This window comes from Mycobacterium noviomagense, from assembly GCF_010731635.1.
Lineage (GTDB): Bacteria > Actinomycetota > Actinomycetes > Mycobacteriales > Mycobacteriaceae > Mycobacterium > Mycobacterium noviomagense.
Genome location: NZ_AP022583.1, coordinates 3416205 through 3473875, shown reverse-complemented (window position 1 = coordinate 3473875; position 57671 = coordinate 3416205). Strand labels below are relative to the sequence as shown.

The following is a 57671-nucleotide window of genomic DNA, read 5'->3' as shown; positions in this document are numbered from 1 at the left end:
CTACGAAGCCCAAGAGCAGGCCTCCCGGCAGCTCCTGAGCAGCTAAGACAGCTGCAGCGCAACCACTTCCACGTTAGGAGAAACACTGATGACGATTAACTACCAGTTCGGTGACGTCGACGCCCACGGTGCGTTGATCCGCGCCCAAGCCCTGGCAATGGAGGCCGAGCATCAGGCCATCGTGCGCGATGTGCTTGCCGCCGGCGACTTTTGGGGTGGCGCCGGCTCGGCGGCGTGTCAGCAGTTCATCACCGAGTTGGGCCGCAACTTCCAGGTGATCTACCAGCAGGCCAACACCCATGGCTCTAAGGTGCGAACCGCCGGTTCCAACATGTTCGACACCGATTGCGCGGTCGGATCCAGCTGGGCCTGAACGTGTGCCAACGGCCATGGTATGCGCGATTAAGGCCGACGGTTACGGCGGTGGCTGCCACTGCGCTTGTGACACAGCACTTCACGTTTTAGAGAGGTGGTTGTGATGAGCAATTCCTTGCTATCAGCCGACGCTGATATGGCGCCCGTGATCTCACAGCTGCGTAAGCACTGGACTCATTTTGCGCACCGAGGCCGATATGGATCCGTTGCCGCGCGAGTAAAGCCGTGGCTCTCGACGCTGCGCGCCGCGTTGGCCACGCTCGCGGCACGGCTTACCGCCTGCGTGGCGTGGGCGTCCAAGGCGGCGGTACACATCGTGGTGTCGATCGCCAACGGCGTGAAATTTGTGTGGACCACGACAGAGGGCATTGCCCTGCGCACGGTGGTGTCGCCGGTCATCGCGGTCCAGCGAGAACTTCGCGCGCGGTGGCGTTGGAGGGTCGCGTGGTGGCGCTACACGTATGTGCCGGCTGCGCCTCTGCCCCACCGGATCGACTGGAACAAGCCGGGCAACCGGACAATCAGCCTGGCCGACATACGCCTGGCTTTTAAAAACCCGCCGGGTAGCGAGCGCAGGGGAAGGCGTCCCGCCCCACTGCTTTAAGACAAGCCAATCAGAACAAATTGAAGTAAGGAGACATGCAAGTGCCTACGCGTTTTATGACCGATCCTGATCAAATGCGGGCGATGGCAGGCCGTTCGACGTGCACGCCCAAACCGTAGAGGACGAGGCCCGCCAGATGTGGGCATCCTCGCAAAACATCGCCGGTGCCGGCTGGAGCGGCACCGCCCACATGAGCTCTTACGCCACCACGGGCCAAAGGAACAGAAAGTGACATTAACTACGCGCCCGGTACGACTTGGGTTGGGAGCGTTGCTGGCGGGTGCGGCCATCTCGGTCACAGCCCATCCCAGCGCTATAGCAAGCCCCGACTGCCCACCAGGCGCCTACGACGACGGCGGCGGCAATTGTCTCCAAACGCCTCTTAACGACTTCCATCATTTCACCCGGTGTTGGCGAACTGAGGGCCTTCTCATCCCGGTCTGCCTCGAAGACGGCCCGTTGAACAACCTCTTGGATAAGAGCAGGGCTTATCTCGACTACGGGCTGTTTCCGCAGCGACCCCAGCTTTCGGATGACCGCACGTAAGGAGACATTGAAGTGCCTACGCGTTTTATGACCGATCCTGATCAAATGCGGGCGATGGCAGGCCGTTTCGACGTGCACGCCCAAACCGTGGAGGACGAGGCCCGCCAGATGTGGGCATCCTCGCAAAACATCGCCGGTGCCGGCTGGAGCGGCACCGCCCAGATGAGCTCCTACGACACCATGGGCCAGATGAATCAGGCGTTCCGCAACATCGTGAACATGCTGCAGGGTGTGCGTGACGGGCTGATCCGCGACGCCAACAACTACGAAGCCCAAGAGCAGGCCTCCCGGCAGCTCCTGAACAGCTAAGCCACTGCAGAACAAACATTTTCACGTGAGGAGACACTGATGACGATTAACTACCAGTTCGGCGACGTCGACGCCCACGGCGCGCTGATCCGCGCCCAAGCCCTGGCAATGGAGGCCGAGCATCAAGCCATCGTGCGCGATGTGCTTGCCGCCGGCGACTTTTGGGGTGGCGCCGGCTCGACGGCATGCCAGCAGTTCATCACCGAGTTGGGCCGCAACTTCCAGGTGATCTACCAGCAGGCCAACACCCATGGCTCCAAGGTGCGAACCGCCGGTTCCAACATGTTCGACACCGATTGCGCGGTCGGATCCAGCTGGGCCTGACCGCGCCGATCACCGCTCCAACGGCGAAAGGGGGTGCATCGCTGCAACTTCAACTGTGGGCCACCGCCCGCACACAAAAACACAACGAGAGTGAGGATTACCAATGAGCAACAAATCACGCCGTCGTCGCGTCATGGCCGTAGGTACTTTCCTGGCCGGCGCGGCGATACCGATAGCCGCAGCGGGTACCGCCTGGGGGGATTCCATCGATGTGTCGTATGACGGTCGCACGATCATTGACACATTCACAGGGGCCAATAATCAGCCCAATGTGGCATCAGGTACGCAGAACGACCTGGCCACGGCGGTTGGCCCTAACTCAGCTGGTTCTACTATCACTGCTACCGACAATGCGCCCGGTGACAAGAACGACATTGCCTACGCTCAAGGCGCGAACAGCACCGCAGCGGTCGGCGGCACCGTGAACGGCACGACTTTGGGTGGTGCGGTGAACAGCACAGCCACCGCATACAACGGTGGGACCGCGGAGGTTGGCACTGTCAATGGTTCCAGCCCTAACACCGTCACCAATGATGCTGCGACAGCCAACGGTGCTGGTGCTGTCGCCGCGGTTCTCAATGACGGCGGAACGGGCAGGGTGGCGTTCGATACGGCCAAGGCGACGAGCACTGACGGTGCCCCGACGGTGGCGGCAGTGGCTGGCGAGGGTGGCAGCGGTCCTGTCACGTTCAACAATGCAGTTGCTACCAACAACACCGCCAACCCGACGGAATCGGTGATCATCGGCGCGGCTGGCGGTGCCACCACTGCTAACAGCGCGAACGCCAACAACGGTGGAGTCACGGAAGTCGTGAATGACAACTCGGGGAACTTGATCGGCAACTCCGCTACGGCGACCGGGCAATTCCACGGCGAGCCTTCTACGGCGGGTGTTGTTAACGATCCCGGCCCGAGCACCAAGTCGGTGGATTTCAACACCGCCAACGCTAGCGGTGGTGCCATTGCGACGGTCGGCAACGATGGGTACAGCCTCGTCAATGTGACGGGTGACCACGCGACCGCCACACAGAACACCAACGTGCAGCTCACGCCCGCTGGTGTGGTGGATGCGGCCAATAGCACCGCGTCGGCGTCGAACACAGGCGCGTCGGGTGGTGCGTTGGTGGAGTTCGCCACCAACAGCTCGGCCAATGCCAGCGGTGAAGACCCCAACACGTTCCAAGGGTCGACGGCCAAGGTGGAAGGCCAGAACATTCCGGGTGGCTACATCACCAATAGCCACGCCACCGCGACCGGCGGCGGGCAAGTTGATATCACCACGAGCAACACCACGGTGAACGACCCGCCGGGTGCCACCACCGTCAGCGGTCCCGGTGCCAGCACATATGTGGCCCCAACCGCTCCGGTGCATGTTGCTCCGGTGACACCAATGATGCCGATCCACATGCCGCTGCTGCCCTGAGGCGAGTGGTAAATCGTGACAGCCCAGCCGCGTCGGTGTTGTGAGTACGAGCGGCTGGGCTGATCACACTCGGCGGGTAACGAGTCCGCAGGCTGCCTCTCTGCCGTCGCGCGCACCCGTTATGGTTCCTCTCCACTTGCCGGTATTGCCCTGAGAAAGAAAGGAAATCCTAATGAATAAGCGCCTTATGTTGGGCGCGTTGCTGGCGGCGGTGGCCATCTCGGTTGCCCCTGGCACAGCTATCGCAGAGCCCGCGACACCGTCCTGTATGTGGGATGCCGAAAATGGCAGTTGTATTCAAATGCCCGGCAATGACTTCCACCACTTCACCCGATGCACGCGATCAGAGCAGGATACCGTCCTCGGAAAAGTCAGCTGCCTAGAAGATCCGGTGAATGACATAGTGAATAGCCTGTTGGATAAGGGGCAAGGTTGATTCCCGAGTACGCGTTATTTCATCCGGAGTCCAATTCCGCGAGCATATACGTGGGCTCAGCGTCTGGGCCCATGCTCGCCGCGAGCGCCTGGAGTGGCCCAGCCGCAAACCTGATTTCGGTGGCGACAGCCTATCGGTCGGCCTCGATCATGGTTGCCTCGGCGATTCCACGGCCGCAGCGGGTACCGCCTGGACGGACACCGATTTGTCGTGTGTGAGTCCGTTGTTCGCGGTCTGCGTGTCAGTGGGCGCGCTACTCGCCGGACTTGGGCTGCTGAAGTTGCAGGCGCGACTCGAGCGATGGGACTACGAACACCACGCTGAAGACTAGCGCCTTGCTGAACCAAATGTGTTGCGCGGTCGAGAGCCAACCATCCGGCCCGCCGCGAGTCGCCAAACAGCGGCCGACGGGAGCGTGCGAAAGATGTCCATCCGACTCAATGGCGAAGGCCACGGGTCCGCCGCCGGCGAAAGGTTTGCCCCCGCGGGCGGCGATGTGTTGCCGGTCAAGGACATCGGCCGGCTGTTGCTACGTTGCGCCGACCAACCCGGACTGGTGGCAGCGGTGAGCTCGTTCCTGGCTCAGGCAGGCGCAAACATCATTTCGTTGGACCAGCATTCGACCGAGCAGACCGGCGGAACATTCATGCAGCGCACGGTCTTTCACCTGTCCGGTTTGACGGCCGCGCGCGACGCTTTGGCTCGCGAATTCGCCGAACATGTGGCCGAGAAGTTCGATATGGAATTTTCGCTCACTGAGGCAGCCAAGCCCAAACGGGTCGCCATCATGGCCTCCAAGGAAGACCATTGTCTGCTGGACTTGTTGTGGCGCAACCAACGCGGTGACCTGGACATGTCGGTGGTGATGGTGATCGCCAACCATCCCGACCTGGCTGACCGGGTCCGCCCGTTCGGGACGCCGTTCATTCATACTCCCGCTCATAAGCAGATCCGCGCCGAGGCCGAACGACGCCAGCTTGAATTGTTGCGCGGCAATGTGGACCTCGTGGTGTTGGCGCGCTACATGCAGATCCTCAGCCCGCACTTCCTCGAAGAGGTCGGTTGTCCGGTGATCAGCATCTACCACTCCTTCCTTCCCGCGTTCATCGGCGCAGCCCCATACCGGCTGGCCAAGGAGCGCGGGGTCCAGCTCGTCTGCGCCACCGCTCACTACGTGACCCAACAGCTCGCTGACGGGCCGATTATCGAGCAGGACGCCGTCCGGGTAGATCACTGTCACACCGTCGAGGATCTGGCGCGCCTCGGCGCCGACGTCGAACGCGTCACGTTGTCCCGTGCGGTGCTGTGGCACTGCGAGGACCGCGTCATCCGATACGACAACAAGACCGTCGTCTTATGAGGTGGTCGCGAACACCGGTTTCCAACAGTGGTTGGTCCTCGGTCAGCAGGACCCGACTGCGACGCAGCGGCCGCGGCCGGCAACCGCGTCGGCGTGAATCTCATTGTGCCGTTTGGTCACCGGACGGTGGCTAGCAGATGAGAGGTTGGAGCGGTGATAACCGCCGACGTGCACGTCGTGTCGGTCGGTTGCCGCACGGACGTAGTCGCCGATCTGGCGCAACGACCGGTTGGCCTCCGGCACCATCGACGCCGCGATCTGAAACACGTGCATCTGGCCGGGCCACACCCGCAGCTGAACCGGTACTCCCACCGCGGTCAGCCGCCGCGCGGCCAGCCGAGCGTCATGCAGCAAGACTTCACAACCGGACACATGGATCACCGTGGGGGGCAGACCGGGGCGAATGTGGTCGAGCGGCTCGTAGATCTCCTCCGCAGGGATGGTGCGTTGCGCTGCCCTGGTGATCCAGTCGGTGAATGCGTCAAAGGCCTTGGCGCAGAACAGCGCATCGCTGCGCATATTGGGATGTGCTTGCTTGGGCGACTTGGCGAGCTGCATCAGCGGTGACATCGCGACGATGGCGGCGGGTTTCTCGCCTTCGCCGAGCAGCCGCTGGGCCAGCGCCAACGACAGGTAGCCTCCGGCGGAATCACCGGCCAAAACGATCTGCTGGGGACGGTAACCCCGGCCGCGCAGCCACCGGTACGCGTCATAGCAATCATCGATGGCTGCACCGATCGAATGCTTGGGCAGCAGCCGGTAGTTCACCACCAGCACTGGACTATCGGCATAGTTCGACAGCGTGGTGACGAGCCGGTCGTGCGTGTTGGCGCCACAGGTCACAAAGGCGCCGCCGTGCATGTACAACACGACTCGGCGAGTCCCGTCGGCAGGCAGCACACCGGCCGCACGGACCAACCGGGCGCTACACCGCGGCAACCGAATCGTGGCGCGAATACAACCCGGTGCAGGTGTCAGAGCGCCGGCGGCGACGTCGATGAGGCCCCATGGCCATGGCACGTTCGCCACGTAGCTACCAAGAGCCAGAGTTGGGCGGATGGTGAGGCGAGCGGCGAGCCAGGCAAGGCGGCCGCCGACGCTCGGATCACCTTCCACGACCTGGTGGACCATCCCCGTGCCCCGCCGGGCGAACATGATCGGCCTTCCCCGGTGAGCCGCGGCCACATCGGTACCAATAGCTACCAGGGCCCCAGTCTGAAGATGCCCTCGAGCCATCGTCCGATCGTCTACAGCGTGTCCGCCAGTGCCGTGGTCAATCGGGGCAACCAAAGCCCCACCAGTGGTTTTCACGGCTGCTCCTCTCCAAGGGCAGCGGCATCACGCCCTACCGCCTTCTATCGAAAACGCTTCGGGGAGTCGCTCTTTGGGCAAGTACGTCAGCTGGTCGAAGAACCGGCCCAGCGTGTTGGTGTTGCGGCCCTCGCGGCCTATATCAACCGACTATCCCGCAGCTCACTTCAGAATCCTCGAAGCATTTCGCGCGCCATGCGCGAGTCTTCCATGAAGTCCAAGCGCGGCGGATAGTGTCGAGGCTTCGGGCGCGAATCCGGCTCTGTCGTCGCGAACACGCGAGCAGGCGCGGCGAATACACGAACCGCTCGCATCCACCAGCGAGTCGATGGCGGTGCCAGGGCGGCCGCGGTGCCCATGAGAACCTCTTGTTCGGTGATGAGCGTCGGGGCTGGCTTCTCCTTAACCTCAGCTAGCGAGGCCGGCGTCTCGAGGACCACCTCCGCGTGGGGTGTGGGCTCGATGTCGTCGTCAAATGGCAGCGGCGTTGCAGTCGGTAACTGGGACATCTCAGGTTTCCTCCGTGGTGTTTGGCGTTGTGACCGGTTGAACCGATCTCCGTACGGGAGGAACGTACGATCGGTCGGCAAGACGGCACACGCGTAGTGGCTACCTGTCTATTTGACTTCTGCGGAGTATCTACGCAGGCGCCGCTGTACCACCAACTGTTAACGGGTCGCCTGTGCGATGCAAAATGGTGTCAGAGCTGGCCTTTAGAGCAGACATGACCGGCCCAGCGCAGCATGCGTAAGACGACGAACGGCTCTACATCACCCGTCGTGCACACCTTCCGGCACCCTGCAGTGCCAATTGCCATGCCAAGGTTGAGCGACGCATCGCCGATGCAAGCGCCGCGGCGAAGAGCGTATTGAAGTTGGCGCCAGCCGCGATGTGGCGATTGGTTTCGGACAGCGCGCAAGGACTTTCGACGTAGTTGCCGTCGTCGGATGCCTTGGAGATCCACGTCGGCGCGGCGCGGTGGAGTCTGCGGGCCGCCACGGGGACGCGCAAACACAGGTAGTGGACTACGCATGCCATGGCCTACCGGCCATTTCTATGTTGCGTCCATGTCGCTAGCCATGCCGAATTGCCCGAACCGTAGAGGGGCGGTTCGGACTCGACCAACCCGTGAGGAAACCGCATGAAGCCGTCGATTCGTCTGCTCAAGGTGCTGACCGCTGCCACGTGGAAGGGAAAGTGGGATCCCGCCACACGGCCCAGCGCCGATAATCCGCATGCCGAGACCGTGACGCGCTGGCGCGTAATGCCCGGCGATCTCGATCTATTCGGGCACATGAACAACAGCCGCTACCTGATGCTGATGGACTTCGCTCGGCTGGACTACCTCGCCCGCATGGGGCTGATGAATGCAGCATTAAGGCGCAGATGGGTCGTTCCGGTGGCGACGGCGCAGGTCGACTTCCATCGTCCGCTTAAACCGTTCCAGAAATTCGAGATCGGAACGCAGGTGCTGTCTTGGAACCACCGCTGGTTCTATATGCGGCAGACATTCCGTACCCGCCAGTCCCCCAACAGGATTGCCGCGACCGCCTATGTGAAGACAATCTTCTGCTCCCGGTCCGGGCAGGTGGCGCCCGCCGAGGTGGTCCGGATGGCGCTCGGTCATGACTTTGAAGCGCCCGCCATGCCCGACGATCTTCGGGTCAAATTCGGACTTGTAGCTCCTGCGGTCGCTGTCAGCGCGCCGGTCCTTGAGCCGCACCGTCCAGCGGTGACGGAGATAACCCGCGAGCTTGGCCATCGCACACCCGAGCGGTTGTTCGAAGAACTTGCCGAGAACCTCCCTGTCTAGTCGAAAGGTGCTGTCGTGCTGCAGAAAATCGCCAGATCGACCATCGCCGCCCCGAGGCGACTCATCGCCGCCGCACTGCTGATCATGGTCGGCGCGGCTGTCTTCGGCATTCCAGTGAGCAAGAGCCTGTCGACGGGTGGTTTTCGCGACCCCACTTCGCAGTCCTCACACGCGTCGCAGCTGCTGGCCGACAAGTTCGGTATGGGCGACATGCAGCTGGTCCTCGCTGTGACATCTGTCGCGGGCGCGCACAGCGAGGCGGCACGTGCTGCGGGTGACGAACTGGTCACGCTGTTGAAGAGCTTGCCGTACGTAACCGACGTCAAATCCGCGTGGACAGCACCACCCGAGGCCGCCCGCTCGCTGGTCAGTAAAGACGGCAAGACCGGATTGATCGTCGCCGGCATCACCGGTGGTGAGACCGGCGCACAACAGCACACGTCGCAGCTGCTCGATCGGCTGCCCCACTTCAACGGCGTCGCGGTCAAAGCAGGCGGTGAGGTCACCTCCTACGTCCAAATCATCGGACAAACGCGGAAAGACTTGCTGGTCATGGAAGCCATCGCCTTCCCGCTGAGTTTCGTCGTGCTGGTATGGGTTTTCGGCGGACTCTTAGCAGCGGCGCTTCCGTTGGCCGTCGGCGTTTTCGCCATCATCGGCTCCATGGCGGTGATGCGCACCATCACGTTCGCCACCGACGTATCGGTCTTCGCGCTGAACCTGACCCTGGCGATGGGACTGGCGTTAGCCATCGACTACACGCTGCTGATCATCAGCCGGTACCGCGACGAGTTGGCCGACGGCGCACAGCGCAAAGAGGCATTGGTTCGCACAATGGCGACAGCGGGCCGGACCGTGCTGTTCTCGGCGACTACGGTCGCGCTGTCAATGATCGCGATGGCGCTGTTTCCGATGTACTTTCTGAAGTCGTTCGCGTATGCGGGTATCGCCGTGGTCGCTTTGGCGGCCGTCGCCTCGGTCACCGTGACTCCGGCGGCGATCATGCTCCTCGACGACCGGCTTGACTCCTTGGACCTGCGCCGTGGAATCCGTCGAATGTTGGCCCGGCGTCAGCCGGCCCAACGGCCGATCCAGGAGACGTTCTGGTATGGCTGGACGAAAGCTACGATGCGGCGGGCCGTTTCAGTCGGCCTGGCAATCATCGCAGTGTTGCTTCTACTGGGCGCACCTTTCTTGGGGGTCAAGTGGGGTTACCCCGATGATCGGGTGCTGCCCGGCTCGGCGTCCGCACGGCAGGTCGGTGACGAGTTGCGTTCCGATTTCGCAGTCAACTCGCTGACTGATGTGGTCGTCGTGATTCCCGATATGGCCGCAGTGACAACACGCGAACTCAGCCTGTATGCGAGCGAGCTATCACGGGTGGCGGATGTGTCGTCGGTGTCGTCACCTGTGGGCAGTTACGCCCGCGGCACCTTGATCGGGCCGCCCTCTGCCCCAGCCGGATGGAAAGCCGGCAGTGCCTTCATCACTGTGAACTCCGTCGCGCCGCTGTACTCGCGGGCATCAGAGATGCAACTGGATCGGCTGCACGCGGTGGCAACTCCCCATGGCACAGATGTTCAGGTGACAGGCTGGGCACAGATCAACCACGACAGCTCGAAAGCAGTCACCTCACGACTACCGCTGGTGTTGTCGGTGATGGCGGCGATCACGTTCGTGCTGCTGTTTTTGCTGACTGGCAGCGTTGTCCTACCACTAAAGGCGCTGTTGCTCAACATGTTGTCGTTGACCGCCGCATTTGGCGCGCTGGTATGGATCTTCCAGCAGGGCCACCTCGATGGGCTCGGCACGACGGCAACCGGCACACTGGTGACAAGCGTCCCTGTGCTGTTGTTCTGCCTTGCTTTCGGGCTGTCGATGGACTACGAGGTTTTCTTGATCTCGCGGATCCGCGAATACTGGCTGACATCACGAAAGACCCGGGAAGACAATACCGAAAGCGTCGCGTTAGGCCTGGCTCGCACTGGCCGCGTGGTGACGGCTGCGGCGATGCTGATGGCAGTCACATTCGCTTCGCTGACCGCCGCGAAGGTGTCAATCATGTGCATCTTCGGTGTCGGCGTGACGTTGGCAGTCCTGATGGACGCCACCCTGGTTCGGATGCTGCTGGTGCCGGCATTCATGCGCGTACTCGGTCCGCTGAACTGGTGGGCGCCTGGCTTTCTCGCGCGGCTGCATCGGCGTTTCGGTATCACCGAATCCGGAGTGTTGCCTGAACTCGTGCACCCCGGGCAGTCCACCACGGGTAGCGGTCCATCCATCACGCAGCCAGCAGCGGCAATATCGCATGATGCGATCCGAGTAATCGACTACGCTTTCCGCGCCGGTACGCAGATCCGACGCTGAGTTTGCCCACAAAAGTAAACCCACACAGCAACGGATCGGACCAATGCTTTCAAAAACGGCGATGGCTACCGTCTCCGGGTTCTCCGGCACCATGAGCACCCGGCATCACCGGCTCCACCAAGCGTCGCTCGTGCGGATGGACGCCAAGCCGGGTAAAGGTGCTGAAGCTCAGACCATGGCTAGCCGTTGGCAGTTCATCGACCGCGCTGCGGAGTTCGGTGCGATTGAAGAGGCATTCACCGGCCATGAAAGCCGGGGCGTGGTACTCGTCGGTGCCGCCGGCGTGGGTAAGACGACGCTTGCCCGCGCCGTCACCGCGTCGTTGCGTTCCCGGGTGCGCTGGGTGGCGTGCACGGAGACGTCGCGCAGCATCCCGCTCGGCGTTGTAGCCCCTCTGGTCGGTGTTTCGGCCTTACGCGACCCAGTCGCGCTGATGGCTGCGGCCCGAGAATCACTTACCAGCGAGGAGGACACCATTGTTGCCGTGGACGATGCGCACTTGCTGGACGAGCTGTCCGCAACGCTGTTACACCAAATAGCGGTCGACCGGACCGGACACATTCTAGTCACAATTCGCAGCGGCGAACCGGTGCCCGACGCCGTCACCGCGTTGTGGAAGGACGGCTACGCGCTGCGTTTGGAGCTTCAGCCGTTCAGCAAAGAGCAGACCATCGCGCTGGTCGAATCGTTCCTGGGCGGGACCCTTGAGGGTCTTAGCGTCGATCTGATGTGGAAATCATCGGGCGGTAACGCGCTATTCCTGCGGCATATGGTCGAGGGGTCGCTCGACGCCGGAACCCTAACCGAGGTCAACGGGGTATGGCAGCTGCGTGGTCCCACTGTTGTCCCGTCCGGATTGGCTGCTCTGCTGCAAGACCGTCTCGATGACGCTGGCAACGAAGTCCTAGGCGTGTTGAAGCTGCTGGCGCTGTGCGAACCGCTCGACGTCGACACACTCTGCGAGCTGGCCGGTGAGGAAGCCGTCGACGCGGCAGAGGTGCGAGGGTTGATCCGGGTTATGCATGACGGCCCTCACATCACCGCCTGGTTCAACCACCCACTCTACGGTGATGTCGTCCGCCGCCGCATCGGGACGGTGTCGGCGCGGAAGCTAAGAGGCAGTATCGTACGGGCCCTTCGTGGTCGTGAGCTCAACTCGGCCGCTAGTCGGATCCGGCTGGCGCAGCTGTGCGTCGACAGTGACCAAGCCGTCGATACCGAGCTGTTCATCGCCGCGGCCAAGGACGCAATGTTTCTGTCGAATCTTCCGCTCGCTGAACAAATCTCCCGTGCGGCATTTGAGTGTAGCGGAGGCCTGCGGGAAGCTGAGCTTTTGTCGCGTGCACTGTTGTGGCAAGGACATCCGGCGCAGGCCGACGAGATACTCACGCGGTTTGCACCCGAGGATCTTGACGAGTTGCAGCTTGTCCAGTGGGGCATTCCCCACCTGTCGATCCTGTTCTGGTCGCTGGGTGACGTCGCCCGCGCCCATCAGCTCTTGGCATTGTTGCGCCAACGGGTACAACGCCCCAGCCTGAAGCTGATCGTCGACGCGACCGGCTCGGCGATGGCAGTACACGAGAACAAGATCGCCGAGGGAATCTCTGAAGCCGAGCGCGTGTTGGCGGACCCGCATGCCCCGACACAGGCCATCGACTTCGCCGCTTTCGCCGCGGGTCAGGCGATGCCGGTTGCTGGCCGCGGCGGCGGCTTCGCACCGATCGCCAGCAGGTGCCGCGCCCAGCAGAAGGCCACCGAGGGCATGATCCGGGTGCTGGTGCGCTATTGCGACGTGCTCGCGCTCACCGCTATCGGAGAATTAGATCTGGCTGACGAACGTACAGCGGATTACAGCGAATTCTCCTGTGTGGGACAGCGTCTAGCATGGGCGATCGCAAAAGGCATGGCCGGTCTTGTCGCCGTCTACCGTGGCAAGTTTCCCGACGCCATCTCAGCGCTAGAACAGGTGATCGCGGCGCAGGCTGCCGAAGTTGTCCTGCCGTGGCGGTTGCCCGCAAGGGTGCTGCTGGCGAAGGCGTACGCGGCCCTGGGCCAAGTTGACCACGCCGAGCGGGTGCTCGTAGAAGCCGAGGGACACAGCGGGCAACACGAGGCGCTGTGGTCCCCCGAGCTGTTGATCGCCAAATCCTGGTACGCCGCAGCAAAGGGGCTGGAGCAACGCGCGGTCGAATTGGCCTGCGCAGCAGCAGATGTCGCACACAATTCAGGTCAGTACGCCGCTGAAGCTGAGGCACTGCACCACGCCGCGCGGTTCGGCTCCCGCACCGTTGCCCGGCGGCTGGCCGGACTCACCAAACAGGTGGAAGGACGGATGGTGACACTTCATGCGCGCCACGCCACAGCTGTCGCCGTCGGCGATGCGCGGGCGCTTGACGCGGTGAGCGCGGAATTCGAAAGCACTGGCTGATCCTTTCGGCCGCTGACGCAGCTGCCCAGGCCGTACCGGTGCACGATCGCGCCGGCCGGCGACGGGCCAGCGTGGAGTCGGCGGTACGTGCGCAGCGTCTGGCAATTCGATGCGGTGGAGCGACGACGCCGGCGATCAGATCCGCGGCACGACCTCTGCCGGTGACTCCCCGGGAGCGCGAAATCGCCGCCCTCGTCACTGAGGGACTGTCGAACCGGCAAATCGCCGAGCGGCTGACGATGTCGGTTCGTACGGTGGAAGGCCACGTGTACCGTGCCTGCTTCAAACTGGATGCCGCCAATCGCGACGAACTTGCACAGCTCCTGCGCCAAGACGTCTCCGTGTAGTGGACATCGCCGGCGGCTGCTGCACGCGTAGTGAACCGCGCATAATTTCGCCGCGCCATCGGATCAGTATTGCTAATGTCCGAAATCGCCGCTTGAAAGCGAGTGTCCCTTGGCAATCAGGCTGTCGGAGCGGTTATCTGCTTCATTGATTATGGCAGTCGACGGAAAGGAACCGTCATGACGGGAAGAACACCGCGGCTCCTGCTCTGGATCGCTGAGAGGCTCGATCGATGGATCGGATGGTGGCGGTTGCCTTTGCCCCTGGGAGTAGCCGTTTTGATCGGACTGCGCGAGCAGCTACGCGCGCACAATCTCTACGGCACCGGCCGGGGGAAGGACGACAGGCCGGACAGCGATGACCCGTATATAAACGAGCACCTTACCGCCCGCACCCTGAACGGCAGCTATAACGACCTCGATGACCCGCTCATGGGGTCGGTGAAAAGCAGATTCGGCCGCAATGTCCCGCTCAGGTATGTCAAGCCCGAGGACCCCCCAATCCGGCCACCAGATCCTCGGCGGATTAGCCGGGAGCTTCTCGCGCGAACGGATTTTCAGCCGGCTACCACGCTGAACCTGCTCGCCGCCGCATGGATCCAGTTTGAAGTGCACGACTGGGTCCAACACGCCGTCGTCGACAAACCGGAGCCCTGGAAGATCGAACTTGACGCAGAAGATGACTGGGGCCAAAAGATAGGAGAACGGCCCGCCGACGGCAAGATGCGAATCAAACGGACTGCGCCCGACCCCAGCCAAGATGTACACGGTCCGCGCACCTTTGTAAACCAGAATTCGCATTGGTGGGATGGATCTCAAATCTATGGAACTACAAAAGAATACGCTGAGGCGCTGCGTAAGCAGGGCACGGGCATGCTCAACATCGACGAGGACGGGCTTGCACCCCGCGAAAAGGTTGATCAAAAGCTCGGATATGACGGTCAGGACGGCAATTTCTGGGTAGGTCTGGCCCTCCTGCACTCGCTCTTCATGCGAGAACACAACGCCATATGCGAGCGGCTCACCGCCGAATATCCGGACATGACTCCCGACGACGTGTACCAAAAGGCACGTCTGATCAATGTCGCCTTGATGGCCAAGATCCACACCATCGAGTGGACACCTGCCATCATCGCTCACCCCACCACCGTCTTCGCAATGCGCGCGAACTGGTTCGGTCTGTTCGGCGAACGATTCAAGCGCTGGTTCGGGCGGGTCACAACCAGTGAAATCCTGAAAGGAATACCCGGATCACCGACCAACCACCACGGAGTTCCGTACTCCCTCACCGACGACTTCATTGCCGTCTACCGGATGCACTCCCTGCTTCCAGACGACTTCGACTTCTATTCGGTCAAGACCGGCGAATACATCGGCAAGCGCAAACTATGCGACCTGACCATGGGCAAGATCGAAGGGCAAGAGATCGGCAATGTACGCCAGGCGCTGCGCGACTTCAAAGGGATGGAGGACATCTTCTATAGTTTTGGCCTCGCTCATCCCGGCGCCGTCACACTGCACAACTATCCGCACACGCTGCGAGACTTCAAGCACGCCGACGGCGTCCACATGGATCTCGCCGCGATCGACATCCTGCGGGACCGCGAACGGGGTATTCCCCGCTACAACGAGTTTCGCCGGTTGTTCCGCCTGAAGGCGGCATCCACATTCGAGGAACTGACCGGAGACTTGGCCATAGCCGAGGAGTTGCGGAAGATATACCGCGACGTGGAGCAGGTGGACCTGATGGTGGGGCTACATGCCGAACCCAAACCGCCGGGATTCGGCTTTAGCGACACCGCATTTCGCGTATTCATCCTGATGGCATCGCGACGGTTGGAGAGCGACCGGTTCTTCACCCGCGACTTCACCCCTGAGGTTTATACGCCGGCCGGCATGGATTGGATCAGTCAGAACTCAATGCGTACGGTGCTGTTGCGGCACTTCAAATCGCTCGAGCCGGCCCTGCGCGGGGTCAAGAACCCGTTTACTCCATGGGCGGCGGTCAATGACCAGACTCTGGACGAGCCCCCGGCTACACCGACGTACGTCGAGTGGAGCGAGAGACTTGAGCGGCGACCGCCTGACGAGGATGAGGTGATCACCAAGATCATCGACGTGCTCCACAAGAACAACGAGTGGACCTACAAGCGAAACAACAAGCACGCTATCCGGGACGCGCACGCCAAGAGTCACGGCATCCTCCAGGGCAAACTCACCGTCGAGCTCGATGGCGACGACTTGGAGCAGGGTCTATTCAAAAAGGGAGCGAGGTACGACGTGATTGCCCGGTTCTCCAGCACGGCGGGCGCGATTCGCAGCGATCAGCTGCGCGGTGTCCGTGGCCTCGCGATCAAGGTCCTGGGCGTGGATGACAAGGCTCTGGGCGTGGAGGAGAGGAAGCGGGCACTGGCCGGAGACCACGCCCGCACGCAGGACTTCCTGCTCGTGACCCACCGGGAATTCCCGTTCGCCGACGCCCATGAGTACTACAAGAAGGGAATGCCACTGGCCCGGTTGCTCGCGCGAGTACCGGATCTTGTACTCGCGCGCTTCATCGATCTGGCCGTCTTGGCCGATCGGCTCCACTTGCCGTTACCCACCACTGTCGCGTTGTTCGTCACACCCAACAGGCCCATCCTCGGCGAGACGTTCTATTCGTCCGCTCCGCTGCGCTTCGGGAAGTACGTCGCCAAGCTGGCGCTGGTGCCGTCATCAGATTCGGTGAAACAGCTCCAGAACAAAGAAATCGACGCTGCCGCGGGCGAGAACGCACATACCGACGCGGTCAAAAAGTTCTTCAAAACGAACACCGCCGTTTATGAACTACGCGTACAGCTGTGCACCAATACGGAAGCCATGCCAATCGAGAATGCGAAGGTGCCATGGTCCGAAACGGCCTCCCCGCACCGCCGCGTTGCGACAATAACTTTCCCACCTCAGAACCCGTATAGTGACGCGCGGCGGGAATTCGGCGACGACGTGCTGTCTTTCAACTCATGGCGGGCGCTGGACGTTCACCGTCCACTCGGATCCATCAACCGCCTCAAGCTGCGGGTATACAAGGCATCAAGCCAGTTTCGGCACGAGATGAACAACGTGCCCGCTGTGGAACCAACCGATATTGCGCAGTTGCCCAATTACGACCCTGTGTTCGCTGTCGGATCGGGCCGCTCTGGAAGCCATCCCCAAAAACCGACAACGTAGTGCCAGGCCGCGATGCCACGGCGCGTCGAGGCCAGCGGCGAATTGACGTCGTCTTCCCACCGACGGCGCGCCTGCACGACTGGGCCGGAATTTGCCCAGAGGCATGCCTTCGGCCTCCCAGCCTTACCAACTTCTCATGACATAAAGCGGCGAGCTGACCGGATCTTTGCCGCGCTCCCCCGATATGGCTTACTTAACCGATATATAGACTTACACTCGGACTCCATGAGCCGCCGTTGGCAACTGCTCGACCGCCCAGTCGAGCAGGAGGCGATTCGATCGGCATTGGGCGGCGCCGAAAGCTGCGGTGTGATATTGGTCGGCGCTGCAGGCGTCGGTAAGACAACGTTGGCCCGCAACGTCATCGCGTCCCCACGTTCCAAGGTGCGCTGGGCTGCATGCACGGAGTCCTCACGCAGCATCCCGCTCGGTGCTTTCGCACATTGGGTGAGTTCGTCGGCTTTACGCGATCCGGTCGCCCTCATTGCCTCGGCGCGCGAGTCGATTCTCGCCGACGAAAATACGGTCGTCGGCATCGACGATGCTCATTTGCTGGATCAACTCTCCGCCACGTTGCTGCACCAAATCGCGGTGGAGCGGGCGGGACATATTCTGGCCACGGTTCGTAGCGGCGAGCCGGTCCCCCACGCCGTCACCTCGTTATGGAAGGACGGTTACCTACAGCGCTTCGAGCTTCATCCGTTCACTAAACAGCAGACGATTGCGCTCGTTGAACGGGTTCTCGGCGGGACGCTCGAGGGTCTGAGCGCCGATGTCATGTGGGAGTCATCTGGCGGGAACCCGCTGTTCCTTCGGCACATGGTCGAGGGTGCACTCGAGGCGGGAACCTTAACCGAGGTAAACGGGGTGTGGCAGCTGCGTGGCCCGACCGTGGTTCCATCCGGGTTGGCCGCACTGCTGCAAGACCGCCTCGATCACGCGGGCGCCGATGTCGTTAATGCATTGAAATTGCTAGCGCTATGTGAACCGCTCGGCGTGGACATGCTCTGCGAACTGGCCGGCGAGGACGCCGTCGACGCGGCTGAGCTACACGGCTTGGTCCGGATCGTTCACGACGGCCCTCAAGTCAATGCGCGATTCAGCCATCCACTCTTCGGTGATGTCGTCCGCCGCCGCCTCGGGACAGCGTCGGCGCGGAAGTTGAGGGGCCGTCTAGTACAGGTTCTGCGCGACCGCGACCTCGACTCGGCCGCTGGGCGTATCCGGCTCGCCCAGTTATGCGTCGATAGCGACCAACCTGTCGATAACGAGCTGCTCGTCGCCGCGGCTAAGGACGCCATGTTTCTGTCAAACCTTCCGCTTGGCGAACGGATCGCGCGTGCGGCCTTCGAGCGCGGCGGTGGTGTGCGGGAAGCCGAGCTTTTGTCGCGCGCTCTGCTGTGGCAAGGACATCCAGTGCAGGCCGACGAGGTCCTCAGGCGGTTCGACCCCGACAACCTGGACGAGCTGGAGCTTGTCCAGTGGGGCATTCCCCACCTGTCGATCCTGTTCTGGTCGATGGGCGATGTGGCACAGGCCAATCACGTCTTGATGTTGTTGCAGCAACGTATCCAACATCCGAGCCTAAAGCTTGTGCTGCAAGCAACGGGAGCGGCAATGGCGGTGCACGAGAACAGGATTGCCGAGGGAATCGCCGAGGCTGAGCGCGTGCTGGCCGACCCAAATGTCCCCAAACAGGCGATCGATTGGGCCGCATTCGCGGCCGGTCTGGCCATGCCGGTCGCCGGCCGGGGCGCCGACTTTGAACCGATCGCCGCCAGGTGCCGCGCCCAGCAGAAGGCCACCGAGGGCATGATCCGGGTCATGGTGCGCTATTGCGACGTGCTCGCGCTCACGTCCATCGGCGAATTAGATGCGGCCGACAAACAGGCAGCGGACTATGCCGAGTTTTCCTCTGCGGGACAGCGTCTGGCGTGGGCTGTCGCGAAGGTTGCGGCGGGCTGGTCGCCGTCTACCGCGGCAAGTTCCCCGACGCCATCTCGGCACTAGAGCAGGCCGTTGCGGCACAAGCCGCCGAAGTCTCCATGCCATGGAGGTTGCCCGCACGGATCCTGCTGGCGAAAGCCTATTCGGCCCTGGGCCGGGCAGAGGAAGCCGAGCGGGTATTCGCCGACTCCGCAGAGCATGCTGGGCCGCATTTGGCGCTGCACTCGCCGCAGATGATGGTCGCAAAATCGTGGCATGCCGCGGCAAAAGGGATGGACCGACGTGCGGTCGAATTGACCCGCGCGGCAGCCGATCTTGCACACCAGGCTGGCCAGTATGCCGTCGAGGCCGAGGCACTGCACCACGCCGCGAGGTTCGGTGACCGCACTGTCACGCAGCGGCTGGCGGCATTGACTGAGAAAGTTCGAGGCCGAATGGTGACGCTCCAGGCTCGTCACGCAGCGGCCGTGGCCGCCGCCGACGCTGTGGCCCTGGATGCCGTGAGCAGCGAACTTGAAGCCGCGGGGTTGATCCTGTCCGCAGCAGACTCGGCCGCACAAGCCGCACCGCTGCATGATCGCGCCGGTCAGCGACGCAAAAGCGCAGAGTCGTCGGCGCGGGCGCTTAAACTGGCCGCTCAATGCGGCGGAGCGACCACACCGGCGATCAGGTGCGCGGCTCGCCCTCTGCCGGTGACCTCCCGCGAGCGCGAGATTGCGGCCTTAGTTGCTGACGGCCTCTCCAACCGGGAGATTGCAGAGCGGCTGACAGTGTCAGTTCGCACTGTTGAGGGCCACATCTACCGCGCCTGCATCAAACTAGACGTCACCGATCGTGATGAACTCGCGAAGATCGTTGGGAAGGATATAAAGAAGTAGCGCCGTCGTGGCTGCTGACATTCCGAACTTTCCAACGGATAAAGCGCTCCCCCCGAGCATTCGTTCGCGCTGATTAGACATGGCTCGCCTCACATTCCGGTGACCGCCCATCGACCCGAAATCGCCCGCCAACCGACGAACGCCAACCGCAGCGCCATAAATGTCGTGAGCCCTGCCCAGCCCCCAACCGACACCAGCGACAACCAGATCAGCGGCAGGAAGCCCACCGGCGCGCTGACCACGGTGGCGCTCAGATCAGCGCGGGACTGTGGCTGGAAGCCGCTGCGGCACGGGAATTTCGGACCAGCGGCGAGGACATCGCCGCCAACCGGGAAGCGGTGCTTCAGCGCGGACGCGCACAGGTGCGCTGACGGCTCTACTGACCGCGGACGGCTGCGGCGGCTTTGACCAGCAGGTCCGACAGCAACTGTTGCGGGTTGAGTTGCGCGTCGGTGCTACCCATGACGATCACAGAGGTTCGGTCGTCGAGCGCCGCTGTGAAGACATAGTCGGGATCTTCTGCGGCATCGGCGCTCAGCTTGGCGCCAGTAGTGGTGGCCCCGGCGATGCTGGGCGCCGGAATGCGTTCGGCAGTTCCGCTTGCCTGGGCGGCGCCGGACACCGAAACCCGATCACAGCCTGCCGCCGGCTGACTGGCCGGGACCGGCCGGGGCAACCGGAGTGCGACGACGTAGATGCTGCCCTGATCCCCTTCCCCTCGGATACCTGCTGCCTGCGCGCCGACGGCAGGTTCGGCGTTCGGCGGGACGAGGACCGAGCGGCATTGCGGCGGGTCGACCCGAGCCCCCGTAAACGCGGTGATGCCAGAGCTGTCGATGTCTTGCTGGCTCAACGTCTTTGACGGCTGAGGTTGTGCCGGAAAGCCCGGAGGAAAGTCGTCCTTGACGTTGTCGACGCGGGAAATGTCGTAAGCGGCATGCGCTGATGCCGCGGCGCTGGTCGCGGACGACGGTTTTGGCCCGGCCGGCGAGGAGCCCGCCGGCTTGCGCTCGGCGGACTGGTCACACGCGACGAGTGTGACGCCGACGGCCAGTGCCGCCAGCACCGACGTGACTTGCCGAATGGTACGTCGCGAAGAAGTCATGACAATGTGCCTAAGCATTGGTGGGTGGGTGCAAAGCCGTTGATGGCGACGCTTTTTCGATCAGCACTGAACGACGGTGTTGCACTGCGCCGAGTGCTGGAGGCCGAGCCAAGATGCCCGGCCTCCAGCAGGCCTAGCGCAACCTTGGGCGCTAACCGTCACCCGGTCACCACCACCACCACCAGTGGTGCCACCAGCCGCGGTGGCGCCCCCACCACTGGGGCATGGGTGCGTCATGTAGCCCTGCCGCGGCGACACTGGTCGTCGGGACCTGGTCGGGTTGATACGCCGGGACGGCCTGCGCTGCCGGGGGGGCGCCAAAGATCATCCCGGCGGTGACTACGCCCGCGCCGACGGCGCCAACCGCCACCCGCCGCGCCGATCCTGCGATCGACATAACAACCTCCTTCGTCAGGCTTGTTACTACTATTCGATAAAAAGATAAACGCGCCGTCCGCATTCAGCAACTTACTAGAAAGTTTATTATCTACCTCACAATCCATATAAGCCGGAAAGTTCTAAAACGCCTTTCCTCTTTGCCCGTCTTCCTGACTTCAGTAGCTACTGTTGACCAGTACTTCAGTATCTCCGTAAGCACGCTGATCAGGAAGTACTGTCGATCACCGCCACGGCTCCACGGTGCGACCGGAAGACATTTTTCCGGGATTGTTTTATCCACACAACTAGAACGGACGCCCCTGCGAACGATTTCTCCAACTGATTTGTTTACCACGTCCTAGTCTGCAGCAATCAAATATGAAGTGTTAATGAAGGCGTGAGTAGGCACATTTGCGGTGGGTGCTCTCAACCGACGGGCTCACGTCACCGCGGCCGCCGAAGCGGTGAGGGCATACGGATATGCTGACTTCGCTAGGTCGGCTTACTAACCTGACGTGCCGCCGGAGGTCTGAATAATGAGCACTGCCGCTGACGGCTTCGAGGCCGAACGGTTCCGCACCCCCGTGGCGCCGCAACCGGCGTCCCTGGACGCCGCCGCAGTGACCGAACGCCTCACCGCCATCCGAAAAGGCCGCGTCCGGCGAACACGACGAACAGTAGACCTCACGCCTGCCCAGCATCGGGCCCTCGACATATGGCAACGCGAAGCAGCCGACCGCCTCGGAGTCTCGCGCGTGACCGGGCAGGAGGTCTTAAGCGTGCTCATCGACCAATTACTGACAAACCGCGAACTCTCAGCCCAGATCACTCGTGCTATCAGGTCCCGGCGCTGATCAGGGCTGGTCAGCCATCGCTTCTGCGCACGTCCCCTGGCACCGCCCAGCGGCCCGAAGCCGCCCGCCAGCCGACGAACGCCAGCCGCAGCGCCACGAATGTCGTCAGCCCCGCCCAGATACCGGCCAGCCCCCAACCGAACACCAGCGACAACCAAACCAGCGGCAGAAAGCCCACCAGCGCGCTGACCACGGTGGCGGTGCGCATGAACGCCGCATCGCCGGCGCCCAGCAACACCCCGTCGAGCGCGAAAACGACTCCGGCCACCGGCAATTGGACCACGAGAAACCACCACGGCACACCGATGACCGCCAGCACCGACGAGTCGCCGGTGAACAGCTTAGGCAGCACCGAGGCTCCGAACGCCAACACTGCGGCCAACGCGGCGGCCGCGATCGCGGAAAACACCGTCACGCGGCGAGCAACCGATTTAGCATGCGCTATGCGGCACGCGCCGAGCGCGGCCCCGACCAGCGCTTGCGCCGCGATAGCCAACGAATCAAGCACCAGCGCAAGGAAATTCCACAACTGCAGCACGACCTGATGAGCGGCCAACGCCGCAGCGCCGAACCGAGCTGCCACCGCTGCCGCCGAGATAAAACACGCCTGGAAGGCCAATGTTCGCACCACCAGGTCACGTCCCATCACTACCTGGGCCCTTAGCACGTTGCGATCGAGACCCAGCGGCACTGCTTCAACCTGCAATGCGCGCCCGAACAGCAGCGCAGCCAGCCACTGTCCAACCAGATTCGCGACCGCGGAACCGGCCAGTCCTATTCGCGGCATCCCCAGCCAGCCGTAGACCAGCAGCGGGCACAGCAGGACCGAAAGCCCAAAGCCCACAACCACATATCGCAGCGGCCGCATGGTGTCCTGCACCCCGCGCAGCCAGCCGTTGCCGGCCATCGACACGAGAATCGCCGGCGCACCCAGGATCGCGATCCGCAGCCACGGCAGAGCCGCCCTGGCAATGTCGGCGCGCGATGCGATGGCCGAGACCACTGGCACCGCCACGGCTTGCACCACGACGATGATCACCACGCCTAGCGCAACGGCCAACCAGGTCGCCTGCACACCCTCGACAACCGCCGACTCCCGGTTTTCGGCTCCGAAGTAGCGCGCCGAGCGGGCGGTAGTCCCATACGACAGAAACGTAAGCTGGGAGCCGACCAGCCCAAGTATCAGCGCGCCGATCGCCAGCCCGGCCAGGCTCAGTGCGCCCAGCCGGCCGACGACCACGGTGTCGAACAACAGGTAGAGCGGTTCGGCGGCGAGCACACCCAGCGCCGGCAGCGCCAAGCCGGCGATTTGTCGGCCACCGGCGGCCGGATGCTCGTCAACCAAGCGCGGCGCGCAGCGACGCGACGACCTCGGCCACCGAGCCGACCGTCGAGTACCCGGCTGCCAGCTTGTGTCCGCCGCCGCCGAACGTCGAGGCCACCGCCGCCAGATCTACCGCCGCTTTCGCCCGCATGGACACCGACCACTGCTGCGGCGCAACCTCTTTCAGGACGGCTGCCACCTCGGCTTCTTGTGTCGTGCGCACGATGTCGACGATGCTTTCGACCTCTTCCGGGCGCGCGGCGATCCACTCCTGGTGCTCGACGACCGCGTAGACCAGCCCGCGGCCATCGGCAGCGTCGGGCAGCAGCTGTGCCGACTTCAGCACCCGCGACAGCATCATCAGCCAGGCGAACGGATGCGTATCGAGCAGCATCCGGCTGATCGCGGCGTTGTCGACGCCGAGGTCGACCAGCCGCGCCGCCAACCGATGAGCCTGGGCGCTGGCCCACCGAAACGACCCGGTATCGGTGGTCAGCCCCGCGTACAGGCAGTGCGCCACGTCGATGTCGATCGGTTCCCCCCACGCATCCAGAAGCTCGGCGACCAGCATCGTGGTGGAATCCGCCGACGGGTCGACGAAGTTCGCGGTGCCGAACAGCTGGTTCGACGCGTGATGATCGATCACCAGCAGCTCGCGACCGGCACTGGCCAGATCGCTCAGGCCGCCGAGCCGGTTGATGCTCGGAATATCGACTGTCACAGCGACATCCACGTCACGGCGCATACTGTCCGGGCCGACCATCAGCCAACCACCGGGCAGCGAGCACAGCGACTCCGGCAATGCCGCCGGTGCGGCAAAGCTGACCTGGACCTGCTTGCCGCACCGGTCGAGCACCAAGGCCAGCGCTAACCCGGCGCCGATCGTATCGGCATCGGGATAGACGTGGCAGACGACACCGACCGTGGCGGCCTCGGTGAGCAGTTGGGCGGCGCCGGCGGCGTCGACACGTCGGGCGTCGGAGGCGAGGTCAGTCGTCGTATCGGTCGTCGTCACCGGTGTCCTCAGCCTCATCGTCGGCGGGCGTGGTCCGGTACGGGTGGGCCTCCCCCGCCGGTTTAGCACCTGAGCGCACCCGAGCCAGATCGGCGTCGGCCGCGCGCGCCCGCGCCAACAGCTCCTCCATCCGCTGCGCAGCGTCGGACACCGTGTCGCGGACAAACGTCAGGGTGGGCGTGAACCGTACGCCGGTGCCGGCCCCGACCTTCGTGCGTAGCACGCCCTTGGCCCGCTCCAGCGCCGCCGCGGCGCCGGCGTAGTCCGGTTCCTCGTCGAGCGTGCGACCCATCACCGTGTAGTACAGCGTGGCGTCGTGCAGGTCGCCCGTCAGCTTGGCGTCGACGATGGTCACCCCGGCCAGCCGCGGATCCTTGATCTCGTGCTCGATCGCCGAGGCGACGATCGTGACGATCCGCTTGGCCAACCGGCGCGCCCGGGCCGGATCAGGCATAGGACGTTCCTACCCCCGTTCTTTTTGGACCAGTTCGTAGGTTTCGATGACGTCGCCTTCCTTGATGTCGGCGTAGCCCAGGGTCAGACCGCATTCGTAGCCGTCGCGGACTTCGGTGACGTCGTCTTTCTCCCGCCGCAGCGACTGGATCGTGAGGTTCTCGGTGACGACGATGTTGTCGCGCAGCAACCGGGCCTTGCTGTTGCGGCGCACGCTGCCCGACGTGACCAGGCAACCGGCAATAAGCCCGACCTTCGAGCTACGGAACAACGCCCGCACTTCGGCCCGGCCCAGCTGGACCTCTTCGTAGATCGGCTTGAGCAGCCCGCGCAGCGCCTTCTCGATGTCGTCGATTGCCTGGTAGATCACTGAGTAGTAGCGAATCTCGACGCCTTCGCGGTTGGCCAGCTCGGTGGCCTTGCCCTCGGCGCGCACGTTGAAGCCGATGATGATCGCATCCGACGCCGAGGCCAGGTTGACGTTGGTCTCGGTGATCGCACCGACACCACGGTCGATGACCCGCAGCGCCACCTCGTCGTCGACCTGGATGCCCATCAGCGCCTCTTCCAGCGCTTCGACGGTACCGGCGTTGTCGCCCTTGAGGATCAGGTTCAGCTGGCTGGTTTCCTTCAGCGCCGAGTCCAGGTCTTCCAGGCTGATCCGCTTGCGGGTCCGCGCGGCCAGCGCGTTGCGCTTGCGGGCGCTGCGGCGGTCAGCGATCTGGCGGGCGATGCGGTCCTCGTCGACGACGAGGAAGTTGTCACCGGCGCCGGGCACCGACGTGAACCCGATGACCTGCACCGGCCGCGACGGCAGCGCCGCCTCGACGTCCTCGCCGTGCTCGTCGACCATGCGGCGCACTCGGCCGTAGGCGTCGCCGGCGACCACGGAGTCGCCGACGTGCAGCGTGCCGCGCTGCACCAGCACGGTGGCCACCGGCCCGCGGCCGCGGTCCAGCTGCGCCTCGATCACCACACCCTGGGCTTCCATCTCGGGGTTGGCGCGCAGGTCCAGGGCGGCGTCGGCGGTCAGCAGCACCGCCTCGAGCAGCTGCTCGATGTTGGTGCCCTGCTTCGCGGAGATGTCGACGAACATGGTGTCGCCGCCGAATTCCTCTGGCACCAAACCATATTCGGTGAGCTGACCGCGGATCTTGGCTGGGTCCGCGCCCTCCTTGTCGATCTTGTTGACCGCCACCACGATCGGCACGTCGGCGGCCTGCGCGTGGTTGATCGCCTCCACCGTCTGCGGCATCACGCCGTCGTCCGCGGCGACCACAAGGATCGCGATGTCGGTGGCCTTGGCACCGCGGGCACGCATGGCGGTGAACGCCTCGTGACCGGGGGTGTCGATGAAGGTGATCGGCCGCTCGATGCCGTCGTGCTCGACGGCGACCTGGTAGGCACCGATGTGCTGGGTGATGCCGCCGGCCTCGGCCTCGCGGACGTTGGTCTGGCGGATGGTGTCCAGCAGTCGGGTTTTCCCGTGGTCGACATGGCCCATGACCGTGACGACCGGCGGGCGGATCTGCAGGTCTTCCTCGGTGCCTTCGTCCTCGCCGTAGGTCAGGTCGAAGGACTCCAACAGCTCCCGGTCTTCGTCCTCGGGGCTGACAACCTGGACGTTGTAGTTCATCTCGCTGCCCAGGAGCTCCAGCGTCTCGTCGCCGACCGACTGGGTGGCCGTCACCATCTCACCGAGGTTGAACAGCGCCTGCACCAGCGCTGCCGGGTTCGCGTCGATCTTCTCGGCGAAATCGGACAGCGACGCCCCGCGGGCCAGCCGGATCGTCTCACCGTTGCCGTGCGGCAGCCGCACGCCGCCGACGACCGGCGCCTGCATCGAGTCGTATTCCTGGCGCTTCTGCCGCTTCGACTTGCGGCCACGCTTGGGGGCGCCACCGGGACGACCGAACGCGCCGGCAGCACCGCCGCGCTGCCCGGGCCGGCCACCACCGCCCGGACGGCCACGGAAGCCGCCGGCAGGCGGGGCACCGACCCCACCGCCGCCGCCGCGGTACGGGCCGCCGCCCCCGCCGGCACGGCCACCGGTCGGAGCACCCGGGCGACCACCCGGCGCGGGCCGCGGCGCGCCCGGACGGGGCGGACGGCCCTGTACACCAGCAGGGCCAGCGGGACCACCGGGGCGTGGGGGCATGCTGCCCGGCGACATGCCGGGACGCGGTGCTCCTGGCCGCGGGATGCCGGGACGGGGAACCTGCGGACGCGGGATCGGACGCTCGACGGGTTGTGCCGTCGAGAACGGGTTGTTGCCGACGCGTGGCGTGCGGATGCCGGGCTTCGGGCCGGGGCTGGGGCGCGGGCCCGGGGTCGGCCCGGGACGCGTCGGGGCGGGCGGCTGCTCGACGGGCGGCGCCGCAGACGCTGCGGGGGCTGCGGGCGGCTCGGCGGCGGCCGGCTCGGCCGGCTTGGGTGCGGCGGTTTTGGCCTCCGTGGCCACTGCGCCGTCGGAGCCAGCGCGCTTGGCAGCGGTCGCTTCGCCGTTGCCACCGGCCTTGGCGGCACCATCTGCGGCCTTCGCCGCTGCGGCTTTCCCGCCGCCGAACGATTCACGCAGCCGACGCGCGACGGGCGCTTCCACCGTCGACGACGCTGATTTGACGAATTCGCCCTGCTCGCTTAGCCGGGCGAGAACTTCCTTACTGGTAACACCGAGTTCCTTGGCCAACTCGTGTACGCGGGCCTTACCTGCCACTACTTCTCCTGTCCATGAGGCGACAGCGGTGGTGGGCCGCGCCTCGGGTTTAGCTACGACGCATGGTCATCGGGACTTCACGGTGTACTCATGTTCTTTGCTACCTGTTCTGTTGCCGGGTGTGTCGAGCGACTCGAAATACTCGACCACCGCGGAGGTGTCCGGTGAACCGGCGATGCGCAGCGCTCGGGCGAAAGCTCGCCGCCGGATCGCTTCCCGCGCGCATTGCGGAACGGGATGCAGCCACGCACCTCGCCCCGGAAAGGTACCTGCTGGGTCAACGATCACGGCGTATTTGCCGTTCCCGTCCGTCACAGCTACCACGCGAAGCAGTTCGACGGCCAACTCTCGCTTTCGGCAACCGACGCATGTGCGCACCGGTCCATCGGTGCGCCGATGCGCACGTGCATCTGTCCCCGAAGTCTCGCGCTGGATCACGACACAGTCTACCGCCACCGCGGGCAGGCTCTGAACCACCCGGGAGATCAACCCGGACGGCGATCGGGCTCAGCGGTCGTGCGCCATCCCGTGAGTGGCGCCGTGGTCGGGCTGACTTGCCGGATGCGCCGGCGTGTCGCCGCGGATGTCGATTCGCCAGCCGGTGAGCCGCGCCGCCAGCCTGGCGTTTTGCCCTTCCTTGCCGATCGCCAGCGACAACTGAAAATCGGGCACCACCACTCGGGCGGCCCGCGCTGCCTCGTCGATCACCGACACCGAGACCACCTTCGCCGGCGACAACGCATTGGCGACGAAACGGGCCGGATCCTCGTCGTAGTCGATGATGTCGATCTTTTCCCCGGACAGCTCGCTCATCACATTGCGCACCCGCTGGCCCATCGGGCCGATGCAGGCGCCCTTGGCGTTCAGCCCCGGAACGTTCGACCGCACGGCGATCTTCGAGCGGTGGCCGGCTTCACGGGCGACCGCGACAATCTCCACCGACCCGTCGGCGATTTCGGGAACTTCCAGCGAGAACAGCTTGCGCACCAGGTTGGGGTGGGTGCGCGACAACGTGATCACCGGCTCGCGGGCCCCCCGGGCCACCCCGACCACATAGCAGCGCAGCCGGTTGCCGTGCTCGTAGGTCTCGCCGGGAACCTGTTCGGCGGCCGGGATGACACCCTCAGAGCCCTTGGTTTCACTGCCTAGCCGCACCACGACCAGACCGCGAGCATTGGCGCGACTGTCGCGCTGAATCACGCCGGCGACGATCTCACCTTCTCGGGTGGAGAACTCGCCATAGTTGCGCTCGTTCTCGGCGTCACGCAGCCGTTGCAGAATGACCTGGCGGGCGGTGGTCGCCGCGATCCGCCCGAATCCCTCAGGCGTGTCGTCCCATTCGCTGATGACGTTGCCGTCCTCGTCGGTCTCGCGGGCGATTACCCGCACCACACCGGTTTTGCGGTCGATGTCGATGCGCGCGTCGGGCTGGTGCCCTTCGGTGTGCCGGTAGGCGGTGAGCAGCGCGGATTTGATGGTGTCGACCACGACGTCCACCGAGATGCCCTTGTCCGCCTCGATCGCGTGCAGCGCGGCCATGTCGATGTTCATCAGCGCCGCTCCTCCTCATGGCCGCGCTCTGCATCGTCGCTGGCGCGGTTCATGTCCCGGCCTCCGTTCCCGCGCCCGAAGTCGCCAGCTCCAACTCTCGTTGGGTGGGCGGCGAAAACTCAACCTGCACAACGGCTTTCGCGATCTCATTCAGTGGAACGTCGCGCACCGTCCAGTCGCGGCCCCGGTCGTCGCGGACCACGAGCATGACCGTGCCGTCCTGCGTCTCGCCGACCCGCCCGAGCAACTGCGAGCCGTCTGTCAAGGCCACCTGAACCTTGCGGCCCCGCGCGCGCCGGAAGTGTTTCTCGCTGGTCAGCGGCCGTTCGACACCGGGCGAACTGACCTCGAGGACGTACTGACCTCGGATGCTTTGGACCCCGTCCAGCAACCTCGATGCGGTCTGCGACAGCGAAGTGATCGTGTCCAGGTCAAGCGGTTTGTCGCCGTCGGCGATGATCGCGATCCGGGGCGGGCGGCGTCGCGCGTCGATGAGCACGTCTTCGATTTCGTAACCGGCGCGCGCGAACTCTCCATCGAGTAGCTCGATCACCTCATTCTGCGAAGGCAGCCCCGTGGTCACGGCGAGCTCCTCATCTTGAGTTGTCCGGCCATCGGCTGGATGTCACCGGTGGGACAGCTCCGGCGACCCTCCGGCGCGCTTCAGTTGGCGTTCCTGGGGAATCAGCACCAACGATACGCCAGGAAACGCATCTCAGCCGCGATCGCAGCCGCCGGACCACGACTCCTCCGGCGTCTTCGCGAACGACGAGCAATGGCAGGATGTTGCTGTGCCAAGCGCAGCCCCGGACGTCACCAGGAGACGCGTCTTGGTTGGCGGCGCCGCTCTTGCCGCGGTCGCACTGGTTGGGTCGGCGTGCAGTTCCCCACCGCCACCTCCTAATGTCGATGATCTGGAATCGCAGTTGAAGCTGGCGCGGCACGACAGCGAGTTGGCCGCCGCAGCGGCCGCCGGGGGTGAATCGCCGCAAATGACTGCCGCGCTGCAAGAAGTCGCGGCGGAGCGTTCCCGGCATGCGGTGGAGCTGGACACCGAGATCCAGCGGGTCACCGGGCGGACCTCGACCACCTCGAGCACCTCGAGCACTTCCGCCAGCCCGACTCCCAGCGCGGCTGCGGCGCCGCCGCCGTCGCTGGCCGACGTGGTCAACTCGCTGCGGACATCCGCCGATTCCGCCACCGGACTGGCGATCGCGTCGTCGGGTTATCGTGCCGGGCTGCTGGCATCGATCGCCGCCGCATGTACCGCGGCCTATACCGTGGCGCTGGTGCCGAAAGGGTCGACGCCGTGACCTCGACCGAACCGACCCCGACCACATCGGCCCGGCCGGGCGACCCCGAGGACGCCGCCCTGTGCGACGCGCTGGTCACCGAGCATTCGGTCGTGTACGGCTACGGCATCGTGTCGGCGCATACCATGCCGGATCTCAACGCGATGGTCGCGGAGGCGCTGAGCCAGCATCGCCGCCGTCGCGATGCGGTGATCGCGATGCTGGCGGCCCGTTCGGTCACCGGTCCTGTCGCCGCTGCCGGCTATCAGCTGCCCTTCCCGGTGAACAACGCGAATGATGCCGCGCGCTTGGCGGTGCGGATGGAAAACGATGCCGCGGTCGCATGGCGCGCTGTGGTCGAGCAGGCGAAAGCGCCGGATCGCCGGTCATTCGCTGTGACGGCGCTGACGCAAAGCGCGGTGATGGCTGCCCGGTGGAACCGCGTGCTGGGCGCCTGGCCGATGACCATGGCATTCCCTGGTGGCAGCGAGTAGGCGGGCTAGCCACGGAGCCCGCGCTCACTGCATCGAGTCTGCGTTTACTGCATCGAGTGCGCTCACGGCGTCGAAACTGCGGCTATGGCGCGGGCCGCCGCCGCTAACCCGCCACAGACGCAGGCTCGGAGCCACAGCCGCAGACTCGACGACGCGCCGCGGTCAGCCGGATATCGCCGCGGTGATTTCGGTGGCCAGCGAGACACCCACCGCGAGCTCGCGGGTTTGGCCGCTGAAGCGGTTGCGCAGCTCCACCACGCCATCGGCCCACCCTCGGCCCACCACCACGATCCATGGCACGCCGAGCAGTTCGGCGTCCTTGAATTTCACGCCGGGCGACGCCTGGCGGTCGTCGAGCAGCACTTCGACGCCCAACCGGTCAAGGTCAGCGGCCAGGCTCGTCGCTCCCGCGCGGGCCTCGGCATCCTTGTTGGCGATCACCAGGTGCACGCCGAAGGGCGAAACGCTGGAGGGCCAGCGCAGGCCCAGCTCGTCGTGGTGCTGTTCGGCGATGACGGCCACGAGCCGGGACACCCCGACGCCATAGGAGCCCATGGTCAGCCGCACGGGCTTGCCGTCTTCGCCGAGCACATCGGCCGTGAACGCGTCGGTGTATTTGCGGCCGAGCTGGAAGATGTGGCCGATCTCGATGCCGCGCGCGGACACCAGCGGCCCGGCGCCGTCGGGAGACGGATCGCCGTCGCGCACCTCGGCGGCCTCGATGGTGCCGTCGGCGGTGAAGTCACGGCCGGCCACCAGTCCGACGACATGCTTGCCGAGCTCGTCGGCTCCGGTGATCCAACTGGTGCCGTCAACGATGCGGGGGTCGACGAGATAGCGAATCCCATTGTCGCGCAATGCTTTCGGCCCGATATAGCCCTTCACCAGAAAGGGGTACTTCGCGAAGTCGTCGTCGTCGAGCAGCTTGTATTCTGCCGGGTCCAGCGCAGCGCCCAGCCGGCGGTCGTCGACCTCGCGGTCACCGGGCAGCCCGATGCCCAGCAGCTCCCAATCCCCGCCCGGCTCGCGCACCTTGAGCATCACGTTTTTCAGGGTGTCGGCGGCGGTGACGGTGCGGCCCAGGTCGGCGCCGTTGGCCCACTTGACCAGGGTGGCGATGGTCGGGGTATCGCCGGTGTCGTAGACCACCGCCTCGGGCAGCCCGTCGATGGGCAACGATTCCGGGCGCGCGGTGACCACGGCCTCGACGTTGGCGGCGTACCCGGATTCCAGGCAGCGCACGAACGTGTCCTCGCCGACGGGGCTTTCGGCCAAAAACTCCTCCGACGCGCTGCCGCCCATCGCTCCTGATACCGCCGACACGATGACGTAGCGCACCCGCAACCGGTCGAACATGCGCCGGTAGGCCTCGCGGTGCGCGTGGTAGGCGGCCTTGAGTCCGGCGTCGTCGGTGTCGAAGGAGTAGGAGTCTTTCATCAGAAACTCGCGGACGCGCAGGATGCCGGCGCGAGGGCGGGGCTCGTCGCGGTACTTGTTCTGGATCTGGTAGAGCACCAACGGGAAGTCTTTGTAGGAGCTGTATTCGCCTTTGACCGTCAGCGTGAACAGCTCTTCGTGCGTCGGGCCGAGCAGATAGTCGTTGCCGCGGCGGTCTTTGAGGCGAAACACGCTGTCCCCGTACTCGGTCCACCGGTTTGTCGCCTCGTATGGGGCTCGCGGCAGCAGCGCGGGGAACAGGATCTCCTGGCCGCCGATCGCGTTCATCTCTTCGCGGACGACACACTCGATCTTGCGCAGCACCCGTAGGCCCAGCGGCAGCCAGCTGTACAGGCCGGGGCCGACCGGCCGGATGTAGCCGGCGCGGATCAGCAGCTTGTGGCTGGGGACTTCGGCGTCAGCGGGATCGTCACGCAGCGTGCGCAAGAACAGCTCGGACATCCGGGTGATCACAGCGCGCAAGCCTAGCCAAGCTTGGGGCGCTTCCCGGCGGTGCCTAGCGGACGTCGGCTGACGGCGCCCCCAGCCAGACTGCGGCCATAGCGCCGAGACGGCGGTGACTGCGTGGATTTCGCCCTCAAGCGCGCCGTGAGCGCAGTCTCGATGGGACTACGTCAGCCGTCGGCTTACAGCTCTCCGGCCTCCAGGGCGTCTTTGACCTCTTGCGCGTGCGCTACCTGTGCGGCGGAGTAGCCGATCAGCAGAGCCGCGCCGCCGACGATGACCGCCACCCCGGCCACCCACAGCAGCCCGTAGGTGTAGCCATGGTCAAGCGCATGCAATTGCGCGGCGTTCATGTACTTCACCGGGCCGGTGGTGCCGCCCAGGTACAGGGTGCGAGACGTGATGACGGCCTGGATGATCGCCAGCACCACGGGCCCGCCCAAGTTCTGCAGCATCAGCACGATCGCCGAGGTGGGCCCGATACGGTCGAACCCGACGCCGGCGATCGCCGACAACGCCAGCGGGACGACGATCAGGCCGATCCCGATCCCGCCGACGACGATCGGCATCACGAGATTGGGGAAGTACGGCATGTTCCCGCTCATGGTCGAGCCGTAAAGCATCGCCCCGAGGACCAGCACACCGCCGGCGATGACCACCACGCGGGGCGGGAACCACGACACCAGCTGCGACGACGCGCCCAAGCCGATGCCCATCGCGATGGCGAACGGGATGAAGCCGATGCCGGCGCGAAGGGCGCTGTAGCCCATGATGTCCTGCACATACAGGCCGATCAGCACGGTCAGCGTGAACAGCACGCCACCGGCCAGGAAGATGGCCGCAAAGGTGGCCAGCCGGTTGCGGTCGAAGAACAGGTCGAAAGGCACTATCGGGTTCTCGGCCGTGCGCTCGACGATGGCGAACGCGATGAACGCGGCCACCGCCACCACACCGGAACCGATGGTGATTGTGGAAATCCAGCCCTTTTCGGGGCCCATCGAGAACCCGAACACCGCTGCGGTGCACACCACCGTGGCCAGCACGGCTCCCATCGCGTCGAGCTTCATCCGCTCCTTCGAGGTTTCCCGCAGCGTGATGCGGGCCAGGTAGAGCATGACCAGCCCGATCGGCACGTTGACCAAAAACGCCAGTCGCCACGACACCTCGGTGAGCGCCCCACCGACGACCAAGCCCATCACCGAGCCGACGCCGGTCATCGCGCCGAACACCGCGGTCGCGGCGTTGCGTGACGGGCCCTTCGGGAAGGTGGTGGCGATAAGCGCCAGAGCGGTCGGCGAGGCGATGGCCGCGCCGATGCCTTGCAACAGCCGGGCGATGACCAAGGTCGCCTCGTCCCAGGCGATGCCGCACAACGCCGAGGCGATCGTGAACAGCGCGACACCGACGAGGAAGGTGCGCTTGCGGCCTATGGTGTCGCCGAGACGACCACCAAGCAGCATCAACCCGCCGAAGGTCAGCACATAGGCGGTGATCACCCAACTTCGCCCGGCGTCGGACAGGCTCAGGTCGTTCTGAATCTTGGGAAGCGCGACGATCGCGATGGTGCCGTCCATGGTCGCCATCAACTGCATGCCGCCGATCGCGATAACCGCGGCGACGAACCGCCACGACGGCGACCACATCGGGGAATACCTGCTCGTACGGTCCAAAGCTTCCTGTCCGGAGCGCATCGGCACCACCCGTTTCGGGACTTCTGTCATGGCGTGCCGGACTGCCCGCTCTGCATCGTTGAGAGCCGTCATAAGGAGCTACCCTACAGTATTCTTAAGAATCGCTTAAGCGCCGAAAGCCGCCACTGCACCGATGACGATCACTGCCGGAGGGCGAATTCCCTCGGCGCGAATCTTCTCCGGCGCGTCGGCCAATGTCGCCCGCAACGTCCGCTGCGCGGCCGTCGTGCCGTGCTGAACCACCAGCACCGGCGTATCCGCTGGTCGGCCGCCTTTTAATAGGACGTCGCTGAATTGCTCGACGCGCTCCACCGCCATCAGCAAAACAATGGTGCCCGTCATGGCCGCTAATGCATCCCAATTCACTAACGATTCGGGATGCCCGGGCTCAATATGGCCGCTGACCACGACAAATTCGTGGCAGACGGCCCGGTGGGTGACCGGAACGCCCGCCAGCGCCGGAACCGCTGTGGCACTTGTCACACCCGGCACCACCGTCACCGGGATTCCGGCGTCGGCGCACGCCAGCAGTTCTTCGTAGCCGCGGGCGAAGACGAACGGGTCACCGCCTTTGAGGCGCACGACAAAGTGGCCGGCCTTGGCCCGCTCGATCATGACGGCGTTGATCGCGTCTTGGGCCATGGCCCGCCCGTACGGGATCTTGGCGGCGTCGATCACCTCCACGTGCGGGGGCAGCTCGGCAAGTAGCTCCGGCGGCGCCAGCCGGTCGGCGACGACCACGTCGGCTTGGGCGAGCAGGCGCCGGCCGCGCACGGTGATCAGTTCCGGGTCGCCGGGCCCACCACCGACCAGCGCCACTCCGCCCGGCACGACGTCGTCGGTGTCGGCGGTGATGATGCCCTGTTGCAGGGCTTCGCGGATGGCCGAGCGGATCGCTGCCGAGCGGCGGTGCTCACCTCCGGCCAAGACGCCCACCGACAGGCCGGCGTATTCGAATGTCGCCGGCGTGACTGCGGTGCCTTCGACGGCGATGTCGGCGCGCACACAGAAGATGTGCCGGCGCTCAGCCTCGGCAACGACGGCGGCGTTGACGGCCGGGTCATCGGTGGCCGCGATCGCGTACCAGGCTCCGTCGAGGTCGCCGTCGCGATAATCGCGAAGCGCCAAGGTGATTCCACTCATCGCTTCGACGGCGCGGGTGGCGCTGCGGGTGATGACGTGCACGTTGGCACCGCTGGCGATGAGCAGGGGAAGGCGGCGTTGAGCAACGGTGCCGCCGCCGACGACGACGACCTTCTTGCCAGCCAGCCGCAAACCGACCAGGTAGGCGTTCTCGGGGGTCGTCACCCGGCGAGTTTAGTGGCGATCGCAAGCGCGGCGCAGCGGACACCGACACTCACCGGCTGAGCGCCGAAGTCGAATAGGAACTCAATGTGACGTTTCATCCTGACGTCCGGTCGCTTGCGTGCGCAGTCAATGTGCTGCCCATCCACGCGGCCCTGCACCCACGACCTTATCCGGTTAGTTGCCGACGGTGACACCATTGTAATTGGGCGTATTCGATGGACCAGCTTGCCCGCAACTGCTGGATCTGCGGCGCTGGATGGGGACGACGCTTTCTTGAGTCGAGGATGATCGGCCCCCTGACCGGTGTTTAGATTTAGAGCAGTCCGAGTAGCTGTAGGTCGGTGACGTATTTGACGATGATCGCCGGCGAGATGTGTGGGATGTCTTTGGCTGGGCCGATTTTCGCTTCTTGCACTGCGGCGCGGAAGCGGTCGGTGGGTGCCATTGATCCGCGTAGCGGTGTTTGAGGTTTTTGGTAGTTGTGCAGCAGCGGCAGTAAGGAGTATTGGCGCTGCCGATCGGGCAATCCGCGCAGCACGGTTTCGAAGCGGTGCAGCCACTCGGCGTAGTCACCTATGCGCTGAAGGGGATAGCCGGCGTCGATGAGCCAGTCGACGAATTCATCGAGCCCGATGCCGTCGTCGTGCGGGTTCATCACATGGTAGGTCTGAAACGTTTCCACGTTCTGAGCACCCAGCGTGGCGATGGCCTCGGCGATGAACTCCACCGGCAGGCCGTCGTAGTGGGCACGTTGCCGGTTGCCGTCGGCGTCGAGCTCGTAGAACGAGAATGGTGCGATGCCGGTGGCGGCCAGGCTCAGCATCAGCCGGGTGAACATGTCAGGCAGGTTGAGTTGTCCCTTGTAGGTTGTGTCGGCCATGATCATGGAGCAGCGGAACACCGTGACCGGCAAGCCGCACAGATCATGAGCCTCGCGCAGCAACACTTCGCCGGCCCACTTGCTGATGCCGTAGCCGTTGGCGTAGCTGTCGTTGATCTCGCGAGTCGGGCTGATCTTCCGGATGTCGGCGTCCTCAGTGAACTTCGCGGGCTCGACCTGATCGCCCACCCCGATCGTCGACACGTAGGTGTACGGCTTGAGCTTGGTCGTCAGCGCGAGCCTGATCAGCTCGGCGGTACCGAGGGTGTTGGGACCGAACAGCTCGCTGTAAGGCAGCACATGGTTGACCAGCGCCGCGGGGTCCGCGATCACGTCGACCGTGTCGGCCAGCCGCTGCCAGGTCTGCCGGTCCAGGCCCACGTTTGGCTCGCCCTTGTCGCCGGCGATGACCTCCAGGTGCTCGGCGGCTAACTCTTGGTAGCGCGCCAGTAGCCTGGGGTCGCCGCTGTCGAAGGTTTTGTCGAGCCGGGCCCGGGCCTCCTCGTCGGATTTCGCGCGCACCAGAGCTGTCACCGTGCCGTCGACCAAGTCCATCCGCTCAAGCCATTCCAGCGCCAGGTAGCGGCCCAAAAAGCCGGTCGCGCCGGTCAGTAACACGGTGCGCACCTCGGTGGTGGGCTTCGGCAGGTTCGTCGCCGCGCTCAGCGTGGCCCCATCGAGGAACGTGTCCAGCGTCAGATCACCCGCGTGCACCTTCGTCGCGCTGCGACCATGCACGGCGACAAATGTGGGCCGTTTGACGCCCTGGCGCTCGGCCTGGATGTAGTCGGCGATCGCCTGCAGGTCGGTGGCCGGGCTGACGATGACCCCCACCGGCACGTCGACGCCGAAGATCTCGCGCAGCAGGTTGGCGAACGTCAACGCCGCCAGTGAGTCGCCACCCAGGTCGGTGAAGTGCGCATCAGGGGACACCTCCACCCTGGCGGTGCCCAGCAGCGCGGCCGCGGCCCGGCTAATGGTTTGCAGCACCGGCCGGTCGGCGCCGCTGCGCCGCAGCTCGGCCAACTCGTTGGCCTGCCCTTGGTCCAGCTCGGCGTAGAGCTGCTCCAGCCGTTCACCGTAGCGCTCCTTGAGCTTGGGCCAGGCCAGCTTGCCGATTCCGGTCAGCAACCCGTTCTCCACGCTAAACGGTGTGGTTTCGATGAGGAAGTCGCGGGGGACCTCGTAGGATTGCAGCCCGGCAGTTTTGGCGACCTCCTGCAGCGAATCAGCGATGCGGGCCCTAAGCGTCGACGGATCGTCGAAGCGCGCCAGTGCGTCTCGGGTCGGCACCACGACCGCTAACAGGTAGCGATGGGCGCTGTTGCCGTAGACGTAGATCTGGTGCACCAGCGGGCTGGTGTCGAACACCGCCTCGAGCTTTGCCAACGTGACGAACTCCCCTTGGGCCAGCTTGATCACGTTGTTGCGGCGGTCCACATACACCAGCCGGTCGCGGCCCACTTGGGCGAACACGTCGCCGGTACGGTAGTAGCCGTCGGCGTCGAAAACGCTGGCGGTGATATCGGGGCGCTTGTAGTAACCGGGAAACATGTTCTCGGTCTTAACCAGCAGCTCACCGCGCGGGTAGGGTCGGTCAGTGCTGAAATAGCCCAGCTCTGGGACGTCGACCAATTTGTAGTCGATGACCGGAGGGCGCTGCACCTGGCCGTCCCGCAGAATCATGCCGCTCTCGGTGGAGGCGTAGCCGTCCGTCAACGGCGTCTCCAGCAGCGATTCGACCCAAGCCTTGAGCTCCTTGGAGATGGGCGCCGAGCCGGTCATCGCGAAGACGTACCGCCCGCCCAGCACCTCCTGGCGCACCTCGCGCAGCACTTGAGCTTCGACGGTTTCCCGGTCAGCTCCCTCGGCTACCCGCCGGTCCACCTCGCTGACGTATTCGCCGTACAACATCTCCCAAATGCGGGGGACGAACGTCAGTTCGGTGGGCCGCACCAGGCGCAGGTCCTCCAGCAGCGTCGAGAGGTCGCTCCTGGCCGCGAAATAGGCGGTGCCTCCGTTCCCGAGGGTGCCGTAGAGGGTTCCGCGCCCCAAAGCGTGGCTCATCGGCAGGAAGTTCAACGTGATCGAGGCGGCACCTGCCCTGAACCCGAACCAGTTCGTGCTCGACGTGCGCCTGCGCCACATCTTGGCCACGTGGCTTTGCGGGTACATCGCCCCCTTGGGCTCCCCCGTGCTACCAGAGGTGTAGATCAGCAACGCCAATGGGTCATCGTCGCTGGAGTTCGGTGCGCCTCCCGGCTTGGCCGGCAGCGCCTTTCCGCGCTTCAGCACATCGGCCAGCGTCTCGACAAGCACCGCGGTATTAGCCAGCCGCTCGCGGACGGCTTCCACGGTTTCGCACTGGTCGTCCACCTCCGGGCGGTAATCAAACACCACCAGCTTGGCCGGCGCGGGCCCGCTGCAAGCCAGCTCGGCGGCATCAGGCAGGTACTCCACGCTCGCCGCGATCACGCTGGGTTCGGTTTCGGCGACGATCGATTGCAGCTGGGTGATCGGCGCGCTGGTTTGCAGCGGCACCGACACCGCGCCGATCAGGCCCAGCGCCACATCGATCGTCGTGTAGTCGACGCTGGTAAAGCCCAGCACGCAGACCCGGTCGCCGACCTGCACCAAGTCTTCGGTCAGGGCGCGCGCCAGCGCGTCGACCCGCTCGCCCAACACACGGTAGGTGATGGTCTCAAAGCGCGGGAGCAGTTCGAGCACAGTGCGTCCCGTCTTGGAATCCTCGACGAACTGCACCACCCGCTGCCCCAGTGCCGGCCGGTCTGCGTACCCCTGCAACACGGTCCGGATGACCTGCGGCAGGCGCAGCCCCGCCTGCTCTAGGGCCGTGGCCACTGAGGAGGAGGGCTGCGCCGCGGCAAATTGTGGGTCAGTGGCGGAAAGCTCTTCGACGCGGCGGGCAAGCCATTCGGCACGACCATCAGTCGACACAGCAGTCCCCCTTGCAACGGAAAGGAGTTGGGATCAACCCACCCTAGCGGCGATAGTTGAACCCCTGCCAACCTCGGCCTACGCGCCTGCCTGTTAGCGGCGTCCGGCGTTCGGGCGATTGTTGGTTTGCGTCGTCGGCTGTGCCGCAAGCGGCCTGGTTTCCGGGTTCGTGAGGTCAAGGTCCCGCCGACTCGGGTCAGTGGCGACGTCGATTTTGGCGGCGGGATCCCCACCATCGGGCTCTAAATCTAAAGCCTCCGCTGGGCGGCGTGCGCGACGAAGCGGGCCACCGCGGTTAGCGTGCCCGCCGGGTGGGTGTGCAGATACGATGCGTGCACCCCGGCATGCACGGCCCCGTCTTGCGGCGCATCCGCGCCGCTGCCGCGGTACACCCACGCCGGCGGGTAGCCGCCGGTGAAAGTGACTGCGGTGCGGTGGAATTCGTGGCCCACGACGACCTGCCCGGCGCGATACAATGGCGAATCGGCCACCGCGAGCGCGTCCCGATAACCCAACGTCAAGTGCTCGGTGAACCGCGCCGACCCGGCCAGCACGCCGCACATCGGGTAGCCATCGAGGCGGGAGAGCAGATACGTCAGCCCGGCGCATTCGGCATGCACGGGCACGCCCGCAGCGGCCAGCATGTTGATCTGTTGGCGCGCAACGTCGTTCGCCGACAGCTCGGCGGCGAACTGCTCCGGGAAGCCTCCGGGGATAACCACTGCGCCAGTGTTTTCGGGCAGCGGGTCGGTGCACGGGTCGAATTCGACGACCTCGGCGCCAGTGGCCCGCAACAGTTCGGCGTGCTCGGCGTATCCGAATGTGAACGCCCTTCCCGCTGCCAGGGCGACGGTGACGGGTGTGTGCTGGACCGCCCCGATTGTGGCCGCGGGGTCCCACGGCGGATCCGCGACCCGGCTGGCGGCGGCCACGGCCACAGCGGCGACATCGACATGGCGGGCGATCAAAGCCGTCATCGCTTCGACTGCCTGATGCGCGCGGCGACCGTATTCGGCAGCGGTGACGAGCCCCAGATACCGAGTAGGCACCTCGATTTGGTCGGTGCGGGGGATGGCGCCCAATACCGTGATGCCGGCGTGCCCGCAAGCCTGTCGCAGCACCTGTTCGTGCCTGGGCGATCCGACGCGGTTGAGCACGACGCCCGCGATACGGGTGGCGGCGTCGAAAGTCGAAAAGCCATGCAGCAGGGCGGCGATGCTGTGACTTTGGCCCCGCGCGTCGACCACCAGGATCACCGGGGCGCCCAGTAGGGCGGCGACGTGGGCGGTTGAGCCGGCTGCCGGTGTGGCCGGATCGGGGCCGATGCGACCGTCGAAAAGACCCATCACGCCTTCGACCACCGCGATGTCGGCGCCGGCGGCGCCGTGGGCGTACAGCGGGCCGATCAGCTGCTCATCCACCAGAACCGGGTCCAGGTTGCGTCCGGCCCGACCGGAGGCCAGCGCGTGATAGCCCGGGTCGATGAAGTCCGGGCCGACCTTGAATCCCGCGACCCGGTGGCCCGCCTGACGCAACGCCCCGATCAAACCCGTTGCGACAGTGGTCTTTCCGCTGCCCGACGCCGGCGCAGCGACGACAACGGCGGGAACGCTCACCACTCGATGCCCTTCTGGCCTTTGCGGCCGGCATCCATCGGGTGCTTGACCTTGGTCATCTCGGTCACCAGATCGGCGGCCTCGACAAGTCGCGGCGGGGCGTCACGGCCGGTGATCACCACATGCTGTCGGCCGGGGCGGGCCAACAGGGTGTCGACCACATCGTCGACGTCGACCCACCCCCACTTGAGCGGATAGGTGAATTCGTCGAGCACGTAGAAGTCGTGCTGCTGCGCGGCGAGTCGGCGCGCGATCTCGGCCCAGCCGTCGGCGGCCGCGGCGGCGTGGTCGTCGACGCTGCCGGGTTTGCGCGACCAGGACCAGCCGGCGCCCATCTTGTGCCACTGCACCGGCCCGCCGATGCCCTGTTCGTCGTGCACTCGGCCAAGTTGGCGAAACGCCTCCTCCTCGCCGACTTTCCATTTCGCGCTCTTGACGAACTGGAACACCGCAATATCCAGACCGGCGTTCCACGCTCGCAGCGCCATCCCGAACGCGGCGGTCGACTTTCCTTTGCCGGCGCCGGTGTGCACGGCGAGCACCGGCATGTTGCGCCGCGCCCGGGTGGTCAGCCCGTCGCCGGGAACATGCACTGGACGACCTTGTGGCATAAGCGTTTACTCCACCGGCTCAGGCAACACGGCGCACGGCATGGGTCAAATGATCGGCGCGCAACTGCTCCAGCCGAATCGCGGGCGCTCCAAGCTGCCAAGCTAGTTGCTCGGCGAGCCCTAACCGCACGTAGGACGTCTCACAGTCGACGACCACCGCCGATGCACCCTCGGCGACCAGACGCGCCGCCGCTAACCGGCTGCGGCCCAACGGATCCACTCCGGCGGTGGCCCGTCCGTCGGTGAGCACCACGACCAGCGGCCGGCGCGCCCTGTCGCGCACCTTCTCGCGCACCACCAGCTCGCGGGCGGCCAGCAAGCCTTCGGCCAGCGGGGTTTTGCCGCCGGTGTCGAAACGCGCCAACCGTCGACCGGCGATGTGCGCCGAGGAAGTCGGCGGCAACAGCAGCTGTGCACCGTGCTCGCGGAAGGTGATGACCGCGACCTTGTCGCGGCGCTGGTAGGCGTCGCGCAGCAGCGACAGGGTGGCGCCGCTGACCGCGGCCATCCGGTCGCGGGCTGCCATCGAGCCGGATGCGTCGACGACGAAGATCACCAAATTGCCTTCGCGGCCTTCGCGTATCGCGCGGCGGACGTCGCCAGGTTGCGGGCGCAGCTGGCCCGAACGCCCGGCATGCTCGGCGGCGGCCAGCACGGTGCCGAAGAGGTGCAAGCCATGCCCGTCAGCGCTGTCGGTGGCGGCCACCACCGCGCCAGAGACGTTCCGGGCTCGGGAACGACGCCCCGGTGCGCCGGCGCCGACGCCAGGCACGGTCAGCGCACGAGTACGAAAGGTCGCCGACGGCGGTGCGCTGGGTCTCGGGTGTTGCGGCGCTGAGTGAGACGAATCCCCTTGCGGAAATGGGTCGTCGACGCTCTGCCCGCCGCCCGGCGGATCAGGGTCGGGATCCGGTTCCGGGTCGTCGGCGCCAGCTTGGGCCAGCGCCGCGTCGAGCTGGTCACGGTCCAGCCCGGGATCGTCGAACGGGTCGCGGCGGCGCCGGTGCGGTAACGCCAGCTCGGCCGCCACTCGGATGTCCTGTTCGTCGACCGTGTCGGAGCCGCGCCAGGCAGCATGCGCAGCGGCGGTGCGGGCCACCACCAAATCGGCGCGCATACCGTCGACGTCGAAAGCCGCGCACAGTGCGGCGATCCGGCGTAATTCGTTGTCCGGCAATACAACCCCGGCAACCAGCTTGCGGGCGGTGGCGATGCGGCGAGCCAGTTCGGCGTCGGCGGCGGCATAGCGCGCGGCGAAAGCGTCCGGGTCGGCTTCGTAGGCCATCCGCTGTCGAATGACCTGGGCGCGCACCTCGACGTCACGCGACGCGTGCACGTCGACGGTGAGCCCGAAGCGGTCAAGCAGTTGCGGACGCAGTTCGCCTTCTTCGGGGTTCATTGTGCCGATCAGCAGGAAGCGGGCCTCGTGCGAATGCGAGATCCCGTCGCGTTCGATGTGCACCCGTCCCATCGCTGCGGCGTCGAGCAGCAGGTCGACCAGGTGATCGTGCAGCAAGTTCACCTCGTCCACGTAGAGCACGCCGCCGTGGGCGCGGGCGAGCAGCCCCGGCGAGAAGGCGTGCTCGCCGTCGCGCAGCACGCGCTGCAGATCCAGTGAGCCGATCACCCGGTCCTCGGTGGCGCCGATCGGCAACTCGACAAGCCGCGCATCCTCGGAAGCGGCGGAGAGCAACGCGGCTAAACCGCGCACAGCCGTCGACTTGGCGGTGCCCTTCTCGCCGCGGATGAGCACGCCGCCGATTTCCGGGCGCACGGCGCACAGGATCAGCGCGAGCCGCAGCTGGTCGTGCCCGACGATCGCGCTGAACGGATACGGCTTCACGGCTGGGCCTCCACCCCGGTGCCCGGCCGCACCATCGGCACATGAGGGATGCCGTCCTCGACGAAGTCGTCGCCGTCGCGGACAAACCCGTGCTGCGCATACATCTCCGTCAAGTAGGCCTGCGCGTTGATCCGGCACGGATAGTCGCCCACCTCGGCCAGCGCAGCACGCAGCAGCCGAGTGGTGTGGCCTTGGCCGCGGGCGTTGCGTTTGGTGCAGAGCCGGCCGATGCGGAACGCCTTTTCTCCCCCGGCGTGCTCCTCCATCAGCCGCAGTGTGGAGATGACCTCGCCGTCGGGCTTTTCCAGCCAGAAGTGCCGGGTTTCGGCCAGCAGGTCGCGACCGTCCAGCTCGGGATAGGGGCAGGCCTGCTCGACGACGAAGACCTCCACCCTCAGCTTGAGCAGTTCGTAAAGTGTCGGCGCGTCAAGGTCTTTCGCCCAGGCGCGACGCAGTGCGGTCGTCATGAGCCCGCTGCCGTTGCCAGCTGTAGCACCTTGGTGCTCCATGACCATACCTCCTCGAAAAGCGCTGGCTCAGCGGACAATTCAGTGCCCAGCGAAGGCACCATCTCCTTGAGCGTGGGCAGCCATGACTGGTACCGGTCGGAAAAGCAGCGCTGCAGCACGTCCAGCATCGCCGACACCGCGATCGACGCCCCCGGGGAGGCGCCGAGCAGACCCGCGATGCTGCCGTCGGCGGCGCTGATGACCGTGGTGTCGAATTCGAGCCTCCCCCGCCGGATCACCTGCACCCTCTGCCCGGCGGCCGTTGTGTGCCAGTCGGAGTCGACCGCGCTGGGGGCGAATTCGCGCAGGGCATTAACGCGCGCGTGCTGCGACAACGCCAGTTGGCCGAGCAGATAGTTGACCAGCCGCCGCTGGCCGACACCGACGCGCAGCATCGACAACGCGTTGTCCGGCTTGACCGAGCGCGCGAGGTCGCTGAGGCGGCCGTGCTTGAGGAATCTCGGCGACCAACCGGCGAACGGCCCGAAGAGCAGCCAGGGCTTTCTATTGATGATCCGCAGATCCAGGTGCGGCGCCGTCATCGCCGGCGCCCCGGGTGCGGGCAACCCGTATACCTTGGCCCGATGCGCGGCGGTGAGCGCTGGGTTGCCGCTGCGCAGAAACTTCCCACCGACCGGGAACCCGCCGAAGCCCTTCACCTCTTTGATGCCCGACTTCTGCAACAGCGGCAGCGCATGGCCCCCGGCCCCGACGAACACGAATTTCGCGTTGAGTTTCTGGTTTTCTCCGCCACGGCGGTTGCGGATCGTCAACGTCCAGCTGCCGTCGCGCTGACGGGTCAGGCTGCGCACCTCGTGGCCGAACCATGCGGCGGTGCCGGTGCGCACACAGAAACCGACGAGCTGTTTGGTCAGCGCGCCGAAGTCGACATCGGTCCCGTCGGCTGACCAGGTGAAGGCAACCGGTTCCGCGAGGTCACGCTCGGCGGCCATGAACGGTAGCCGGCGGGCGAACTCCTCGGCGTCGTCGATGAACTCGGTGCGGGCGAACAGCGGGTTGGCGGCCAACGCCTGATGGCGCCGCCGCAGATAGTCGACGCGCCCGGCCCCCTGCACGAAGGCCGCGTGCGGCACCGCGTTGAGGAAGCCGCGCACGTCGGTCAGGATCCCGTTGTCGGCCGCATACGCCCAGAACTGCCGGGTCACCTGGAACTGCTCGCTGACCCGGACGGCTTTGGCGATGTCGATGGAGCCGTCACGGGCCGGCGTGTAGAACAGCTCGCACAGCGCGGAGTGCCCGGTTCCGGCGTTGTTCCACGGGTCGCTGCTTTCGGCGGCGACGCCGCCCAGACGTTCGACCAGGGTGATCGACCAGTCGGGCTCCAGCCGCCGCAACAGCGCGCCGAGGGTGGCGCTCATGATGCCCGCGCCGACCAGCACGACGTCGGACTTGGCGACGTTCGGCTCTGACACCAGATCGCTCTTCCTTACTTACCTGCGCTGCGGGCGTCCTCAGGTTAGCCCGCACCCAGCGTGCTGGACCTACCGGCACTTCGCAGGCTCTAAGCTGGCGAGCGTGAGTGGCTGGGTGCCCGACGTCCTGCCCGGCTGTTGGCAGCGCACGATCCCGCTGGGTCCCGATCCCGACGGTGAGGGCGACATCGTCGCGACATTGGTGCGTCGCGGCGACCCCGCGGGAGCCGACCACGCCGTGTTGGCGGTGCACGGATACACCGACTACTTCTTCAACATTGAGCTCGCTGATCACTTTGTCGGCCGTGGCTTCGCGTTTTATGCGCTGGACTTGTCCAAATGCGGGCGATCCTGGCGCGCCGGCCAGACCCCGCATTTCACCACCGACCTGGCCCGCTACGACCGCGAACTCGAAGAAGCCCTTGCCGTGATCCGGGCGCAGGCTCACTCGGTGCTGGTCTACGGCCACTCCGCCGGCGGGCTGATCGTGTCGCTGTGGCTGGACCGGCTGCGACGACGAGGCGCGACCGCGCGAGCAGGTGTCGGCGGCCTGGTTCTCAACAGCCCACTTTTGGACTTGCCGGGGCCGGCGCCGCTGCGGTGGGCGGTGACCTCGGCGATGGTTGCTGCCGTCGCGCGGGTGTACAAGAAGGGGGTGGCCCGTGCGCCCGGCGCGGGCGGCTACGGCGCCAGCCTGCATCGGGCTTACCACGGCGAGTTCGACTACAACTTGCAGTGGAAACCGCTGGGCGGCTTCCCGATCACCTTCGGCTGGCTGCATACGGTCCGCCGCGGTCAAGCGCGGCTGCATCGTGGGCTCGACGTGGGGGTGCCCAACCTGATCCTGCGGTCGGATCACAGCGTCTCGGACACCGCCGACGAGATCGCGCTGCAGTGCGGTGACGCGGTCCTCGACGTCGCACAGATCGCCCGGTGGGCAGGTTGCATCGGCAGCCGCACCACCGTTGTTCCGGTCAAAGACGCCAAACACGATGTGTTCCTGTCCATGCCGGCGCCGCGACAGGTGGCCTATAACGAACTGGACGCCTGGTTGAGCGAGTACCTGTGCCGCGTCGCCGACGCCGAGGCGGCTGTATCGGCCGGGGACGGGTGAGCCGCGTGGAAACCTACGATCTTGCGATCATCGGAACCGGTTCGGGCAACAGCATTCTCGACGAACGCTATGCGGGCAAGCGGGTGGCGATCTGCGAACAGGGCACGTTCGGCGGCACTTGCCTCAATGTAGGGTGCATTCCCACCAAGATGTTCGTCTACGCGGCCGAGGTGGCTCAAACCGTGCGTCACGCGGCCCGCTACGGTGTCGACGCGCACATCGACGGTGTGCGCTGGGACGACATCGTCTCCCGCATCTTCGGCCGCATCGACCCGATCGCGATCAGCGGCGAAGACTACCGCCGCTCCTCCCCCAACATCGACGTGTACGGCCAGCACGCCCGCTTCGGGCCGGTCCAGGCCGACGGGCGTTACCTGCTGCGCACCGACCTCGGCGACGAGTTCACCGCCGAGCAGGTGGTCATCGCCGCCGGGTCGCGCCCAGTGATTCCGCCGGCCATCCTCGCCTGCGGCGTCGACTACCACACGAGCGACACCGTCATGCGGATCGCCGAGCTACCCGAACACCTGGTGATCATCGGCGGCGGGTTCGTGGCAGCCGAATTCGCACACATCTTCTCCGCGTTGGGCGTCGGGATCACCTTGGTGGTCCGCGGCGGCACACTGCTTCGGCATTCCGACGACACGATGTCCGAGCGCTTCACCCGCATCGCCTCGTCGAAATGGGGGCTGCGGACGCACCGCAACGTCGTCGGCGGCCACCGTGACGGTTCGCAGATCGCGCTGGACCTCGACGACGGCTCCACCTTGCACGCCGACACTGTGCTGGTGGCCACCGGCCGGATACCCAACGGCGACCTGCTGGACGCCGAGCAGGCCGGTATCGAGCTCAACCGAACCCGAGTGGTGGTAGACGAATACCAACGAACCTCTGCCCCAGGGGTTTTCGCGCTCGGCGACGTCTCCTCACCCTACGAGCTCAAACACGTGGCCAACCACGAAGCGCGCGTCGTGCAGCATAATCTGCTATGCGACTGGGACGACACCGACTCGATGATGATGACCGACCACCGGTTCGTGCCGTCGGCGGTGTTCACCGATCCGCAGCTCGCCAGCGTCGGCTTGACCGAAAATGAAGCTGTTGCAAAGGGTTTCGATATCTCGTGCGCGATCCAGGACTACGGCGACGTCGCCTACGGTTGGGCGATGGAGGACACCAGCGGGATCGTCAAGATCATCGCCGAGCGGGGCAGCGGCCGGCTGCTGGGCGCGCACATCATGGGCTACCAGGCCTCGTCGATCATTCAGCCGCTTATCCAGGCGATGAGCTTCGGGTTGACCGCACATAAGATGGCGCGCGGCCAGTACTGGATTCATCCGGCGCTGCCGGAGGTCGTGGAAAACGCGCTACTGAATCTCTGCTGATTCAGCGCGCTCCGTCCGCTGGGCCCCGCCCCTGGCACCGCGGGCACAGGCCGTGCAGGGTCAACCCCGCCCGCTCGGACAGCGCGAAGGAGCTGCCCGCCATCGCCTGTTCGAGCGCTGAACTCAGCTGGCGCGCGGGCACTTCGATGATCGAGCCGCACTGTGTGCACACCGCGTGATGGTGAGGGTCGGCCGCTAACCCGAACGTGGTGACGCCGTTCTCGAGCGTCAGCGCGTGCAGCACACCCTGGTCGACCAGTGTGGTCACCGTCCGGTAAATCGTCGCCAAGTCGGGCGGGGTGAAGCCCGCAGGAGCCGCCTCGCGTAGCCGGTGGTGGATTTCTGCGACCGAGAGATGACCGTTGACCGGCTCGAGGACCGCCAGCACCGCGATGCGTGACGCCATCCGCCGCAGCCCGTGGGAGCGCAGCAACTCGCCGATCCGTTCGGTGTCGGCCGGGTCCAGGGCCGATGGCCTGGTCACTCCTTCAGTATCACGCATCGGATTGCCGAAGCGCAGCCAAAGACCGGATCGGTTGGAATAGCTGCCACACTGGCGGCGTGGTGGGTTCGATCTGCGACGTGCTGCCCGCAGCGGCGGCGCTGCTCGGGGTCGACGGCGCGGTCGATGGGCTGGGGCTGTCGGAGTCGGTTGGCGAAGTGCGTCGCGTCGCGGTGGTGCTGGTCGACGGAATGGGCTGGCATCTGCTGCGCGAACTGGCCGCGGACGCGCCGCTGCTCGCCTCGGTGCTGGCGGGCAGCGCCGGTCGGCTGGATGAACTGGTCTGCACCTTTCCCTCGACGACACCGACGAGCCTGGTGTCGCTTGCCACCGGCGTACAACCCGGTGAGCACGGCGTGCTTGGCTTCACGCTCAAGCTGCCACACACCGACCGGGTGCTCAACCACATCTCGTGGCGCGACGACCCTTCCCCTGCCCAATGGCAGCCAGTGCCAACGTGGTTCGAGCGGCTGGCCCGCGCGGGGGTCAGCGCGCGGGCCGTGCTGCCGGCATCGTTTGTCGGAAGCGGGCTGACCGAAGCGGCATATCGTGGTGCGCTGTTCTGCCCGGTAGGTAGCGACGACGACTACGCCGGGCAGTTGGCCCAGGAAATCCGCGCGGCGCCGGGGCTGATCTACGGCTATACCGCCGCACTGGACACCGCGGCGCACCTGTTCGGTGTCGGCTCGCCGCAATGGCACACCGCGGCGGCAGATGTCGACGCGCTGCTCGCGCGGTTGGTCGAGCAGTTGCCGTCCGATGCGGCGCTGCTGGTCACCGCCGACCACGGCGGGGTGAACGTCGGGCCACAGGCACGGGTCGACCTCGACGCCGACCCGCGGCTGGCGGCAGGAGTGCAGGTGATCGCCGGTGATCCGCGGGTGCGTTACCTCTACACGCAACCCGCGGCGGCCGCCGATGTGCTGGCGGCGTGGAGCGAGACGCTGGCTGGGCTGGCCGAGGTGTGCAGCCGCGACGAAGCGGTGGCGGCCGGGCTGTTCGGTCCAGTGCGCCCCGAGCACCTGGCCCGCATCGGCGACGTCGTCGTCACCTGCACCGGCGACACAGCGGTGGTGGCGACCGCCCACGAGCCGCCCGAGGTGGCCAACCTCGTCGGTTTGCACGGCGCGGCCACCCCGGCGGAGATGGCGATTCCGCTCATCGCCTTCCGCGGTTGAGCGCAGCGGCTACCTGCGAAGAACTTGCAACAATCCCGCGAATCGCCTGCATGGTGCTCGTCAGTCGCCTACCGTTTGCCCGGCCGGGATTTCTATGCACTGTGGGGGACGCGACATGGTGGAGGGCGCTGAGCGCCAGTCGTTGTCATCTCGGGCGCGCAGTGCGCTGACGCCAGCGGAACGGGGCCGCTTGGCGGGAATGTTCGCGGTGATCGTCGCATTGCACTTGATCGGCTGGCTGACCCTCGTAGTGGTCGTTGCGCCCGCGCATTTCAGCCTTGGCGACAAGGTGTTTGGCATCGGCATCGGGCTGACGGCCTACACATTGGGACTGCGGCACGCGTTCGACGCCGACCATATCGCCGCCATCGACAACACCACCCGCAAGCTGATGAATGACGGGCAGCGGCCGCTGGGCGTCGGCTTCTTCTTTTCACTGGGTCATTCGTCGGTCGTCTTCGGGTTGGCGGTGCTGCTGGCGCTGGGAGTGAAGGCGATTATCGGGCCGGTCAGGCAGGGCTCGTCGGCGCTGCACCACTACACCAGCTTGATCGGCACCAGCGTCTCAGGAGCGTTCCTCTATTTGATCGCGATCATCAACGTCGTCATCTTGGTCGAGATTCTGCGCGTATTCGCGCGGATGCGGCGCGGCCACTATGACGAGGCCGAATTGGAAGAACAGTTGAACAGCCGCGGGTTGCTCAACCGGTTGCTTGGTCGCTTCACCAAATCGGTCACCAAGTCATGGCACATGTACCCGGTCGGGCTGCTGTTCGGACTCGGATTCGACACCGCCACCGAAGTCGCGCTGCTGGTCTTGGCGGGCAGCAGCGCTGCGGCCGGCGTGCCGTGGTACGCCATCCTGTGTCTGCCCGTGCTGTTCACCGCGGGGATGTGCGTGCTGGACACCATCGACGGCTCGTTCATGAACTTCGCCTACGGTTGGGCGTTTTCCAACCCGGTCCGAAAGGTCTACTACAACATCACGATCACCGGGTTATCGGTCGCGGTTGCGCTCCTGGTGGGCAGCGTCGAGCTCCTCGGGCTATTGGCCGATCAGCTCGGTTGGAGGGGCGGACTGTGGGAGTGCATCGGCGGCATCGACCTCAACGTGATCGGCTTCGTCATTGTCGCCTTGTTTGTGCTGACTTGGGCTGTCGCGCTGTTGGTTTGGCGCTATGGCCGCATCGAAGAGAAGTGGAGCATGCCGGCTGACCCCGGCGCCTGACAGACACGAGCCGCCTTGAAACAGCACCAAAGCGCGACCAATTGGACGGTATCGCGGGCGCCACAGTTCACTGGTTCTATCATCGGCAAATGTCCACGGTTGGGCGGCTGGCGCTGGCGCTGCTGCTTGACCTGCTGCTTGTCGCAGCGCTGATCATCGTGGGCATCATGGCCCACTCGCTGAGCGTGCTGGCCGCGGGCGTGGACTATCTGGCCGACGGGGCCGCGATCGCCCTGTCGCTATTCGCCATCCGCCTGGCACGCCGGGCCGACCGTGAGGGTCAAAACCGATATCCCAGCCCTACCCACCTTGCGGCATTGGTCAATGCCGGATGGCTGCTAATCCTCAATGTCGGCATTGTGGTCGCCGCTGCGCAGCGGCTCGCCTCGGGCGCCGTCGGCGTCCGCGGCGCGCCGGTGCTGATCGTGGGCGCGGTGGCCGCGGTCGTCATGCTGATCGCCACGGTCATCGTCGGTGTCGACGTCGACGATGGCAACGGCCGCGAGGACCTCAACGTCAAAGCCGTCCGGCTCGATATTGCCGCCGATGCGGCGGCCGCCGCCGGGGTAGCGGTCAGCGGCGCGGTGATCCTATTTACCGGCGGCTGGGACTGGCTCGATCCCGCCGTGGCGCTCACCATCGCCGCGGTGGTCGGCTACCACGCCGTCAACTTGATCGCGCGAGTCCTGATTGCGCTCAGGACGCCGTCCCTGAGCGAGGAGGCTGCAGGCTCATAACCGCGTCTCGTGATGCCGATAGGAGGCATGGCCGCGCGTAGCTTCAACGCACCTCCATCCCAATATGTCCTGCGGCCCACGGTGATTCCGCGTTCGCCGTCGACGGGATGACGGCCAGGCCGCCGGATCAGCTGCAGTGGAACAGCGCCATGAAGCCGAAATCCATGTGCAGTTGCTGGTGACAGTGAAACAGCGACAAGCCGGGTTGGTCGGCGACGAAGTCGACGTCGATGCTCTGGTAGCCGCCCAGCATCGCGACGTCTTTGCGCACACCGGCTGTTGGCGTGCCGGCGACGTGGGTGATTTCAAATGTGTGCCGGTGCACATGGATTGGGTGGACGTCGTCGCTGGCGTTGCGTACGTGTAACCGGTAGCGCTTGCCGTGCTGCAGTTCGATCGGCGGTTGCTTCGACGCCATGGCGAAGCGTTGACCGTTGACCGTCCATACGTTGAAGCCGTTGTCGGCGGCGTTTTGCTTTTCGACGAGCATGTCGATCACGTGATCGGGTGCGGCGGCGCGGGCCCCTGGTTGTGCGAACAGCCGGTAGTCCCACTGAAACGGGGACGGCGGCGCCCACTGCGGCGCACCGGTCTGTCGGGCGTATTCCACCACGATGCCCATGCCGCCGTGGCGGTCGTCGTCGAGAAGATCGCCGAGTATCCACACGCCGGGCTGGCTCATCGTCACCATGGCCGAGATTCGTTCAGCGGCGCCGAGCCACAACACCGGCACGGCAACGGGTTTCGGCACCGGGTTGCCGTCGAGCGCCACGACCGTGAAGGTGTGCCCGGGCAGCGCCAGACTGCGCTCTTCGGTGGCGCTGCCGTTGAGAACATGCAGCAGGACACGCTCACCGGCCTTGACGCGGATCGGTTCACCTGCACCCAGCATCCGCCCGTTGACGCTGAACGCGTCATAGCCCACTTCGTATCCCGGTGGCATTCCGCGGCCCAGCGATCGCGCCATTGCCGCCTCGCCGATTTCGCGAAGCTGGGCATCCTCTTCGCCGGCCAGGAAGCTCTGCTCCATTTCTTCGCCGCGGGTCAGGGTGGGCTGAAATTCCTTGAGCGTGAGGAACACTTCCTGGTCGTAGGCTCCCGGATGCTGGCGTGGTTCGATGTAGACCGGCCCGACCTGACCGGAGTACTGTCCGCCGGCCAGGTCCGCGCCCGGAGTCAGGTGGGTGTGGTAGAAGCGAAAACCCGCCGGTCCGGGCGTGAACGCCAGCCGCCGCATGCCATGAGCGGGGATATAGGGTGTGCCCTCTTCGGCGGCACCGTCCACGTCGACGGGCACGGTCTGTCCGTGCCAGTGCAGCTGTTCTGGGGTGCCGGTGTCGTTGTAGACATCGACAACGGTCGGCTTGCCTTCGGTGAAACGCACCAGCGGACCGGGAAACTGCCCGTTGTAGGTTGTGGTCGTCACTACCCGGCCCGGACCGAGTTCGACTGTGCCGGCGCCGATCCGCAGCGTGTAGTCGGGTTTGCCGCTGGGCCGGGGCTGCCATGGTGCAGTACACGCCGAGCCCACCGCAGCCGCCAGCGCCACCCCGCCGTATTTGAGAAAACCGCGCCGATCTAGCGACATTCAGCGACCCGTGACTCGTTTAGAGCGGCGTGACGTCGGCCGCGCCGATGCTGGCGTCTGGCAGGAAGGTCGCAATGATCATCGATGAAATGCCGTGCAGCAGCGTGCTTTTCACTGGCTCAGTTGCCTCCGACCGTGCTCACCCGTGCGTCGGCATAGGCCCGCGCCGCGTCCACCACCGCCGCGAACAGCCGCAGGTCATCGAGGCTCTCCTCCGGATGCCACTGCACGGCCACCACGAAATTGTCACCAGGTAGCTCGAGCCCCTCCACCACGCCGTCGGCGTCCCACGCGCTGACCACCAGTCCCCTGCCGACTTCGGCAATGGCCTGATGGTGGTAGCACCGCGCATCGCAGGACTCACCCAACAGGGCCGCCAGCCTGGTGCCGGGCACAGTGCGCACCGGCAAGGTCGTGAACACCGCGTTGCCGGCCCGATGCCCGCTGTGCCCGATGACGTCGGGCAGGTGCTGATGCAGGGTTCCGCCGAACGCGACGTTGAGCACCTGGGCACCACGGCAGATCCCCAACACCGGCAGCCCTCGCCGCAGCGCCGCCTCGACCAGCGCGAGCTCCCAAGCGTCGCGGTCGCGACCCGGCTCCTCGGTAGCCGGATGCCGCACCTGGCCGTACACACCTGGATCGATGTCCTTCCCGCCGGTGATCACAAGAGCGTCCAGGCCGTCGAGCACACGATCGGCGATCTGGGCGTCGACTGGCTGCGGCGGCAACAACACCGCCACGCCGCCCGCCAACGTGACGCCTTGGAAGTATGCGGCGGGCAGAAATCCGGCGCTAACGTCCCACACCCCGGTCTGCGCCCGGTCCAGATAGGTCGTCAAGCCGACCACCGGACTGGGCAATCTCGAGACGTTCAAAACCGCGCACCCTCTTTCGTGTCTTCAACCGCTTCGACGTCACGACGTCCGCGCTCTCATCGTATTGCGCTGAAGCGCAGGCCTCTTGCCGTGCGGGAACCGAGACCGACGTTCTCGTTGCGGTCGGGTGTTCAGAAGGTGTGCGTTCGCAGCACGATTTCGGCTGTCAGTTGCGCCGTTGCCTCGTGAGCATTGCGGCGGCCCAGGAGTTCGACGATGCGGTAATCGGCGTAGACATACCGCTGGCTGGCCTTCGCTACCGAATGTGCCGCCGGGGTGCTGACCAGGGCGGTGGTGTTGATTTCCACAGGCGGGCAGTGCTCGTCGCGGATGACGCCGTTCAGATCAGCCACGCGTGGATGTCCGCGATCGATGGCCACCAAACCGGTGAAGCGGTCCAGTCGGGTCGCCGCCAGCTCCCACGCGACTTCCCCGCCGGTGCGGTCCCCGACCACCACGCCCCACTGGATGTCGAGCGCATCGAGGAGACCAACCACCGACTTGGGCGTGAGCCTGGAGTCAGGGCCAACGACAACGGTTCGCAGCGAGGCGGTATGCAAGCGCTCGCATACCGCGTCGTATGCGGCGACCGCGCGTTGCGCGGCACCAAGCAACACCACGACGGAACCCTTGTCTGGACCGGTCACGCTGACCGGGATGGGGAAGCCGTCGATGGTGGTCATCATCATCGAGGGCACTTGAAGCAAGTTACGTCATTCGGGTCGTCCGCGGGCCGTTTCTCCCGGGTCTCTCAGGGCAATATCAGAATCCCGATTTGAGTGGAACTATCATATGCCTATGCGGCACTGGCGTATTGGCAAACAGCGCAAGGCTATTCGACCACGCCTGAAACGATGCGTGGGCGCCGCGGTGCCCCATCATCGAGCAGACCGGTGATCGCATCGATGTCGAGGTGTGCGGCCAAAAGGTCGGCCATCAGATCCAGCTGCGCGTCCCGGCGCGCCGCGACGTCGACATCGTCGGCGACCGCGAAACCGTCGCGTCCGACGAGAATCGCGGCGGTCGTCAACCACTGTCGGCGGAAGGCGTCGTTGTCCAGCAGACCGTGCCAGTGGGTACCGAACACGTGATCGCGCCGATAGCCCTGCGCGCATCCGTCTGCGTCGAACCATGCCGGCTCCGGGCAACGCTGCACCCGGCCGTGGTGGATTTCGTACCCGGTGAGCGGGAATTCCCAGCGGCGCAGGACCTTGTCCGCCCCGAACACGATGTCGGCGTCGAGCAGTCCCAGGCCCTCGACTCGCCCCGATTTCGTTTCCACCGGATCGTCGATGGTCCGGCACAACATCTGGAAACCGCCGCAGATCCCCAGAACCACGCGGCCGGACTGCGCGTGGGCGATCACAGTGTCGGCCAGCCCGCGGTCGTTCAACCAGCGCAGATCGGCCACAGTGGCCTTGCTGCCCGGCACCACGATCACGTCGACGTCGGCCAGGTCCGCAGGGTCGGTGGCCCAGTGCACCAGCACGCCGGGTTCGCAGGCCAGCGCCTCGACGTCGGTGGAGTTGGAGATCCGGGGTAGGCGCAGCGCGGCGACCCGCAAACATTGGCTCCCGCGCGGCGGTTGCGGGATGCCCAGCACCCGGTTGGTCTGCACCGACACGGAGTCTTCGGCGTCGAGCCAGAGCTCGTCGGCGTATGGCAGCACGCCGAAGGTGGGCCGGCCGGTCAGCTCTGCCAATTGCCGCAGGCCTGGCTCCAGCAGCGCCGGGTCGCCACGGAACTTGTTCACGATGAACCCGGCGACCAGGGCCTGGTCTTGCGCGTCGAGCACCGCCACCGTGCCGAACAGGTGGGCGAGCAGTCCGCCGCGGTCGATGTCACCGACCAGGACCACCGGCAGGTTTGCCGCCCGGGCGAGCCCGAGGTTAGCCAAATCGGTTGCGCGCAGGTTGATTTCGGCGGGTGAGCCGGCGCCCTCGCAGATCACCGCGTCGAATTCGGCCCGCAGGCTGGACAAGTCGTCGACCACGATGCTCAGCAGCCGGTCGCGGTGCGCGATATAGCCGGCCGCGGTGACGGAGTCGGCCACCTGTCCCCGGATCACCAGCTGTGAGGTGCGCTCACTGCCAGGTTTGAGCAGGATCGGGTTGAACCTGACGCTGGGTTGCAGGCCGGCGGCTCGGGCTTGCATCGCCTGTGCTCGGCCGATCTCGCCGCCTTCGACGGTGACCACGGAGTTGTTGGACATGTTCTGCGCCTTGAACGGCGCGACGCGAACCCCTTTGCGGGCCAGTAACCGGCACAGGCCGGCGACGACGATGGATTTGCCGGCGTCACTGCTGGTGCCGGCCACCAGCAGGGCACCGCTCACTGTTGTGTGCCGAGCAGACGCAAAAGCCCCTTATTTCGGCACGAAATGGGGGCTTTTGCGTCTGCTCGGGCTAAAGGCATGTCAGGATTTCGGCGCCGGTGTCGGTGACCAGCAGCGTGTGCTCGAACTGCGCACTCCACTTGCGGTCTTTGGTGACCACGGTCCATCCGTCGTCCCAGATTTCGTAGTCCAACCCGCCGAGGTTGATCATCGGCTCGATGGTGAACGTCATCCCGGGCTCGATGACGGTGGTCACAGCGGGCTGGTCGTAGTGCAGCACCACCAGGCCGTTGTGGAAGGTGGTGCCGATACCGTGACCGGTGAAGTCACGAACGACGTTGTAGCCGAACCGGTTTGCATACGATTCGATGACGCGACCGATAACGGAAAGTGAACGGCCGGGTTTGACGGCCTTGATAGCGCGCATCGTCGCCTCGCGGGTGCGCTCGACCAGCAGTCGGTGCTCCTCGGAGACGTCGCCGGCCAAAAACGTCGCGTTAGTATCACCGTGCACGCCGTTGATGTAGGCGGTGACGTCGATGTTGACGATGTCGCCGTCTTCGATCACCGTCGAGTCCGGAATGCCGTGGCAGATCACTTCGTTCAGCGACGTACAGCACGATTTCGGGAAACCCTTGTAGCCCAAGGTTGACGGGTAGGCGCCGTGGTCGACCATGTAGTCGTGGGCGATCCGGTCCAGTTCGTCGGTCGTCACCCCGGGGGCGACTGCTTTGCCCGCCTCAGCGAGCGCGCCGGCCGCGATCCGGCCGGCGATCCGCATCTTCTCGATCACCTCGGGTGTTTGCACCCATGGCTCGCTGCCCTCGCGCGCGGTCGGCTTGCCCACATATTCCGGGCGTGGGATCGACTTGGGCACCGGCAGTGTTCCAGACAGCACGCCGGGCGACAGCGCGGTGCGAACAGGCATGTCGCCAGCGTAGCGGGCGATCAACCTCGACGGCGACGCAGCAGCGACTTGCGCGGACCGCGGATGACGACCGATCCGCATACCACCCGACCGGTCAGCACCACATGCGGATTGCCCTCGGCCGGCGCGGTCTTGCGACGGTCGACGGCGCTGCCTCCATAGACCTCGACGTCGTCGATCGAGGCGCTGGCGC

Annotated in this window: 46 protein-coding genes and 8 pseudogenes (2 of these 54 cut by a window edge); 25 read left to right on the top strand and 29 right to left on the bottom strand. The window is 65.4% G+C overall.

Annotated features, from left to right (window positions below; translation table 11 throughout):
- The 6 genes and pseudogenes from G6N15_RS16400 to G6N15_RS16375 form a co-directional block, all read left to right on the top strand.
- Positions 1-46, top strand: partial view of a WXG100 family type VII secretion target gene (locus tag G6N15_RS16400; protein ID WP_163748113.1) — the final stretch only. 251 nt of this gene lie to the left of the window's left edge; the window shows 46 of its 297 coding nt (coding positions 252-297); its start codon lies beyond the left edge, outside the window; its stop codon occupies positions 44-46.
- A 42-nt stretch (positions 47-88) separates the two neighbouring features.
- The gene (locus G6N15_RS16395) at positions 89-373 is read left to right on the top strand and encodes a WXG100 family type VII secretion target (protein ID WP_083089681.1); all 285 of its coding nucleotides are present in this window, start codon (positions 89-91) and stop codon (positions 371-373) included.
- Positions 374-478: 105 nt separating this feature from the next.
- The gene (locus G6N15_RS16390) at positions 479-979 is read left to right on the top strand and encodes a hypothetical protein (protein ID WP_139798007.1); all 501 of its coding nucleotides are present in this window, start codon (positions 479-481) and stop codon (positions 977-979) included.
- Between the two features lie 41 nt (positions 980-1020).
- Positions 1021-1205 (top strand): annotated as a pseudogene (locus tag G6N15_RS16385) (WXG100 family type VII secretion target); the annotation flags it as partial.
- A 332-nt stretch (positions 1206-1537) separates the two neighbouring features.
- Entirely contained in the window at positions 1538-1834 is a 297-nt protein-coding gene (locus tag G6N15_RS16380; protein WP_083089679.1) for a WXG100 family type VII secretion target, read from the top strand.
- A 39-nt stretch (positions 1835-1873) separates the two neighbouring features.
- A complete protein-coding gene (locus tag G6N15_RS16375) occupies positions 1874-2158 on the top strand; it encodes a WXG100 family type VII secretion target (protein ID WP_083089678.1) in 285 nt (94 codons plus the stop codon).
- 384 nt (positions 2159-2542) lie between these two features.
- Here G6N15_RS16375 and G6N15_RS16370 read toward each other — a convergent pair whose 3' ends face one another.
- Positions 2543-2902, bottom strand: coding sequence for a hypothetical protein (locus tag G6N15_RS16370; RefSeq protein ID WP_163748110.1), 360 nt, complete (start codon positions 2900-2902; stop codon positions 2543-2545).
- Here G6N15_RS16370 and G6N15_RS16365 point away from each other — a divergent pair.
- The 4 genes from G6N15_RS16365 (at position 2895) to purU (ending at position 5377) form a co-directional block, all read left to right on the top strand.
- Complete coding sequence (locus G6N15_RS16365; protein ID WP_163748109.1) at positions 2895-3581, top strand: hypothetical protein; 687 nt, start codon at positions 2895-2897, stop codon at positions 3579-3581. The genes G6N15_RS16370 and G6N15_RS16365 overlap by 8 nt on opposite strands.
- 172 nt (positions 3582-3753) lie before the next feature.
- Positions 3754-4017, top strand: a complete 264-nt coding sequence (locus G6N15_RS16360; protein ID WP_139798005.1) for a hypothetical protein — start codon at positions 3754-3756, stop codon at positions 4015-4017.
- Positions 4014-4235 carry a PPE domain-containing protein gene (locus G6N15_RS23935; protein ID WP_439650657.1) on the top strand — a complete coding sequence of 74 codons (222 nt, stop codon included), beginning with the start codon at positions 4014-4016 and terminating at the stop codon, positions 4233-4235. The genes G6N15_RS16360 and G6N15_RS23935 overlap by 4 nt, the downstream gene beginning before the upstream one ends.
- Positions 4236-4441: 206 nt before the next feature.
- Positions 4442-5377 (top strand): formyltetrahydrofolate deformylase, encoded by a 936-nt coding sequence (gene purU / locus G6N15_RS16355; RefSeq protein WP_083089676.1) that lies wholly within the window; start codon positions 4442-4444, stop codon positions 5375-5377.
- Positions 5378-5560: 183 nt separating this feature from the next.
- On the opposite strand, the pseudogene G6N15_RS16350 reads toward purU, so the two are convergent.
- Positions 5561-6613: pseudogene (locus tag G6N15_RS16350) on the bottom strand (alpha/beta hydrolase); the annotation flags it as partial.
- Between the two features lie 840 nt (positions 6614-7453).
- On the bottom strand, positions 7454-7726 hold the full coding sequence (locus G6N15_RS16345; RefSeq protein WP_083089673.1) for a hypothetical protein: 273 nt from the start codon (positions 7724-7726) through the stop codon (positions 7454-7456).
- Between the two features lie 103 nt (positions 7727-7829).
- Between G6N15_RS16345 and G6N15_RS16340 the strand changes: the two genes are divergently transcribed.
- The 6 genes and pseudogenes from G6N15_RS16340 to G6N15_RS16320 all read left to right on the top strand — a co-directional run bounded on the left by G6N15_RS16340 (position 7830) and on the right by G6N15_RS16320 (position 19672).
- Positions 7830-8501, top strand: a complete 672-nt coding sequence (locus G6N15_RS16340; RefSeq protein ID WP_083089672.1) for an acyl-CoA thioesterase — start codon at positions 7830-7832, stop codon at positions 8499-8501.
- A 15-nt stretch (positions 8502-8516) separates the two neighbouring features.
- Positions 8517-10868 carry an MMPL family transporter gene (locus tag G6N15_RS16335; protein WP_083089671.1) on the top strand — a complete coding sequence of 784 codons (2352 nt, stop codon included), beginning with the start codon at positions 8517-8519 and terminating at the stop codon, positions 10866-10868.
- A gap of 175 nt (positions 10869-11043) precedes the next feature.
- Positions 11044-13643: pseudogene (locus G6N15_RS16330) on the top strand (LuxR C-terminal-related transcriptional regulator).
- 177 nt (positions 13644-13820) lie between these two features.
- A pseudogene (locus tag G6N15_RS23315) lies at positions 13821-15647 on the top strand (peroxidase family protein); the annotation flags it as partial.
- 12 nt (positions 15648-15659) lie between these two features.
- A pseudogene (locus G6N15_RS23310) lies at positions 15660-16781 on the top strand (catalase family protein); the annotation flags it as partial.
- Between the two features lie 291 nt (positions 16782-17072).
- Positions 17073-19672, top strand: a pseudogene (locus tag G6N15_RS16320) (LuxR C-terminal-related transcriptional regulator).
- Positions 19673-19761: 89 nt separating this feature from the next.
- Here the strand turns inward: G6N15_RS16320 and G6N15_RS16315 are convergent.
- A pseudogene (locus tag G6N15_RS16315) lies at positions 19762-19923 on the bottom strand (MATE family efflux transporter); the annotation flags it as partial.
- Here G6N15_RS16315 and G6N15_RS16310 point away from each other — a divergent pair.
- A pseudogene (locus G6N15_RS16310) lies at positions 19921-20043 on the top strand (enoyl-CoA hydratase); the annotation flags it as partial. The pseudogenes G6N15_RS16315 and G6N15_RS16310 sit on opposite strands and share 3 nt — an antisense overlap.
- A 5-nt stretch (positions 20044-20048) precedes the next feature.
- Here G6N15_RS16310 and G6N15_RS16305 read toward each other — a convergent pair.
- Both G6N15_RS16305 and G6N15_RS16300 read right to left on the bottom strand, forming a co-directional pair.
- Positions 20049-20777, bottom strand: a complete 729-nt coding sequence (locus G6N15_RS16305) for a DUF5642 family protein (protein WP_163748106.1) — start codon at positions 20775-20777, stop codon at positions 20049-20051.
- A gap of 166 nt (positions 20778-20943) precedes the next feature.
- The gene (locus G6N15_RS16300; protein ID WP_083089668.1) at positions 20944-21174 is read right to left on the bottom strand and encodes a hypothetical protein; all 231 of its coding nucleotides are present in this window, start codon (positions 21172-21174) and stop codon (positions 20944-20946) included.
- A gap of 517 nt (positions 21175-21691) precedes the next feature.
- Between G6N15_RS16300 and G6N15_RS23305 the strand changes: the two genes are divergently transcribed.
- Entirely contained in the window at positions 21692-22009 is a 318-nt protein-coding gene (locus G6N15_RS23305) for a hypothetical protein (RefSeq protein ID WP_139798003.1), read from the top strand.
- 10 nt (positions 22010-22019) lie between these two features.
- Here the strand turns inward: G6N15_RS23305 and G6N15_RS16290 are convergent, their stop codons facing one another.
- From G6N15_RS16290 to rimP, 7 genes are all read right to left on the bottom strand, one after another.
- Entirely contained in the window at positions 22020-23354 is a 1335-nt protein-coding gene (locus G6N15_RS16290) for an MATE family efflux transporter (RefSeq protein WP_083089667.1), read from the bottom strand.
- Positions 23347-24348, bottom strand: coding sequence for a DHH family phosphoesterase (locus tag G6N15_RS16285; protein ID WP_232070257.1), 1002 nt, complete (start codon positions 24346-24348; stop codon positions 23347-23349). Before G6N15_RS16285 ends, G6N15_RS16290 begins: the two co-directional genes overlap by 8 nt.
- A complete protein-coding gene (gene rbfA / locus G6N15_RS16280; protein ID WP_083089665.1) occupies positions 24323-24802 on the bottom strand; it encodes a 30S ribosome-binding factor RbfA in 480 nt (159 codons plus the stop codon). The genes G6N15_RS16285 and rbfA overlap by 26 nt, the downstream gene beginning before the upstream one ends.
- A gap of 9 nt (positions 24803-24811) precedes the next feature.
- Complete coding sequence (gene infB, locus G6N15_RS16275; protein ID WP_163748104.1) at positions 24812-27517, bottom strand: translation initiation factor IF-2; 2706 nt, start codon at positions 27515-27517, stop codon at positions 24812-24814.
- Positions 27518-27583: 66 nt separating this feature from the next.
- On the bottom strand, positions 27584-27862 hold the full coding sequence (locus G6N15_RS16270; protein WP_372506484.1) for a YlxR family protein: 279 nt from the start codon (positions 27860-27862) through the stop codon (positions 27584-27586).
- Between the two features lie 162 nt (positions 27863-28024).
- Complete coding sequence (gene nusA / locus G6N15_RS16265) at positions 28025-29068, bottom strand: transcription termination factor NusA (RefSeq protein WP_083087894.1); 1044 nt, start codon at positions 29066-29068, stop codon at positions 28025-28027.
- 49 nt (positions 29069-29117) lie between these two features.
- The gene (rimP, locus tag G6N15_RS16260; RefSeq protein ID WP_083087895.1) at positions 29118-29651 is read right to left on the bottom strand and encodes a ribosome maturation factor RimP; all 534 of its coding nucleotides are present in this window, start codon (positions 29649-29651) and stop codon (positions 29118-29120) included.
- A gap of 208 nt (positions 29652-29859) precedes the next feature.
- Here rimP and G6N15_RS16255 point away from each other — a divergent pair, with 208 nt between their 5' ends.
- Together G6N15_RS16255 and G6N15_RS16250 are read left to right on the top strand one after the other, a co-directional pair.
- The gene (locus G6N15_RS16255) at positions 29860-30381 is read left to right on the top strand and encodes a hypothetical protein (protein ID WP_083087896.1); all 522 of its coding nucleotides are present in this window, start codon (positions 29860-29862) and stop codon (positions 30379-30381) included.
- The gene (locus tag G6N15_RS16250) at positions 30378-30854 is read left to right on the top strand and encodes a ferritin-like domain-containing protein (RefSeq protein WP_232070256.1); all 477 of its coding nucleotides are present in this window, start codon (positions 30378-30380) and stop codon (positions 30852-30854) included. The genes G6N15_RS16255 and G6N15_RS16250 overlap by 4 nt, the downstream gene beginning before the upstream one ends.
- Positions 30855-31016: 162 nt before the next feature.
- Here G6N15_RS16250 and G6N15_RS16245 read toward each other — a convergent pair whose 3' ends face one another.
- From G6N15_RS16245 to mqo, 9 genes are all read right to left on the bottom strand, one after another.
- Positions 31017-32765, bottom strand: coding sequence for a proline--tRNA ligase (locus G6N15_RS16245; protein ID WP_083087898.1), 1749 nt, complete (start codon positions 32763-32765; stop codon positions 31017-31019).
- 173 nt (positions 32766-32938) lie between these two features.
- Positions 32939-34519: an MFS transporter gene (locus G6N15_RS16240; RefSeq protein ID WP_083087899.1), complete on the bottom strand. Its 1581-nt coding sequence runs from the start codon at positions 34517-34519 to the stop codon at positions 32939-32941.
- A gap of 33 nt (positions 34520-34552) precedes the next feature.
- Positions 34553-35755 carry a uroporphyrinogen-III C-methyltransferase gene (cobA, locus tag G6N15_RS16235; protein ID WP_083087900.1) on the bottom strand — a complete coding sequence of 401 codons (1203 nt, stop codon included), beginning with the start codon at positions 35753-35755 and terminating at the stop codon, positions 34553-34555.
- Between the two features lie 313 nt (positions 35756-36068).
- Entirely contained in the window at positions 36069-39593 is a 3525-nt protein-coding gene (car, locus tag G6N15_RS16230; RefSeq protein ID WP_083087901.1) for a carboxylic acid reductase, read from the bottom strand.
- Positions 39594-39841: 248 nt separating this feature from the next.
- Positions 39842-41209: a cobyrinate a,c-diamide synthase gene (locus tag G6N15_RS16225; RefSeq protein ID WP_083087902.1), complete on the bottom strand. Its 1368-nt coding sequence runs from the start codon at positions 41207-41209 to the stop codon at positions 39842-39844.
- Positions 41206-41820 carry a cob(I)yrinic acid a,c-diamide adenosyltransferase gene (gene cobO, locus G6N15_RS16220; protein WP_083087903.1) on the bottom strand — a complete coding sequence of 205 codons (615 nt, stop codon included), beginning with the start codon at positions 41818-41820 and terminating at the stop codon, positions 41206-41208. The genes G6N15_RS16225 and cobO overlap by 4 nt, the downstream gene beginning before the upstream one ends.
- Before the next feature lie 19 nt (positions 41821-41839).
- Positions 41840-43663, bottom strand: coding sequence for a VWA domain-containing protein (locus G6N15_RS16215; RefSeq protein WP_083087904.1), 1824 nt, complete (start codon positions 43661-43663; stop codon positions 41840-41842).
- A complete protein-coding gene (locus G6N15_RS16210) occupies positions 43660-44130 on the bottom strand; it encodes a GNAT family N-acetyltransferase (RefSeq protein ID WP_083087983.1) in 471 nt (156 codons plus the stop codon). The genes G6N15_RS16215 and G6N15_RS16210 overlap by 4 nt, the downstream gene beginning before the upstream one ends.
- Positions 44127-45605, bottom strand: a complete 1479-nt coding sequence (gene mqo / locus G6N15_RS16205; RefSeq protein ID WP_083087905.1) for a malate dehydrogenase (quinone) — start codon at positions 45603-45605, stop codon at positions 44127-44129. The genes G6N15_RS16210 and mqo overlap by 4 nt, the downstream gene beginning before the upstream one ends.
- Positions 45606-45708: 103 nt before the next feature.
- On the opposite strand from mqo, the gene G6N15_RS16200 reads away from it, so the two are divergent.
- Positions 45709-46719 carry an alpha/beta hydrolase gene (locus tag G6N15_RS16200; protein ID WP_232070255.1) on the top strand — a complete coding sequence of 337 codons (1011 nt, stop codon included), beginning with the start codon at positions 45709-45711 and terminating at the stop codon, positions 46717-46719.
- Between the two features lie 5 nt (positions 46720-46724).
- The gene (gene mtr, locus G6N15_RS16195; RefSeq protein WP_083087907.1) at positions 46725-48104 is read left to right on the top strand and encodes a mycothione reductase; all 1380 of its coding nucleotides are present in this window, start codon (positions 46725-46727) and stop codon (positions 48102-48104) included.
- Position 48105: 1 nt separating this feature from the next.
- Here the strand turns inward: mtr and G6N15_RS16190 are convergent, their stop codons facing one another.
- Complete coding sequence (locus G6N15_RS16190; RefSeq protein WP_232070254.1) at positions 48106-48588, bottom strand: Fur family transcriptional regulator; 483 nt, start codon at positions 48586-48588, stop codon at positions 48106-48108.
- Positions 48589-48665: 77 nt separating this feature from the next.
- On the opposite strand from G6N15_RS16190, the gene G6N15_RS16185 reads away from it, so the two are divergent.
- The 3 genes from G6N15_RS16185 (at position 48666) to G6N15_RS16175 (ending at position 51749) form a co-directional block, all read left to right on the top strand.
- Positions 48666-49784, top strand: coding sequence for an alkaline phosphatase family protein (locus tag G6N15_RS16185; RefSeq protein WP_083087909.1), 1119 nt, complete (start codon positions 48666-48668; stop codon positions 49782-49784).
- Between the two features lie 115 nt (positions 49785-49899).
- On the top strand, positions 49900-51012 hold the full coding sequence (gene nicT / locus G6N15_RS16180; protein WP_083087910.1) for a Nickel transporter NicT: 1113 nt from the start codon (positions 49900-49902) through the stop codon (positions 51010-51012).
- Positions 51013-51101: 89 nt separating this feature from the next.
- Positions 51102-51749: a cation diffusion facilitator family transporter gene (locus G6N15_RS16175; protein ID WP_083087911.1), complete on the top strand. Its 648-nt coding sequence runs from the start codon at positions 51102-51104 to the stop codon at positions 51747-51749.
- 127 nt (positions 51750-51876) lie between these two features.
- Here the strand turns inward: G6N15_RS16175 and G6N15_RS16170 are convergent, their stop codons facing one another.
- The 6 genes from G6N15_RS16170 to G6N15_RS16145 form a co-directional block, all read right to left on the bottom strand.
- On the bottom strand, positions 51877-53337 hold the full coding sequence (locus G6N15_RS16170; protein WP_083087912.1) for a multicopper oxidase family protein: 1461 nt from the start codon (positions 53335-53337) through the stop codon (positions 51877-51879).
- 119 nt (positions 53338-53456) lie between these two features.
- Positions 53457-54188 (bottom strand): gamma-glutamyl-gamma-aminobutyrate hydrolase family protein, encoded by a 732-nt coding sequence (locus tag G6N15_RS16165; protein ID WP_083087913.1) that lies wholly within the window; start codon positions 54186-54188, stop codon positions 53457-53459.
- Positions 54189-54346: 158 nt separating this feature from the next.
- Positions 54347-54898: an alpha/beta fold hydrolase gene (locus tag G6N15_RS16160; protein ID WP_372506489.1), complete on the bottom strand. Its 552-nt coding sequence runs from the start codon at positions 54896-54898 to the stop codon at positions 54347-54349.
- Between the two features lie 149 nt (positions 54899-55047).
- Positions 55048-56550, bottom strand: a complete 1503-nt coding sequence (locus G6N15_RS16155) for a cobyric acid synthase (protein ID WP_083087915.1) — start codon at positions 56548-56550, stop codon at positions 55048-55050.
- A 70-nt stretch (positions 56551-56620) separates the two neighbouring features.
- Positions 56621-57478, bottom strand: a complete 858-nt coding sequence (map, locus tag G6N15_RS16150; RefSeq protein ID WP_083087916.1) for a type I methionyl aminopeptidase — start codon at positions 57476-57478, stop codon at positions 56621-56623.
- Positions 57479-57498: 20 nt separating this feature from the next.
- On the bottom strand, positions 57499-57671 hold the end of the coding sequence (locus G6N15_RS16145) for a DUF1707 SHOCT-like domain-containing protein (protein WP_083087917.1). It continues 409 nt past the right edge of the window; 173 of the gene's 582 nt are visible here — the last part of the coding sequence; its start codon lies off the right edge, out of view; the stop codon is at positions 57499-57501.

Bases quoted from the DNA above. Each gene is read 5' to 3' on its own strand.
- purU (WP_083089676.1), top strand. From the start codon at position 4,442: ATGTCCATCCGACTCAATGGCGAAGGCCACGGGTCCGCCGCCGGCGAA.
- nicT (WP_083087910.1), top strand. From the start codon at position 49,900: ATGGTGGAGGGCGCTGAGCGCCAGTCGTTGTCATCTCGGGCGCGCAGT.
- G6N15_RS16240 (WP_083087899.1), bottom strand. From the start codon at position 34,519: ATGACGGCTCTCAACGATGCAGAGCGGGCAGTCCGGCACGCCATGACA.
- G6N15_RS16395 (WP_083089681.1), top strand. From the start codon at position 89: ATGACGATTAACTACCAGTTCGGTGACGTCGACGCCCACGGTGCGTTG.
- map (WP_083087916.1), bottom strand. From the start codon at position 57,478: ATGCCTGTTCGCACCGCGCTGTCGCCCGGCGTGCTGTCTGGAACACTG.
- G6N15_RS16390 (WP_139798007.1), top strand. From the start codon at position 479: ATGAGCAATTCCTTGCTATCAGCCGACGCTGATATGGCGCCCGTGATC.
- G6N15_RS16175 (WP_083087911.1), top strand. From the start codon at position 51,102: ATGTCCACGGTTGGGCGGCTGGCGCTGGCGCTGCTGCTTGACCTGCTG.
- G6N15_RS16160 (WP_372506489.1), bottom strand. From the start codon at position 54,898: ATGACCACCATCGACGGCTTCCCCATCCCGGTCAGCGTGACCGGTCCA.
- G6N15_RS16375 (WP_083089678.1), top strand. From the start codon at position 1,874: ATGACGATTAACTACCAGTTCGGCGACGTCGACGCCCACGGCGCGCTG.
- G6N15_RS16345 (WP_083089673.1), bottom strand. From the start codon at position 7,726: ATGGCATGCGTAGTCCACTACCTGTGTTTGCGCGTCCCCGTGGCGGCC.
- nusA (WP_083087894.1), bottom strand. From the start codon at position 29,068: ATGAACATCGACATGGCCGCGCTGCACGCGATCGAGGCGGACAAGGGC.
- G6N15_RS23305 (WP_139798003.1), top strand. From the start codon at position 21,692: ATGAGCACTGCCGCTGACGGCTTCGAGGCCGAACGGTTCCGCACCCCC.
- rbfA (WP_083089665.1), bottom strand. From the start codon at position 24,802: ATGCCTGATCCGGCCCGGGCGCGCCGGTTGGCCAAGCGGATCGTCACG.
- G6N15_RS16210 (WP_083087983.1), bottom strand. From the start codon at position 44,130: ATGACGACCGCACTGCGTCGCGCCTGGGCGAAAGACCTTGACGCGCCG.
- G6N15_RS16370 (WP_163748110.1), bottom strand. From the start codon at position 2,902: ATGATCACCGATTCCGTCGGGTTGGCGGTGTTGTTGGTAGCAACTGCA.
- G6N15_RS16360 (WP_139798005.1), top strand. From the start codon at position 3,754: ATGAATAAGCGCCTTATGTTGGGCGCGTTGCTGGCGGCGGTGGCCATC.
- G6N15_RS16340 (WP_083089672.1), top strand. From the start codon at position 7,830: ATGAAGCCGTCGATTCGTCTGCTCAAGGTGCTGACCGCTGCCACGTGG.
- cobO (WP_083087903.1), bottom strand. From the start codon at position 41,820: ATGCCACAAGGTCGTCCAGTGCATGTTCCCGGCGACGGGCTGACCACC.
- G6N15_RS16170 (WP_083087912.1), bottom strand. From the start codon at position 53,337: ATGTCGCTAGATCGGCGCGGTTTTCTCAAATACGGCGGGGTGGCGCTG.
- G6N15_RS16305 (WP_163748106.1), bottom strand. From the start codon at position 20,777: ATGACTTCTTCGCGACGTACCATTCGGCAAGTCACGTCGGTGCTGGCG.
- G6N15_RS16300 (WP_083089668.1), bottom strand. From the start codon at position 21,174: ATGTCGATCGCAGGATCGGCGCGGCGGGTGGCGGTTGGCGCCGTCGGC.